A 56,836-nucleotide genomic window follows, 5' to 3' on the forward strand; every position below is an offset into this window, starting at 1 on the left:
TCGATCCCGGCCCGCTCGCAGCAGCCGTAAACCCGTTCGTACAACCCCGGCGCGACCTCCTGCGGGAACAGCACCACCGGCGTATCACGCAGCTGCTCTAACGCCAGCGCATCGCACGCCGCCAGCGGATGGTCGCGATGCAGCGCCACCACCATCGGCTCCCGGTCGAGGATTTTTAACTCAAACGCCTTGCTGCTTTCGCACGGCAGGCGCACGAAGGCGATATCCAGTTCACCGTCCGCCAGCATCGTCGTCAGCGAAGACATATTGGCCTCCACCTGGTGAACCTGCACCGCCATGTTCTGCACCTGAAACTGACGGATCAGCGCGAAAATCTGAGGATGAAAAGCGTCGGAGCTGGTGATGCCAATCGACAGGCTGCCGTTCAGCCCGCGCGCGATGCCGCGGGCTTTCTCCAGCGCGGCGTCGCTCAGCGCCAGGATCTTACAGGCGTCCTCATAGAAGGCTTCTCCCGCCTCGGTCAGCTCCACGCCACGCGTCAGGCGCCTGAACAGCGGGGTGCCCACTTCCTCTTCGAGCCGTTTGATCTGCTGACTCAGAGGAGGCTGTGAAATACCCAGCGCTTTGGCCGCTTTGGTGAAGTGCCGCTCGCGTGCAACGGCGACAAAATACCGCAGATAACGAAGTTCCATATCTAAAACGTCTCAAACCAGCATGGTTTCTATATTGGAACTCTCTGCTGAATCGGGTCAACATTTATTTAACCTTTCTAAATAAAGTTGAAGAGGACAAGCACGATGATGCATTCATCTGCCTGCGACTGTGAGGCCAGCCTGTGCGAGACCCTGCGGGGGTTCTCCGCCCAGCATCCTGACAGCGTGATCTATCAAACATCGCTAATGAGCGCCCTGCTAAGCGGCGTGTACGAAGGAGAGACCACCATCGCCGATCTGCTGGCACACGGTGATTTTGGTCTGGGCACCTTCAACGAGCTGGACGGCGAAATGATTGCCTTCAGCAGCCAGGTGTACCAGCTGCGCGCCGACGGCAGCGCCCGGGCCGCGAAGCCGGAGCAGAAAACGCCGTTTGCGGTGATGACCTGGTTTCAGCCGCAGTACCGTAAAACCTTCGATGCGCCGATCAGCCGTCAGCAGATCCACGATGCGATCGACCAGCAGATCCCGTCCGATAACCTGTTCTGCGCGCTGCGTATCGACGGCAATTTCCGCCACGCCCACACCCGCACCGTACCGCGCCAGACGCCGCCGTACCGCGCGATGACCGACGTGCTGGACGACCAGCCGGTGTTCCGCTTCAACCAGCGCGAGGGCGTGCTGGTCGGGTTCCGCACGCCGCAGCACATGCAGGGCATCAACGTGGCCGGCTATCACGAGCATTTCATCACCGACGACCGTCAGGGCGGGGGACACCTGCTCGACTACCAGCTGGAGAGCGGCGTGCTCACCTTCGGTGAAATTCACAAGCTGATGATTGACCTGCCCGCCGACAGCGCGTTTTTACAGGCCAACCTTCACCCCAGCAATCTGGATGCCGCGATCCGTTCCGTCGAAAACTAACAGGAGAACTACCGTGAACAGTGAGAAACAGTCACGTCAGTGGGCGCACGGCGCCGATATGGTTGTCGGCCAGCTGGAAGCGCAGGGCGTGAAGCAGGTGTTCGGCATCCCGGGCGCGAAAATCGACAAGGTCTTTGACTCCCTGCTGGACTCCTCCATCGAAATTATTCCGGTGCGTCATGAGGCCAACGCGGCGTTTATGGCGGCCGCGGTAGGACGGCTGACCGGCAAAGCCGGGGTGGCGCTGGTGACCTCCGGTCCGGGCTGTTCCAACCTGATCACCGGCATTGCCACCGCCAACAGCGAGGGCGATCCGGTGGTGGCGCTGGGCGGGGCGGTCAAACGCGCCGATAAAGCCAAGCTGGTGCACCAGAGCATGGACACCGTCGCCATGTTCAGCCCGGTGACCAAATACGCCGTTGAGGTCAGCTCGCCGGACGCGATTGCCGAGGTGGTATCGAACGCGTTTCGCGCCGCCGAGCACGGCAGGCCGGGGGGCGCGTTCGTCAGCCTGCCGCAGGATATCGTTGACCAGCCCGCGACGGGGGCGATTTTGCCCGCCAGCGGCGCGGCGCGGATGGGCCCGGCACCCGAGTCAGCGATTAACGACGTGGCGAAGCTCGTCGAAAACGCCAAAAACCCGGTCATCTTGCTTGGCCTGATGGCCAGCCAGCCCGCGAACAGCGCCGCGCTGCGCACGCTGCTGGAGAAAAGCCGCATTCCGGTCACCAGCACCTATCAGGCCGCCGGGGCGGTGAACCAGGAGAACTTTACCCGCTTCGCCGGACGCGTCGGGCTGTTCAATAACCAGGCGGGCGACCGGCTGCTCCATCTGGCGGATCTGATTATCTGCATCGGCTACAGCCCGGTGGAATACGAGCCGTCCATGTGGAACAGCGGCGACGCCACGCTGGTGCACATTGACGTGCTGCCTGCCTATGAAGAGCGTAACTACGTGCCGGATCTCGAGCTGGTGGGGGATATCGCCGAAACGCTGAACCTGCTCGCTAACCGCATCGATCACAAGCTGGCGCTGAGCCCGCGGGCGTCTGAAATCCTGGTCGATCGCCAGCATCAGCGCGATCTGCTCGATCGCCGCGGCGCCTCGCTCAACCAGTTTGCCCTGCATCCGCTGCGCATCGTGCGGGCCATGCAGGACATCGTGAATAGCGACGTGACGCTCACCGTGGATATGGGCAGCTTCCACATCTGGATCGCCCGCTACCTTTACAGCTTCCGCGCGCGTCAGGTGATGATCTCCAACGGCCAGCAGACCATGGGCGTCGCGCTGCCGTGGGCGATTGGCGCGTGGCTGGTCAATCCGGGCCGCAAGGTGGTGTCGGTCTCCGGTGATGGCGGCTTCCTGCAGTCGAGCATGGAGCTGGAAACCGCGGTACGCCTCAACGCAAACGTGCTGCACATCATCTGGGTGGATAACGGCTACAACATGGTGGCGATTCAGGAAGAGAAAAAATATCAGCGCCTTTCCGGCGTCGAGTTCGGCCCGGTCGATTTCAAAGCCTATGCCGACGCCTTCGGTGCGAAAGGCTTTGCCGTAGAAAGCGCCGAGGCGCTCGAACCGACGCTGCGCGCGGCGATGGATGTGGACGGGCCTGCCGTGGTGGCGATCCCCGTCGACTACAGCGATAACCCGCTGCTGATGGGCCAGCTCCATCTCAGCCAGATTTTGTGACTCAATATAAGGACAGAGAAATGCAAAAAGTTGCTCTCGTAACCGGCTCAGGCCAGGGGATTGGTAAAGCGATCGCGCTGCGTCTGGTGAAGGATGGCTTTGCCGTCGCCATCGCCGACTATAACGCGGAGACGGCCAGAGCCGTCGCCGATGAAATCATCCGCAACGGCGGCAAGGCCGTCGCCGTGAAGGTCGATGTCTCTGACCGCGAGCAGGTGTTTGCGGCGGTCGAGAAGGCCCGCACCGCGCTGGGCGGCTTTAACGTGATCGTGAACAACGCCGGGATCGCGCCGTCCACGCCGATCGAATCCATCACGCCGGAGATTGTCGACAAGGTCTACAACATCAACGTGAAAGGGGTGATCTGGGGCATTCAGGCCGCCATCGACGCGTTTCGCAAAGAGGGACACGGCGGCAAAATCATCAACGCCTGCTCCCAGGCGGGCCACACCGGCAACCCGGAGCTGGCGGTGTACAGCTCCAGCAAGTTCGCGGTGCGCGGCTTAACCCAGACCGCCGCACGGGATCTCGCCCCGCTGGGGATCACCGTTAACGCCTACTGCCCGGGCATCGTCAAAACGCCGATGTGGGCGGAGATCGACCGTCAGGTCTCCGAGGCGGCGGGTAAACCGCTCGGCTACGGGACCGAAACCTTTGCCAAACGCATCACGCTTGGCCGCCTGTCCGAACCGGAAGATGTCGCCGCCTGCGTTTCATACCTGGCGGGACCGGATTCCGACTACATGACCGGCCAGTCTCTGCTCATCGATGGTGGGATGGTGTTCAACTAAAAACTCAATACTAATAAGCTCTGACATGAGTTTTCCCCTGCACCCGTGCAGGGGCTTTTTTTTGTCTCCTCCGCCATTGTGCATTACACTGCGCGCTGCAAAACTTTAGTCATTACGATCTGACAGGCGGTAACAGCGATGAACGGTACAATCACAACGTGGTTTAAAGATAAAGGCTTTGGATTTATCAAAGATGAAAACGGCGACAACCGCTATTTTCACGTGATTAAGGTCGCGAACCCCGATCTGATTAAGAAAGATGCCGCGGTGACCTTCGAGCCGACCACCAACAACAAAGGCCTTTCCGCCTATGCGGTGAAGGTGATCCCCGAAAGCAAGCACCTCTATATTGCAGGCGAGCGCGTGAAGCTCACCTCGATTAAATCCTTCGTGGTGTTTACCGAAGAAGAACCGGTCGATACCAAAATCGACAAAGAGAACGCGGTGCTGTCGGTGGGGCTGCTGATGAACAGCATCAAGCCAAAATCCGAGAAAAAGCCGGGCGAAATGCGCGCGGTGAAGAAGCTGGCGATCACCACCTTCCAGAACACGACGCTGATCTTCACCGAAGATGAGATCGACATTGATGCCACGGTGAAGCTGCTGAAGTGATTTTTTGCCGGGTGGCGGCTTCGCCTTACCCGGCCTACGAAATCCGCGCGGCACACGCCGCCGCACGGTTTACCCCATCCTGTGCTCGCCCCGCAACATCGCCTCACGATCGAACACCTTCTGAATCGCCCCGTGCGCCATAAACGCCGCCCGATCGGACATATGGGCAATCACGTCCGCGTCGTGGCTCACCAGCATATAGGTCATCTCGTGCTCGGCTTTAAGACGCGTCAGCAGGTTCAGAATTTCAGCCTGTACGGACATATCCAGCGCCGAGGTGGGTTCATCCAGCAGCAGAAGACGCGGGCGCAGCAGCAGCGCCCGGGCAATGGCCACGCGCTGGCGCTGGCCGCCGGAAAGCTGGTGCGGGTAACGCTTTCCCGCGTCGGCGGAAAGCCCCACCTGGTGCAGCGCATCCGCCACTTTTTCAGCAACCTGCGTTTCGCCGTGAATCTTTAACGGCTCCGACAGCGTGCGCGCAACGGTGTGGTTCGGATGCAGCGACGCCCACGGATCCTGAAACACCATCTGCACGTTGCGGCGCAGCGAGCCTTGAAAACGTTGCCCGGGCGTTAACGTCTCTCCCAGCAGCGTCATGTTCCCGCGCCACTCGCGCTGCAGCCCCGCCAGCACGCGCAAAAGGGTCGATTTGCCGCAGCCGGATTCACCCATCAGGCTGAAGGTTTCGCCTTTCTCAATAGCAAAGCTGGCGGCAGAGACCGCCGTTTTTTCCCCGAAGGTGACCTGAACCCGGTTAACCTCAACGAGCGCCATCGTTGGCCTCCTTCCACGGCTGCGAACGGTCGAGCGTCGGCAGCATCTGCCCATAGGTGCTGGCGTCTGGACGGCAGGTCCACAGGGTGCGCGTATACGGATGCGTTGCCTGCGGGAGCTGGCGTGCGGCCATCTCGTCAACTTTCTCTCCCTGATACATCACCAGCAAGCGGTCGCAGTGTGCCGCCACCAGCGGCAGATCGTGGCTGATTAACAGCATCGCCATCTGGCGTTCTTCGCTCTGCTGCACCAGCAGTTCGAGGATCTGGTTGCGCAGGCGGGCGTCCAGCGCGGAGGTCGGTTCGTCGGCAATCAGCACCTGCGGATTGTTGACGAGCGCCATCGCGATCATCACCCGCTGGCCCATGCCCCCGGAAAGTTCGCCGGGGTAGCGCTGGAGGACGTGCTCGCTCAGCCCGACGGCGCGAATGACGTCATGAACGCGTGCCAGGCGTTCCGCGCGGGGCAGGCGCTGATGCAGGGTCAGCGCCTCATCAAGCTGGGCGGCGACGTTTTTCGCCGGATTCAGCGCGTAGCGCGGGTCCTGCAGGACCATCGCGATCCCGTTGCCGCGCAGCGCCTGCCAGCGGCGGGCGTTCAGGGTCAGCAGGTCGTGGCCGAGCACGTGAAGCCGGTTTGCGCTCACGACGCCGGGCTTACGCACCAGCCCCATCAGGGCGCGGGCGGACATCGACTTGCCCGAGCCGGATTCCCCGACCAGCGCCAGCCGCTCGTTGCCAAGCGTAAAGCTCAGGTTGTTGACCACGCGCGCGGCGGGGTAGTCGATATTCAGCGCATCGACGATAACGCGTTGTTCAGTCATGATGTGGTTCCAGTACGTCGCGCAGGCCATCGCCCAGCAGGTTAAAGGCCAGGCTGGCAAACAGAATGGCTCCGCCCGGAACGGCGGCAATCCACCACTGGTCGAAAATGACCTGCATGCCGTCGGCGATCATCGCCCCCCATTCGGCCATTGGCGGACGCGCGCCAAGGCCGAGGAAGCCGAGACCGGCGGCGGCCAGAATAATCCCCGCCAGATCCAGCGCCAGCCGCACAATCGCGGAGGGCAGGCACAGGGGCAGAATATGGCCGACCAGCAGGCGCGGGCCGCGAATGCCCATCATCTCGGCAGCCGCCAGATAATCGCTGTGGCGCAGACGCTGGATTTCGCTCCGCGCCTGCCGCGCGTAGGCGGGCCAGGTGGTTAAGGCCAGCGCCAGCGCGCCGTTGACCAGCCCCGGGCCGAGCATCGCCACAAACGCGAAGGCGAGGATCAGGCGCGGCATCGACATCACCACGTCGGTAAAGCGCATCAGGATGCGCTCCATCCAGCCGCCGTAGTAGCCGGACAAAATCCCCACCAGCAGCCCGGCGGGCAGGGTAATTACGGTGACTAAGGCCACCAGCCCGAGCGCCGGGCGGGTGCCGTAAATCAGGCGCGAGAGCAGATCCCGCCCGTAGCTGTCGGTGCCCAGCCAGTGCTGGCCGTTCGGGACCTGCAGGCGCGCGGCGGCGTCCTGCCAGTTCGGGTCAAGCGGCGCGAGCCACGGTGCGAACAGGGCGATAACCACCAGCAGCGCGATGGCAACCAGCCCGCACAGCGCGGCGGGGGAGCGGCGCAGGCGGCGTAAGAAAAGATAAAACGGCATTAGCGCACCCTGGGATCGGTCGCCCGCACGAGCAGGTCGGTAAGGTTATTGATCAGCACAAAGCAGACGCCAATCAGCAGCGTGCCGCCCATCACGGCGGTGGTGTCGCCGGCGAACAGGGCGGTGGTGAGGTAGCGCCCGATCCCCGGCCAGGAAAAGACGGTTTCCGTTAACACTGCGCCCTCCAGCATGCTGGTGTAGGCGAGGGCGATCACCGTCAGCAGGGTGCCGCGAATGTTCGGCAGCACGTGGCGCAGCAGGATAGCCATCTCCCCGGCTCCCTTGGCGCGAGCGAGCAGGATGTACTCTTTATTCATTTCGCTCAGGCTGGCGGATCGCGTCAGCCGCGTGATGCTCGCCAGCGAGTAATAGGCCAGCAGCAGCACCGGCAGCACCAGGTGGCTGACGGCGTTGCGAAACGCCTCGCGATCGCCGGAAAGCCAGGTATCCACCAGCGCAAAGCCGGTGCGCGGTTCGACGGTGAACTGCCAGATATCGTCCAGCCTGCCGGGGCCCGCGCTCCACTGCAGCTTCGCGTAGAACAGGGCCAGCATCAGCAGGCCGAGCCAGAAGATCGGCACCGAGTTGCCGAGCAGGGTGAGCGTTCTGATCGCTAAATCGAGCGGCGAACCGGCGAAGCGGGCGCACAGCAGCCCGGCAATCACGCCGAGCACGGCGCCGACGATCAAGGCCAGGGTTGCCAGCTCCAGCGTGGCGGGAAACGCGTGCAGCAGGTCCTGCAGCACCGGCTGCCCGGTGGCGCTGGCCGTACCGAGATCGCCCTGGGCAAGGTTTTGCAGGTAGTGCCAGAACTGCACGGGCAGGGGACGATCCAGCCCAAGCTGGTGGCGTACCTGATCGTACGTGGACTGGCTGGCATGATCGCCGACGATCTGCAGCACGCGATCGACCGGTGAAAACGCCGAAAGCGCAAACGTGACGAGCAGCAGCCCGAAAAGCGTGAGCAGCAGGGTCAGCAGACCCTGCAGCACGCGGGTGGAAAGATGTGGCATGGGAAATCTCTTCATGCCGGGTGGCGGCTTCGCCTTACCCGGCCTACAAAACCGAAAACGTAGGCCGGGTAAGCGCAGCGCCACCCGGCAACAAGGGCTACTTCGTAACGCGATCGTACCAGACCATGTCCGCGTTCAGCCCCTGCTGATACCCCTTCACGTTATCGCGCACCACGATCTGGGTTTTGCCCTGATCGACGAACACGTACGGCGAGCTCTGCTGCAGCTGTTCCTGCATTTGCTTGTAGAGATCCAGTCGCTTCGCCGGTTCCGGCTCGGCAACCGCCGCCAGCGTGGCCTTGTTCAGCTCCGGGATTTTCCAGCCGTTCAGACCGGCCACGGTGCTGGATTTACCGTCGTTCCACGCGAAGGCGCTGGCGTTAGAGTGCGCATCAAAGTAGTCCGGGATCCACAGCCGAATCGCCGCCTGATGCTGCTTAGCGCGCACGCGGGCATAAACCTGGCTCCCGGCGGCAGGCAGCAGATCCACCTTCACGCCGCCCTGAGCAAAGCTCGCCTGCATCGACTGGGCGATGGTGATAAACGGCGGCTTGTTCTCGACGTCCAGCGTGAAGTGCGCGTCCTTAATGCCCGCTTTGGCGAGAATAGCTTTCGCTTTTGCCGGGTCAAACTTAAATGGATTGTCTTCCAGCGCGCCCGGCAGCCCGACCGGCAGGAAGCTCTGATGAACAAAATACTGCCCTTTCAGCAGATTTTTAGTGATGCCGTCGTAATCGACCAGCCAGCGCGAGGCTTCCCAGAACGCCGGGTTGTTCAGCAGCGGGTTGGCGCTGTTGCCGGTGTTAAACACCAGGTAATTTTGCTCGGCGGACGGAATGCTCAGCACCTTCACGCCCGGCTTGCCGTCCAGGGCGCTGATCTGATCTGCACCCAGATCGCGCGCCACGTCCGCATCACCCTGCTGGATCAGCAGGCGGCGCGATGCCGGATCGGGGACGTTTTTAATGATGATGCTTTTCAGCTTCGGCGCGCCGTCGGGGGCTGACTCGTTGGCTTCCAGCACGATGGCCTGATGCGGCTGATAGACGCGCATTTTGAACGCGCCGCTGCCCGCCGAGTGCATTTTCAGCCAGGCGTTGCCGAAGTCGTTATCCTTCACGTTTGCCGCGACCTGCTTTTCATCGACGATGGAGGCAATCGGCGTGGAGAGAATATTCAGCGCCACCGACGGGCTAACGTCCGCCGTCCAGTGCAGCTGGAGAGTATGGTCGTCCACCTTTTTCAGCTGGCTAGCGATGTTGCTCGCGTCCCAGCCCAGCACGTTAAGGATAAAAGCCGGGGATTTGTTCAGCGTTACGGCGCGGGTATAAGAAAAAATCACATCTTCCGGGCGCAGCGGGTTGCCGGAGGCGAATTTGGCATCGGGCTTAAGCTTGATGGTCAGGGTTTTTGCTGCCGCGTCCGCTTCCCAGCTTTCTGCCAGAATCGGGGTGATTTTTTCCGGATTATCGCGGTCCGGCTGTACCAGGCGCTGATACAGGCTCGGCACGGTCTGGATGCTGGAAAGCTCGTTGGCTTCCGCCGGGTCGAGGCTTACGATGTCATCAAGCCCCTGAGCAACCACCAGCGTGTTGGGCGGAGTAGCGGCGTGGGCTGCGCCTGAGAGCGCGGCCAGCACCAGTAACGGCAACAGTTTTTTCGTCATAGCGATCCCTGAGAAGAATATATTGTGATTGTTTTATGCTTCGCTACGTTAGGTCGACTCTGACGTTCCGCAAAGTCGAAATTCAGCTTTGCTTATGCCTTCCTGGAATATCGCATGCGCTCGGGCTATTAGAATGCGCGGCTTTTCGCCCGCTTTTTAACCTGCTATAACAAATGCCTTACCTTTCAGGGAGTCACCGCCGTGCCCGAAATCAATCAACATGGTCAAACCGTTAACGACATCGTTCCCGACTGGAAAGGCGCGCGCGTATTAACCCGAACGCCGCTGTTCGGCCAGTATTGTCGCCTGGAGCCGCTGAATGCCGACCGTCACGCGGCCGATCTCTATGAGGCCTATGCGCTGGGCGACGACAGCGACTGGACATGGCTTGCCAGCACGCAGCCCTCGAGTGTGGAAGCCACCGCGCACTGGATCATGGCGAAGGTCATGGACGATGAGCTGGTGCCGTTTGCCGTCATTGATTTATGCACCGAACGCGCGGTAGGGCTGGTGAGCTATATGGCGAACGAGCGGCTGCTGGGGTCGGTGGAGATCGGGCACGTGACCTGGTCGCGCAGGATGAAAGGATCCCGCCTCGGTACCGAAGCGGTGTGGCTGCTGCTGAAAAATGCCTTTGAGCACGGCTACCGCCGCCTCGAGTGGAAGTGCGATTCCATGAACATTGCGTCACGCAGCGCGGCGGAGCGGCTGGGGTTTGTCTGGGAAGGACGCCTGCGCCAGAAGCTGGTGCGTAAAGGACGAAATCGCGATAGCGATATGCTCTCTATTATTGACGGCGAATGGCCGCAACGGGACGCGGAGCTGCGCGCCTGGCTGGCGACGGAGAATTTTGACGACGAAGGGCGGCAGATTAAGCGGCTTGAGGCGTTTCGGTTATAAGTCTTTTATGTAGGGTACAGCTGGAACGGATAATTAATCTGCGGAAATGGCGATTTCAATCAGGTTGGTTTCTCCGGACTGGACGCCCTTTGTCACCGCTGCGGCGATATCTGCGGCATCGGTCACCCGGCAGCAGTGGACGCCCATGGCGGTGGCAAGAGACTGAAAATCGATATGCGGGTTCACCAGGTCCATCCCGATAAAACGCCCGAGCTGCGTTGAGCTGTAGCCAGCCTGGCTCTTCATAAAGTTTTTCAGAATGTTGTACTCCCGGTTGTTCATGACGATAAAGGTGACCGGCAGGTTTTCATGCGCCGCCGTCCAGAGTGCCTGCGGGGAATACAGGGAGGCACCGTCGCCCAGCAGGCAGACCACCGGCTCGCGGCCCAGCCCCAGCGAATGACCCACTGCCGCAGGCATACCCCAGCCAAGCCCGCCGCCGCGCATGAAGAAGTAGCGCTGATGTTGCTGGTCGGAGATAAACCGACGGATGTGTCGCGCTGTGGCAATGGCTTCATCGACGATGGTGGTGCCTGGTGGAACGGCTTTAATGACTTCATATGCCGCCACCATCGGTGAGATCGCGGGGCGTAGCCGCTCGGCCGACAGGCGTTCTTCCTGCTGCTGCCACTCTTTTTCACGTTCGCTGCGCGCGGTTTTCAGCAACTGCTGATGGATCAACTTGCCTGCCACCTGGCGCTGCCCAAGCATCGGTAAAAGCGCCTGCAGTGAGAGTTTGATATCCCCCATCACCGAGAGGCGGGTGGCATAGGTGCGACCCAGCTCGTTCATGTCGGCGGAGAGCTGATAGACTGCGCATGAACCCGGAATCGCGTCCCCTTCGCTGTATAAAATGGTGATCAGGCTTCTGCCGCCGATGATAAAAATGGCGTCATAGGCATTGACGATGCTGGCGATTTCACTGGCGGTGGTGGGCATATTGCCGCGCCAGAGCGCATGCTGCGTGGGGAAGGGTAAATTCAGCGGCCAGGAAGAACCGTAGACATGAGCGCCGAGGTTTTCCGCCAGCTGGACAATCTCGGACGTCGAGCCGCTGGAGTGCACTTCATCTCCGGCCACGACCATGATCCTGCCGGAGGCGACCTGGCTCAACTCTTCTGCCAGCTCGTCCAGCGAGCCCGCAACGGTGTGATAATTCACTTTGGAGGCCGTTTGTATCCCGGCGTCGCTGAGTTCTTCCATTACGTTCATTGGCAATGAGAGCAAGACGGGACCCGCCGGAGGATAGCTGGCGGCGTGAAACGCGCGGCGCACCAGCACCGGGAGCTGGTCGGCGCTGGTCACCTCCTGCGCCCATTTCATCACCGGGGAACCAATGGAAACAATGTCATCATACAGAAGCGGGTCGCGAACGTAGTGGCGCGTATCCTGCTGTCCGACGGTGACCACCAGCGGGGTTTTCATGATCCGCGAATTAATGAGATTCCCCATGCCGTGCCCCAGTCCGCTGGCGGTATGCAGGTTGATAAAGCCCGTTTTGCCGGAGGCTTTCGCATAGCCGTCGGCAATGGCGACCACGCTACTCTCCTGGAGTGCCAGAATATAGTGAATATTTTCATGGCGAAGCAGGGCATCAATGAGCGGCAGTTCGGTCGTGCCGGGGTTGCCAAATATATATTCCACGCCTTCACTCTCCAGCACTTCAAGGAGAATATCGGCACCGGTTCGCATATTAAGATCTGATAAGGACGTTAATGATTTAATCATAATGACACCTCATTCAGTTTTATTTAACGCAGGCTAAAATTCTTCCTGCGTCGGACGAACAACAATTTCATTAATATCAACATCAGCTGGCTGTTCAATGGCAAATAAAACGGAACGGGCAATCGACTCTGCCGGAATAGCCTGCTTATAAAATTCATGCAGGAACTGTTTGCTCGGGGCATCAGAGCTACCGAACTGCAGCTCGCTTTCAACGGCACCGGGCGAAATAAGCGTTGTGCGGATGGTATTCCCCACCTCCTGGCGTAACCCTTCACTCAGCGCGCGGACGGCGAATTTTGTGGCGCTATATACCACGCCGCCAGGGGCCAGTACCTTAATGCCCGCGACAGAGGCCACGTTAATAAAATGCCCGCAGCCCTGACGCTGGAACACCGGTAACGCCGCCGCGATGCCGTACAGTACGCCTTTCAGATTGGTATCAATCATCTTGTCCCATTCGTCGGTTTTCAGCTCGCTGATGGGGGCGATAGCCATATAGCCGGCGTTGTTGATCAGTACATCGACGCGCTGGTATGCGGCGATGGCGGCGTTTATAGCCTTCTGTACCTCTTCCTGATGGGTCACATCGGCCTTAACGGCAATCGCCTGCCCGCCCTGCTGAATGATTTGATCCACCAGGGCGTTAATTCTGTCCAGGCGGCGCGCCACCAGGACCAGCGAAAACGGTTTATTGGCTAAATGAAGGGCAATGGCCTGACCGATACCGCTGCTGGCACCGGTGATAACAATAACTTTGTTTCCACTATTATTCATGATCTTATCTCACTGTTGTATGATTCAAAATAAATAAAAAGAAGGGCAAGGTTTAAGAATGATGAAGAATTCTTAAACGCTCGTTTTTGATATATTCTGTATCTGGAATGAAATAATGCTCAATTAAAACTTAATGGAGTGCGGAAGAGAATGTCAATGACGTTTTTTAATAATTAAATTAATTGCAAGCCTAATATTTAATTCTTATATGTAACAATCATATGATCAGAATGAAATTGCATGACCCCCGCGGCCCTGCGAATAAGGCACGAGGATTATATTTTTCCACTGTAAAGTACGGGGCCGGTGGGGAGGCCTGTGGGTGATCCCCCCTCGGGTTCAAGGCTTATGGCTATCATCGCGTCAGGGGTAAGGGTGTTGTTCCTGATGGCAACACGGGTCGGGACGTCGCTATGCACCAGACCCAGGGATATCGGGGCCTTCCCGGCAGGGATCAGCCAAAGTTGCAGGCTATTTTGCGCCGCAATAGCGTTCGGTCTAAGGGGGGTAATGCTCAGATACTGGCGGCTGCTGTCCGCACTGACGATCCATTGCCCGTGCTGTTGGGCATCGTTGAGCACCATCAGCGGTGCGAGTTCCGGCGTGCGGGTGGAATACCAGGTCACGACGGTAACGGCGGCGAGGCTGGCCGCGACCATCCAGCCGAGATAAGACCGGCTTTGGCGCAAAGGCTTTTTCGGCGGCAGATCGAGCGCGATCCTCTTCCACACCGTCTCGGGTGGATGAACGGGCGCAAGATGGCTATCGAGCGTACTCAACATTTCCTGCCAGTACGCCACGCGGGCGGCCAGATCTGGCTCAGCGGCAAGCCTTTTCTGGAAGTGAATCCGCGCCCCGCCGCGCAGGGTGCCGAGGGCATATTCTGCAGCCAGCATGTCGTCGCGTTTTTCGCTGTCATTCATAGGCCCACGCACTCCCGAAGATGATCCATCGCGCGGCGGATCCAGCTTTTCACCGAGCCCACGGGCTGCTGGAGCCAGTCGGCAATGTCGCTATGGGACATGCCCTGATAGTAGGCGAGCGTAATGCTCTGACGCTGTTCGTGGCTCAGATGTTCCAGACAATGCCTGAGCCGTGCTGCCTGCGCGTCGTCATGCCAGTTGTTCTGCTCATTGTTTTCGCTCAGCAGAATATCTTCCGAGTACGACTCTTCACGGGCGGCAGCGCGGGTTTGCCCGCTGCGCAGCCAGTCAATACAGCGGTTGCGAACAATATGCGTAAGCCAGGTCATCGGAGAGCTCAGGGCGGCGTCATAGGTTTCGGCTTTACTCCAGACGGTGACAAAACAGTCATGAAGGATCTCCTCTGCCCAGGCGCGGTGACGCAGCATGCGCAGCGCGACGGCAAACAGATGCGGTGAAGTGAGTCGGTAAAGTTGTTCAAATGCGCGGCGATCGCCGTTTGCGACCGCCTGCATTAATTTCAACTGCTGTTCAGCCAGCGCGTTATCCATGTTTTTCCCGGAAGGCAACGTCACACTTCCGAAGTATAGACAACTACTTAGGCATCAGGACGGTATCAATGACATCGATCACGCCATTTTTCTGATGGACGTCATAGGTGCTGATATTCGCCACGTTACCTTTACCATCCTTGAGCTGAATATTGTGCGGGCCGTTGCTCATGATCCACAGAGGTTGACCGTTAACGGTTTTCAGCTCCGCGTGGCCGCCGCCCTGTTTAATTTTCTGCTCCAGCGCTTTCATATCGTAATTACCCGCCACCACGTGATAGGTCAGGATGCTGGTGAGCAGCGCTTTATTTTCTGGCTTCACCAGATTGTCGACCGTACCCGCAGGCAATTTCGCAAATGCCGCATCGGTTGGCGCAAAGACGGTGAAGGGCCCTTTGCTCTGCAGCGTATCCACCAGTCCGGCCGCTTTCACCGCCGCCACCAGCGTGGTGTGATCCTTTGAGTTGACGGCGTTTTCAACAATATTTTTGCTTGGGAACATTTCCGCTCCGCCCACCATCACGGAGCCTGACGTCATGGCCGCTGATGCGCCTGCACAGAAGAGCAAAGCGCTGGATACGAATGCAACACTGAGTAGCTTTTTCATCATTTATCCTCGGATTAAGGAGCAAAGGGGTTGCTAACATACTCACATACGAGGGCAAGGGGGAAACTGGATGCAGGCAAATGAAAATAAATTTTTGGCGGGAAAGTGAATTCCCTCTCCCCGGCGGGGAGAGGGGAAACGGCTTAGCGTCGAACCGGCGCGCCGTTCGCCACGTAATACGCCGCCGTGCTTTTCGCCAGCGGCTCGCGCCCGCGAATGGCGTCGGCAATCTTCTCGCCAATCATGATGGTGGTGGCGTTCAGGTTGCCGGTAATAATCTGCGGCATAATCGACGCGTCCACCACGCGCAGCCCTTCCAGCCCGTGAACGCGGCCTTCGCCGTCGACAACCGCCATCTCGTCATAGCCCATCTTGCAGGTACCGCACGGGTGGAAGGCGGTTTCGGCGTGGTTACGCACGAACTCGTCCAGCTGCTCGTCGGTCTGGCATTCGACGCCCGGGCTGATCTCGCGACCGCGGTATTTGTCCAGCGCAGGCTGGTGCATGATCTCGCGGGTGATGCGAATCGCGTCGCGAAACTCCTGCCAGTCCTGCTCATGCGACATGTAGTTAAACAGGATCGCCGGATGCTGGTGCGGATCGCGGGACTTGATGCGCACGTGGCCGCGGCTCGGCGAGCGCATGGAGCCCACGTGGCACTGGAAGCCGTGCTCTTTCACCGCGTTCGAGCCGTTGTAGTTAATCGCCACCGGCAGGAAGTGGTACTGAATGTTCGGCCATTCGAACTCTTCGCGGCTGCGGATAAACCCGCCCGCCTCGAAGTGGTTGCTCGCGCCCACGCCGGTGCCGCCAAACAGCCACTCGGCGCCAATCTTCGGCTGGTTCCACCACTGCAGGGCAGGGTAGAGGGAGACCGGCTCCTTGCACTCGTACTGGAGGTACATCTCCAGGTGATCCTGCAGGTTTTCGCCCACGCCGGGCAGGTCGTGCACCAGCGGGATATCGAACTGCTTCAGCAGCTCGGCGTTGCCCACGCCGGAGCGCTGGAGGATCTGCGGGGAGGCAATGGCCCCGGCACACAGCAGCACCTCTTTATTCGCCGTCGCTTTTGACGGAATGGTGCTTTCCCCTTCCAGCCACTCGACGCCCAGCGCGCGCTTGCCGTCGAAAATAATGTGGTCGGTCATGGCGTGGGTGCGGATGGTCAGGTTCGGGCGTGGCTTTGCCTGGTCCAGATAGCCGCGCGCGGTGCTGGCGCGTCGGCCCTGCGGCGTGACCGTGCGGTCCATCGGGCCGAAGCCTTCCTGCTGATAGCCGTTGAGATCGTCGGTGCGCGGATAGCCCGCCTGCACGCCCGCTTCCACCATCGCCTCAAACAGCGGGTTCACGCCCGGCTTAGAGGTGGTGACGCTCACCGGACCGTCGCCGCCGTGGTAGTCGTTCGGCCCCACGTCGCGCGTCTCGGCCTTGCGGTAGTAGGGCAGGCAGTTGAGGTAGCTCCAGTGCTCCAGGCCATCTTCTTTCGCCCAGTTATCCAGATCCATGGCGTTGCCGCGGATGTAGCACATGCCGTTGATCAGCGATGAACCGCCCAGCCCTTTACCGCGCCCGCACTCCATGCGGCGGTTGTTCATGAACGGCTCTGGCTCGGTTTCGTATGCCCAGTTGTAGCGCTTGCCCTGCAGCGGGAACGCCAGCGCGGCGGGCATCTGGGTGCGGAAGTCAAAGCGGTAATCCGGCCCGCCCGCCTCAAGCAGCAGCACGGTGGTGTTCGGATCTTCGGTCAGTCGGGTTGCCAGCACGTTGCCGGCAGAGCCGGCGCCGATGATGATGTAGTCAAATTGCAAATAAACCTCCCGGTTAAAATATGGACTGGAATTTACCCATCTCAACCTGGATGGACTTCACCTGGGTGTAGCTCTGCAGCGTCATCACGCCGTTCTCGCGGCCAATGCCGGAGTGTTTGTAGCCGCCCACCGGCATCTCTGCGGCGGATTCACCCCAGGTGTTGATCCAGCAGATGCCCGCTTCGAGCTGATGAATGGCGCCGTGGGCGCGGTTCAGGTCGGCGGTGACGATCCCCGCCGCCAGCCCGTAGTCGGTGTCGTTGGCGCGGCGAATGGCCTCTTCATCGGTTTCGTAGGTGAGGATGGACATCACCGGGCCGAAGATCTCTTCGCGCACGATGGTCATCGCGTCGGTGCAGTCGGTGAACACGGTCGGGGCCACCCACGCGCCGCTGTCAAACCCTTCGCCCTTCAGCACGTCGCCGCCGCACAGCACGCGCGCGCCTTCCTCTTTGCCTTTGGCGATGTAGCGCAGCACGCTGTCGCGGTGCGGGAAGCTGACCATCGGCCCAAAGTTGGTGCGTTCATCGAACAGATCGCCCGCGCGGATGCGGCCCACGCGCTCGACGATTTTCTCCTCAAACGCGGCCTTAAATTTCGCGGGCACGAACACGCGGGTGCCGTTGGTGCACACCTGACCGGAGCTGAAGAAGTTGGCCATCATGGCGATGTCCGCCGCCAGATCGAGATCCGCGTCGTCAAAAATAATCAGCGGGGATTTGCCGCCCAGCTCCATCGTCACCTCTTTCAGGGACGAGGCCGCCGAGTTGGCCATCACCTTTTTGCCGCTGGCGACGCCGCCGGTGAAGGAGACCTTCGCGATGCCCGGATGCTCGGTCAGGTACTGGCCGGTCTCCGCGCCCACGCCCGGAAGGACGTTAAACACGCCGTCCGGCAGGCCCGCTTCGGTGTAGATTTCGGCAAGCTTCAGGGCGGTGAGCGGCGTCACTTCGCTCGGCTTGAAGATCATCGCGTTGCCCGCCGCCAGCGCCGGTGCGGATTTCCACAGGGCAATCTGGATCGGGTAGTTCCACGCGCCGATACCCGCCACCACGCCCAGCGGCTCGCGGCGGGTGTAGACGAACGAGGTCTCACGCAGGGGGATCTGGCTGCCTTCCAGCGCCGGGATCAGCCCCGCGTAGTATTCCAGCACGTCCGCGCCGGTGACGATATCCACGGTCGAGGTTTCGGAATACGCTTTGCCGGTGTCGAGGGTTTCCAGCTTTGCCAGGTCGTCGTTGCGCTCGCGCAGGATATCCACGGCGCGACGCAGGATGCGCGAGCGCTCCATGGCGGTCATCGCCGCCCAGATTTTTTGCCCGCGCGCTGCGCTTTCTACGGCGCGGTCGACGTCTTCGCGCCCGGCGGCCTGCACGCTCGCCAGAACTTCACCGTTGGCCGGGTTGATGGTCTCGAAGGTGCGACCGCTGGTGGCGGATGTATAACCACCATTGATATAAAGCTGCTGTTCTGCCATTCGGGACATAAATTCTCCTCGGTTATTCGGTCGGTAAATGCTGGCTGATAAAGTGGCTGGTCAGCGATTGCGCCAGGGCCTTATCCAGCGGCTTGCCGCTGAGCGCGGCGCGAAGCCACAGTCCGTCGATCAGCGCCGCCAGCCCGTAGCCCGCCTCCTGGGCCTGCTCGCGCGGCAGCTCCCGGCGGAACTCGTACACCAGGTTCGACAGCAGGCGACGGCTGCTCACCTGCTGCAGACGGTAGAGCATCGGCTGGTGCATGCTGCTTGCCCAGAAGGCCAGCCAGGCCTTCATCGCCGCGCTGCTGACCTGGGTTTCATCAAAGTTGCCGCCAACAATCGCCTGCAGTCGCTGCTCCGCGCTGCCGTTCGGCAGGGCGTGCAGGCGGCTTAATACCGCGTCGCGAAGCTGGCCGGTGATGTCGCGCATGGTCGCTTCCAGCAGACCGTTTTTGTCTTTGAAATAGTGACTGATGATCCCGGTGGAAACGCCCGCCCGACGGGCGATCTGCGCGATCGTCGCGTCATGCATTCCCACTTCATTTATTGCTTCCAGCGTGGCGTTAATAAGCTGCCTGCGCCGGATCGGCTGCATCCCCACTTTGGGCATTGTTGCCACTCCATTCATCAGCATTGGTAATACATTAAAGCGGTTTTTGATTGGACGTTCAATATAAAATGTGTCTTAATTGTTGCGGATTTGGATTTTAATAGTTACAAAAACAGTGGGGATACTGGATGACAGACCTTTCACAAGACAGAGAAAAAGACAAAATCAACCCGGTCGTTTTTTATACTTCCGCCGGGCTGATTTTGTTGTTTTCCCTGACGACGATCTTCTTTCGTGATTTTTCCGCCGAGTGGATTGGGCGCACCCTGAACTGGGTGTCGAAGACCTTCGGCTGGTACTACCTGCTGGCCGCGACGCTCTATATCGTCTTCGTGGTCTGCATTGCCTGCTCGCGCTTCGGTTCGGTGAAGCTCGGGCCCGAGCAGTCCAAGCCCGAGTTCAGCCTGCTGAGCTGGGCCGCGATGCTGTTTGCCGCGGGCATCGGCATCGACCTGATGTTCTTCTCCGTGGCCGAGCCGGTTACGCAGTATATGCAGCCGCCGGAAGGGGCGGGGCAGACCATGGAGGCCGCGCGCCAGGCGATGGTCTGGACGCTGTTCCACTACGGCCTGACGGGCTGGTCGATGTACGCCCTGATGGGCATGGCGCTCGGATACTTTAGCTATCGTTATAATTTGCCCCTCACCATCCGCTCCGCGCTGTACCCGATCTTCGGTAAAAAGATCAACGGGCCGATTGGCCACAGCGTGGATATCGCGGCGGTGATCGGCACCATCTTCGGCATCGCGACGACGCTCGGTATCGGGGTGGTGCAGCTCAACTACGGGCTGAGCGTGCTGTTTGATATTCCGGATTCGATGGCGGCGAAGGCGGCGCTGATTGCGCTGTCGGTGATTATCGCCACCATTTCGGTGACGTCGGGCGTAGATAAGGGCATCCGCGTGCTCTCCGAGCTGAACGTTGCGCTGGCGCTGGGGCTGATCCTGTTCGTGCTGTTTATGGGCGACACCTCGTTCCTGCTCAACGCCTTAGTGCTCAACGTGGGCGACTACGTTAACCGCTTTATGGGCATGACGCTGAACAGCTTCGCCTTCGACCGCCCGGTCGAGTGGATGAACAACTGGACGCTGTTCTTCTGGGCGTGGTGGGTGGCGTGGTCGCCGTTTGTCGGCCTGTTCCTGGCGCGAATTTCGCGTGGCCGCACCATCCGCCAGTTTGTGATGGGCACGCTGATTATCCCGTTCACCTTTACCCTGCTGTGGCTCTCGGTGTTCGGCAACAGCGCGCTGCACGAGATCATCCACGGCAATGCGGGGTTTGCTCAGGAAGCGATGGCGCATCCGGAGCGCGGCTTCTATAGCCTGCTGGCGCAGTACCCGGCGTTCACCTTTAGCGCCTCCGTGGCGACCATTACCGGCCTGCTGTTTTACGTCACCTCGGCGGATTCCGGCGCGCTGGTGCTGGGGAACTTTACCTCGAAGCTGAAGGACATCAACAGCGACGCGCCGAACTGGCTGCGCATCTTTTGGTCGGTCGCCATCGGTCTTCTGACGCTCGGCATGCTGATGACCAACGGTATCTCGGCGCTGCAGAACACCACGGTGATCATGGGCCTGCCGTTCAGCTTCGTTATCTTCTTCGTGATGGCCGGGCTGTATAAATCGCTCAAGGTGGAAGACTACCGCCGCGTCAGCGCCAGCCGTGATACCGCGCCGCGTCCGATGGGCGCGCAGGACAGGCTGAGCTGGAAAAAGCGCCTGTCGCGCCTGATGAACTATCCCGGCACGCGCTACACCAAACAGATGATGGAGACGGTCTGCTTCCCGGCGATGGAGGAAGTCGCACAGGAGTTGCGCCTGCGGGGTGCCTACGTGGAGCTGAAAAATCTGCCGCCGGATGAAGGCGAAAACCTGGGGCACCTGGACCTGCTGGTGCACATGGGCGACGAGCAGAACTTTGTCTACCAGATCTGGCCGCAGCAGTATTCCGTTCCCGGGTTTACCTACCGGGCGCGCAGCGGGAAGTCGACCTACTACCGGCTTGAAACCTTCCTGCTGGAAGGGAGCCAGGGGAATGATTTGATGGACTACAGCAAGGAGCAGGTGATAACGGACATTCTGGACCAGTATGAACGCCACCTGAACTTTATCCATCTGCACAGGGAAGCGCCGGGGAATAGCGTGATGTTCCCGGATACCTGATTTCCTTCAAACGTCTTCAGATGATCTACGGGCAAGGTTGTTAGCAAACCTTGCCCTTTTTTTTGCCTGCATGAAGCCGCGACCATTATTGTTAATTTGCGGCGAGAAAATTGATCTGGGAGTGGTTAATAACTCAAATTATTGATTTTATTTATTTAAATTTGGTTTTTGGAACTGCCTGGAATGTTTCAATGTAAAGAATGTTCAGTGTTTGTCAGTTTTCATTCGGGGAAATCGCAAAAGATGTCATGAAAAATCCTAATTTAACCCTATTAAGACTAGGTTTAACAGGGGTGGGATATCTTTGTAACTTATTGATTATAAAATAATGTTTATTTTTTGTAGGTTTTATTGCTAATTATTCGTTAATTTTAGATAAACATATTGATGTGAAATTTTTGTTTCTAGATGCGGAAATAAAAAACATAAATGAAACATTTGTGTTTTTAAACTTAAAAAATCAAATTGAGTGGTTTTTTATATCGCATTTAATGCTTTTGTGGTTTTTTGCTTTGATAAATTAGTCTCATTGTCACATTTTCTTCATTTTAATAACATTTCAGTGCATCAGATGAACACCGAAATCCTTTCGAATGGAGAAGGCGCCGACATGGAAATGAGAACGATAAACTTCTAAGGAGTCTTTGTGCCTTTTGTCTCTGACGAGCTTCTGTATGGATACACGATTTTTCATCATCTTGAGTACCGGCTTTCAACAAGAACGCTTATCAATATCAAGAATGGACGTATTAAAAGATTCGGCATGACGAAAGCAAGACTGTTCGAGTATCTCCTGGCGGGGATGGATAACGAAATTGTCTACGATAATGACATCATCATACACGTGTTTGATGATTATGGACTACGGTGCTCGAAATCCTATTTGTTGTCCATGATGAAGAAAATCCAGAACGCATTTAATACCGTGGGCTTTGAACGATATCCTTTTACAAGAATCTATGGGAAAGCGTACAAAATCGACTGTGGTTCGTTAGAACGGATATATGTTGTAAAACCTTCACATTGACGATGATAAATTTCATAAGGAATGAGTTTTGACGGCGCTATTAGTTTTTTCAAGAAACTTTGCCATGAGGCAGGCAATTAAAACATTGAACTCAGCCAATAGAGAAATATTTTATTTTGACAATCGGCTGGAGTTCTTAGTAAGCGCGACCATTCTGGATAAATCGTACATTCTCATCGATACAATAGGAGAAAGTAGCGAGAATATCCGATGGCTCTATTATCGCCTTGCGGCAAGGGGATTAATGCGCCTTACCTATTTTATTGCGCCAGAGGACAATGCGGAGAACGGCTTTTTAAAATTCTTCCGCCTTGTTACTACGCTTAAGGATCTCAAGCAGCTGTGCGAGCGCGCCTCTAAACATCAGGCGAATGAAAACCCCTGCGTATTAAAAGACGTGCTGTATCAGAGGCTGTCGACGCGACTATCGGACGACCATTTGAACTTTCTTCTGAAAGTTTATGATAAGACGACGAGCCAGTGTCGAATTAAAAATAAATACGAAATTAACAAAAATTACTATGTTAGAAATCGACTGGCGTTAGGCAATGGTCTGGAGATGAAACAACTTATTTTACTTTTATCATCGCAAAGCCTGAGATGCTCATAACGATATAACGTCTATTTATTGGCTTAAACGAACATAAATTTAGCGGTCCAGTTCCGCTCTTCCTGCGCAACAGTGAACGTTGCGCAGATACCTTCAATCCTAAGGATATATAGCTATGCAAATGAAGTTAAACAGTGTCATTCGAAATATGGTCGTGGCAGCAGCCGTTTCTGGAATAACCTTTGCCGCCAGCGCAGCCGATGGACAGATCAACTTTACAGGCACCATTCTGGATTCAGCCTGTACGATTGATACCAATACGGCGAACCAGACCGTTAACCTTGGCAAAATTCCAAAGAGCTCGTTCAACGCGGCCGGAGCCGTTGCTGCCGCAACTCGCTTTAGCATTGTGTTGAATAACTGCCCTGCGGCCGTCACTTCTGCCTCCGTTAAGTTTGACGGCACGGCGGACAGTAGCGACACCAATATTCTTGCGCTGAACAGCGGTCAAACGGCGAAAGGCGTCGGCGTGGCGTTCTATGAAGAAGACGGCATCACCGCAATCCCGCTGGCGACCCAGTCTAAGAGCATCACGCTTGACACCAGCACAGGCGAAGACCCTGCTAACAGCAACAAGATGACCTTCGTGGCTAAATATAAGGCAACGCAGGCTGCCGTGGTTGCGGGTACGGCAAACGCAACGTCAGATTTTACCATTACCTATCAGTAATAAGCCGGGCGTACCCAGGGTACGCCCCATTGTTTCCTGTCGGAATATCGTGGAAGTACGATGAGTCAACTTATTCGAACGATTGTATTATTAGGCGCTTGCCTGCTCTCCCAGCCGGGCCAGGCCAGCATAACCGTTGGCGGAACGCGCTTAATTTATAATGAAGCTGAAAACGAAGCCTCACTACCTGTGAGTAACAGTAAGGATGCTGTCCCCTATTTAATTCAGTCATGGATTGAATTAAGCGAAAACTCGAAGGAGCAGGTTCCTTTTATCGTCACACCACCGCTGTTCCGCCTCGACGGTGGTCATGAAAATACGCTGCGGGTCATTTATACCGGCGAGACGTCGCTGCCTGAAAACCGAGAGTCTGTATTTTGGCTTAACGTAAAATCAATTCCCTCAATGACCCGGTCAGATGAGAACAGGCTGCTTATTGCCGTTAAGACGCGCATGAAGCTTTTCTACCGGCCTGCGTCTCTGGCGTCGGAAAATGCGGGTGAGGCATGGACGCGATTGGCGTTTGAACCGCACGGCGAACGCCTGGTGATTAATAATCCGACGCCGTTCTACGTTTCTCTTTATTCATTAACGGTTGGCAATAAAACGATTGCGCAGCCGCCAATGATTTCACCTTTTAGTTCAGAAACGGTGGCCGGCAGTGGAAAGCAGGTGGCCTGGAAAGCCATAAATGATTTTGGTGGCGTAACAGCAGAAAAGCGCCAGATGCTGAAATAAAAAATATTAACAACACGCTATGTCACTCGCGCAGGTAAGCAAAGTGAATATTGTTTCTTATTCTCGATATGGTTTTTTCTCTGGCTCGTGGCCTCACCGCGTAAGTCGACTCTCGACGATAGCGCTTTTTATTTCGGGCGTTTTTCCCGCAGGCGCGGGCGAACTCTATTTTATGGCCGATGCGCTTGAAAAAATACACTCGACTTCCCAGGGCATCGATCTGGGCCGCTTCGAGCGCGGAGAGCAGTTACCCGGCACCTACAGGGTAGAAATTTGGCTTAATGAAAATTATATCCGAACGGAAAATATCTCTTTTGTTCCTGTAAACGGCATCGGGCTGGCGCCGGAACTTAATCGCAGAGAGCTTGAGTCGCTCGGCGTCAGGGTCAAAGCATTTCCTGAATTAGCCATGCTGCCGGTCGAGACGATTATTACCGACCCCGGCGCATTCATACCGGACGCTACCGCCCGGCTGGATTTTGACAGGCAGAGGCTGGATATCTCTATCCCTCAATCGGCGCTCAACGCGCGCGCGCGCGGCACCGTTGATCCGTCACTCTGGAACCAGGGCATTTCTGCGCTGCTGGTCAATTACAGCATCAACGGGTCGCGCAGCTGGAGCCGGGACGGTGAGTCGCAGGATCAGCTTTATACCAACCTGCAAAGCGGTATTAACGCGGGGCCGTGGCGCCTGCGCAACTACAGCACCGTGACCAAGAACAACGGAAAACAGTCGTTTTCATCACTGAATACGACCCTGAGCCGCGACGTCCAGTTTTTGAGGGGGCAGTTCCAGGTGGGGGAAACCAGTACCCCGGGCGACGTGTTTGACAGCGTGATGTTTCGCGGTGCGCAGATTTTTTCTGATGACACCATGCTGCCGGAAAGCATGCGCGGCTTCGCTCCTGTCATTCGAGGGATCGCCCGCACCAACGCCACGGTCACCGTGAAGCAAAACGGCTACACGGTCTATCAAACCTACGTGGCGCCCGGCAGCTTTGAAATTCGCGATCTCTATCCTACCTCGGCGAGCGGCGATCTGGAGATTGTCGTCACCGAAGCCGACGGCAGCGTCCAGCATTTCGTGCAGCCATTCTCTGCGGTTCCCGTCATGCTGCGGGAAGGCCGCGTGAAGTATGCGCTGAGCGCAGGGGAGTATCGAACAACGAAGCATGGCGCGGAAACCCCCTCATTTGGCCTGGGCACGCTGGCCTATGGCCTCTCCAATCATCTCACGCTGTACGGTGGCGTTTTGGGGGCGAGCAACTATGCGTCCGGCGTGCTCGGTACGGGTCTCAGCTTTGGCGACATTGGCTCGCTGTCGGCGGACGTTACCGTTGCCGACAGCCAACTTGATGATGAGAAAAAACGCCGCAGCCGCGGGCAGTCCTATCGCGTGCAGTATTCGAAAACGGTGGCCACGACCGATACCACCGTGACGCTCGCCAGCTATCGCTACTCTACGGAAGGGTTTTATACCTTCCAGGAAGTGAATGAATTTAGCAGCCAGCGCTACAACAAGCGAAGCCGACTGCAGCTCAACCTCAGTCAGTCGCTGCAAAGCTGGGGGAACTTTTATATTTCAGCATACCAGCAGGACTACTGGAGCAGGCAGGGCTATGAGCGCAACGTCAGCACCGGCTTTAACACCAGTATTCGCGATATCAATTACTCGCTCGGCTACACCTATAGCGAAACGCCGGGCAAAGACCGTAAGGACCAGATTCTGGCCTTTAGCCTGCAGGTGCCGCTGAGCAAATGGCTACCGCAAAGCTGGGCCAGCTACAGCGTGAATATGCAAAAGAACGGTTCTGAAACACATCAGGTGGGGCTGAGCGGCACCGCGCTTGCCGATAACAACCTGAGCTACCTGGTCCAGCAGGGCTATACCTCGTCGGGCGGGGAGTCGAGAAGCGCCGTAAGTGGAACCTATAAGGGCGGCTACGGCACCGTGAGCGCAGGTTACAACCATAGCCGACAGAATAGCCAGCTGAACTTCGGCCTGCAGGGGGGGATCGTGGGTCATGAACACGGCGTGACCTTCTCGCAGCCGCTGGGAGATACCGTTGTGCTGCTGGAGGCGCAGGGCGCGCCCGGCGTAAGGGTACGCAACAACCCCGGCGTTAGAACGGACTGGCGCGGCTACGCGGTGGTGCCCTATGCCAGCGCCTACCAGGAAAACCGGATTGCGATAGACACCGGCTCGCTGGGACCGGACGTGGATGTGGCCGAATCCGTGGTCAACGTTGTGCCGACGCGTGGTGCCGTGGTGCGCGCCACATTCAACGCGCGAACGGGGTACAGGGCCTTGATAACGCTCCTGTATCAAAACTCGCCGGTGCCCTTTGGCGCAATGGTAAAGCTTAGCCAAAGCGACACGATGAGCATTGTGGGAAGCGATGGCGAGGTTTATATGAGCGGCCTGAATGATGGGGACACTATCACGGTAAGGTGGGGGGCGAAAACCTGCCGCGCCAAAATAACCTTGAACGCCTTACCGGGGAAAATTCAGCGTACCACCGCGGCATGCCGTTAAATTTCTCATGGCCTCAATGCGCATGATGACTTTGGCGAGAGAAGGCCTACGCCTCACCTAAATGAAGGAACTTATGATGTCCACCGTAATGAAAATCGCGACGGCTGCAGTGGGAAGCGCTATATCTCTGAATGCTTTTGCGCTGTGTTCTGCAAACGACGTCGCGGTGAACGTTGATCGGAATATTGTCGTTCAGCGGGATGCGCCCGTTGGAACGGTTTTAGCGACGATAACCACCGTTAACCCCATGACGTGTGATCCTGAGGGCCAGCAAATTGGATATGATGGCTCGTGGTTTATTCAGCTCTCGGGGACGAATGCGGATTATGGCGCCTCGCCGCTGGCGAACGTGCGGGCGACGGAGGTTCCAGGCATCGGCATCCGCTGGAAGAACTTTTCCAGCACCACGCAAAGCAGCGAGTTTGTCACCCGGATGAACCTCAATAATGCGAGCTGGAGGCGAGGGATCCTCCAGAATGGCGTATCAACGTTCACGGATACCTTCGAGCTGATTAAAACCAGCACTACCCCCGCGACGGGCTCAATACCGGCGCTGACGCTAAATATGGAATACAGCACGCCGGTCAGTAATAACATTAAACGCCTGCCGCTTTATAAATATATCTTTTCGCCGATGAACATCAGCACTGCATCCTGTCAGATTCAGGATAAAAATTTGAATATCAATATGGGGATTGCGCTGTTGCCGAAGTTTAACGGCGTCGGCAGCACCCAGAATCCGGTAACGTTTTCCATCCCGCTTATTTGTGGTGAACAGACCGCGGTGAATGTAACGCTGGATAACGTCAGCCCGCTTGCCGATGCTGCCAACGGCGTCCTGGGGTTAAACAGTAGCTCGACGGCAAAAGGCCTGGGCATTCAGCTGAAATATAATGATTCGCCCGTGCAGTTCGGCAAGCTTATTAAATACGGCACGACGACTTCGCCAGGGGAAGTTGTCAATATTCCCTTTAAGGCCGCGTATTACATGACCTCAGCGAATGCGCAATCGGGTTCGGTGAGCGCCACGGCGTCGTTTACCATGACCTATCGTTAACGCTTTATTGGAAATGGCCTCGCATCCGGTCTGTTCTGCGCGGTCCCCACTGTATACCTGAAAGATAACAGCCGAATCAAGCAGGATACGTTTATGGGGAACATTTTTTCCGGCAGGTTCGGTACCCGTTGGTGGTGATCAGCGTTAAGGCACGCCGACAGGAGAGTGTGGCAGCAGGGTGATGGCCTGTTCGCCGTGCTGTTGCCAGTAAAGGGTGAAGACGGTGCCTTTGACATAGCCCGCGCGTTGACGGGTCAACGCCAGCGTAAGTGACTTATCGTCGAGCTGTGTGGCGCTAGCGCTGTCAAAACCCATCCATGAGCGCACCTGCGGGAAGAGGGCCTTAAACAAACTCTCCTTTGCGCTAAACGCCAGCGTCAGCGCCAGCGCATAGGGGTAGCCCGACCGCGTCAGGCACATCGCTTCCTGCGCATCAATGATGCCGTCCTGGATTTCTCGGGCTTCATGGTCTGGAAGAACGGCTTCGCAATCAATACCTACCAGCGCATCTGGATGATGGACGACAACCGCCATCGCCTGCGTGCCGCTGTGGGTGATGCTTCCTGAAAATCCCTCCGGCCAGAGCGGTTCACCGGAGGGGCCGATACCGGGCACGGCGTGGTCAGGCAAGGCGTGCGCGGCGGCGATGCGGCCTGCAAGATGCTCGGCTTTGCGTTTGCGTCCGGCGTTTGAAAGCTCAGCGTGGTGGGGGAGCCAGAGGAGGTCGGCGTCGGTAAAGGTGGTGGGGTCGAAGGTGACGCGGTGAACGGTGCGATCGGCGAGGATGAACGTGCTGTGGGTGGTGTGCATGGTTTCCCCTTTTTCAACGAATAGTGCGGCCTGATGCTCTCACCCCGGCCCTCTCCCACAGGGCTGAGGAATCCCCACAAAGTTATACCTGCACGGACGACCCCCTCTCCCTGGAGGGAGAGGGCTGGGGTGAGGGGGAACATACGGCTGTGGTGGTCATTCAGTTCACGTTATGTTTCTTGCTACTCTGTAACGACACGACCGGTGAACGTGCCAGGGTGGCTCAATCGCCACCTCGCGGTACCTTCGGCTTTTTCCTTCCGGCTTGTCGGGGACGGGCGGAGGAAACGTCCCTGTAAAGCCGCCCTCTCGGCGCATCCATGCGCCTCGCCCCGGCCTACAGAAAACGCCTCAGCGATTTACAGTCGGACCAGGGCATTGCTGTAAGTTATTCATTTATCTGAAGCAATGTTCATCGCTTCAGGAAAAATTACTGGGGATCCCTCAGCCCACAGAGAGAGAGGGAAGTCACTGCCAGTATCAGAATCTCGTATTCACGCTCATATACCACGTGCGGCCCGGCTCATTATACGTATACGCCCCTGCACCATACATATACGCGCCGGTGGTAGCATTCCCGGTCGTCTGGGCATTACCCGCGCGCCACTGGCGCTTGTCGAAGACGTTGTCCACGCCGCCGGTCAGGCTGACGTTTTTGGTCATGTCCCAGGTCGCGCTCAGGCCAACGATGCTGTACGGGCTGACTTCGTCTTTCTCAGAACCGGTTACAGGCTGACCTTTGTAGTTGTATTTCTTCGGCTGCTGCTTGCCGTACCAGGTAAAGGTCGACTGGAGCGACACGTCCTGATGCACCTGCCAGCTCAGGGTCGAGTTCAGCGTGTACTCCGGGATGATCGACAGACGATCGCCGGTCTCCTTGTTCTTGCTCTGCAGCATGTAGGTGATGTTGTTGGTCCAGTTGATGGTGTCGCTGACCGGCACGTTCAGGGAGCCTTCCAGCCCTTCGACCACCGCTTTCGGCACGTTTTCCCACTGGTAGATATCCGTCTGCACCTTACCGGAAGAGGTGTGGCCAATCGGCGCGTAGCCCGCTTCAATCTTGTCGCGGTAGTCGTTGCGGAACCAGGTCACGCCCGCCAGCCAGCCGTCGCGCTTCCACTCCAGACCAATCTCTTTGTTGATGCTGGTTTCCGCCTTCAGGTCGTCGTTGCCCATCATGTAGCAGCCCACGCCGTCGGAGCTGGCGTAGCAGCCCTGGCCTTTGCTGTAGAGCAGGTAGTTCGGGTTGGTCTGGTACAGGCTCGGCGCTTTATAGGCGCGCGCGATACCCATCTTCAGCGTGAAGTCATCCCCCAGGCCCTGCGACAGGTTCAGGGACGGGCTCCAGTTGTTGCCGACGATGGTGTGGTGGTCGAAGCGCAGGGCCGGGGTCAGCATGGTGCTGTCGGTCAGCTCCATGTTGTTCTCGGCGAACAGGGAGAAGATCTCCGCCGAGGTGTACGGGCTGCGGTCGTTGCTCATGCCCGGAATGGCGCCGCCTTGCTGGGTCTGCGTAAAGGAGGTGGAATCCTTCATGCGCTGCTGGTTCCATTCGGTGCCCAGGGTCAGGTTCTGGTTGACGACGAAATCAATCGGCAGGTTGATTTCGCTGTGCAGCATCACGTCGGCCAGATCGGTGTCGGTGAATTTATTGCTGTTGAACAGGCCTTCCAGTCCGCCCGCCAGCCCTTCGCCAAGACGCGAATTGCGGGTATGTTCGTACTGCGCCCAGCTGCTGGTGGTGATGCCGTTATCCCAGCCGCCGTTCCAGGTCACCGCGAAGTTCTGACGATAAATACGGTTGGTCTCTTTGCCGTAGTTCTTCTTCACCAGACCGCTGGAGCTGTTGTCGTTGTTGGTGTTCTGGGTATCACCCGCGTAGAGGTTATTCTGACGGCTGTAGCCCGCCTCAAATTCCAGCGACTGCATTGGCGCGAAGTCCCAGCGCACCACGCCGTTGATGTCTTTATTTTCCACACCCTCACGGCCTGCCGGCAGCGTGTCGGCGTAGGCACCGGTACGATCGGACTGGTGACCCTGGTTGATGTCCCACGCGTCGGCCTGGGTTTTGTCAAGATTGCCGAACATGCGGAAGCTGAAGTCGCCGCCCAGCGGGCCGCTCAGGCTGAAGTTGGTGCGTTTGGTGGAACCTTCGTCCTTGTGCTCCGGCGCGTTCAGGTAGGTGTTCCAGGAGCCGTGCCACTGGTCGTCGAATTTTTTGGTGATGATGTTGACCACGCCGCCTGCCGCACCGTTGCCATAGCGCGCGGCGGCAGGACCGCGGATCACTTCGATGCGTTCGATCATCTCCGGCGGCACCCAGCCGGTATCGCCGCGCGTATCGCGCTCGCCGCGCCAGCCGAGACGGATGGAGTTACGGCTGGTGACCGGCTTGCCGTCGATCAGGATCAGCGTGTTTTCCGGTCCCATGCCGCGGATATCAATCTGACGGTTGTTCCCGCGCTGGCCGCTGGTGGAGTTCCCGGTCAGGTTAACGCCCGGCATGGTGCGGATGATTTCCGCCACGTCGCGCGCGGGCGGGTTTTTACGGATCTCATCGGCGGTGATGGTTGATACGCCCGGCGCCTGCAGATTCTGCTCGGCGGCGGTAATCACCATCGTGTCTTCGTGCTGTGCAGAGGCGGCGTTGTCGGCTGCCATGGCGGGCAGCGCGACGCCATAAATCCCTAAATTGACCAGCCAGGCCAGAGAGTGAATCTTCTTATTCATTGTACGTCCCGCTTTTATGGTTATTTATGAACGCGCTTCCCACAGCGCGGGCAATACGCTATTGCAAATGCAAATAGTTATCAATAATATTATCAATAAAATTTGTCCTGAGACAAAAAAGTCTGTTAAACATGAGGTTATAAGGGTGACGGCGTTAACAACGGGAAGTGAAGCGTGGTGGCAGTCGAAAAACGGGCCGGAATGGAAGCCTGAAAAGGGAAAATATCGCGTCACGTTCTGGTGGCGAGACCCGAAAGGAACGCAAGATTCGTCACCGATCGAACGCGTCTGGCTCTATGTTACCGGCGTGACCGATCACCACCAAAATGCCCGCCCGCAGTCCCTCGAACGCATTCCCGATACCGACGTCTGGCAGTGGCAGGGCGAGTTCAGCCCCGAGTGGCGCGGGAGCTACTGTTTTATCCCTTCCGTGAAAAAAAATGATTTTGCCAGCGTCGTGTTTGAAGGTGCGCAGCCGGACCGCATGGCGCTGCGCGAAGGCTGGCGCAAGCTGCTGCCGCACGCGGTTTCCGACCCGCTGAATCCGCAGAGCTGGCGCGGCGGGCGCGGCCATGCCGTTTCCGCGCTGGAGATGCCGCAAGCGCCGGTTCAGCCGGGCTGGAATCATCCCGATACGCCCCACGGCGCGCCGGTCTGCATCGATTGGGACAGCGCACGCCTGAAAAACCGCCGCCGCGTCTGGATTTTTACCACCGGGGACGACAATCCCGAGCGCCCGCTGGCGGTGCTGCTCGACGGCCAGTTCTGGGCCGAAAGCATGCCGGTCTGGCCCGCGCTGGCGTCGCTCACCGCCGGGCGCCAGCTGCCCCCTGCGGTTTACGTCTTAATCGACGCGATCGACGCAGAACATCGCAGCCGCGAGCTGCCCTGCAACCCCGAGTTCTGGCTGGCGGTGCAGGAAGAACTTCTCCCCCGCGTAAAAAATCTCGCGCCATTTAGCGACCGCGCCGACCTTACCGTCGTGGCGGGTCAGAGCTTTGGCGGCCTCTCGTCCCTTTATGCTGGCCTCAACTGGCCGCAGCGCTTTGGCTGCGTGCTCAGCCAGTCCGGCTCGTACTGGTGGCCGCACCGCGGTGGGCAGCAGGAGGGGCTGCTCATCGGGCAGCTTAAAGCGGGTGAAAAAACCGCACGCGGACTGCGCATCGTTCTTGAAGCCGGGCGCAACGAACCGCTTATCTTCCGCGCAAACCAGGCGATTTACGCCGAACTGCACGCGCAGCAGGTTTACTGGCGTCAGGTTGACGGCGGACACGACGCGCTGTGCTGGCGCGGTGGGCTGACGCAGGGGCTGATGACCCTCTGGCAGCCGCTCATTCACTAACGGAGTCTGTATGGAATTCAGTAATCCTTTCGATAATCCGCAGGGACAGTTTGCCATTTTGCAAAACGACCGGGGGCAGTACAGCCTGTGGCCGCAGCAGTGCGGGCTGCCGGCAGGGTGGCGCGCGGTGTGCGAAGCGCAGTCTCTGGAGGTGTGCCAGCAGTGGCTGGCCGGGCACTGGCAAACGCTTGAGCCGTCTCATTTTGCGCAGGAGAACGCATGAACCGTCTACCGCTTGTCGCCGCCCAGCCGGGCATCTGGATGGCGGAACAGCTGTCCACGCTGCCCAACGCCTGGAGCGTGGCGCACTACACCGAGCTGAAAGGCGATATCGACGCGCCGCTGCTGGCAAAGGCCATTGCCGCTGGCATGATGCAGGCCGATACCCTGCGGATGCGTTTTGCCGAGGAGAACGGCGAGGTGTGGCAGTGGGTCGATGACGCCGTCATGCTGCCGGCGCCGTCCGTTGTTTGCATGGATTCCCACGCCGCCGCCGTGGCGCTGATGGAATCCGATCTTAACCAGAACCTGCGCGTCGACAGCGGTCAGCCGCTGGCGTTTCACCATCTGATTCAGGTCGGTGAAAACCACTGGTACTGGTATCAGCGCTATCACCATCTGGTAGTGGATGGCTTCAGCTTCCCGGCCATTACCCGCCAGATCGCCGCAATTTATGCCGCCTGGAAGAAGGGCAACCCCACCCCCGAATCCCCGTTTACGCCGTTTGCCGAGGTAGTGGAAGAGTATCAGCGCTATCGCGACAGCGAGGCGTACCGGCGCGACGGCGCCTTCTGGGCCGAGCAGCGCAAGCGGCTGCCTTCGCCGGTCTCACTCTCCTCCGCGCCGCTGCCGGGACGCGCCGCTACCACCGATATTTTGCGCCTGAAGATTGCCGCCGACGGCCGCGCCTTTAGCCAGCTTGCTCAGGCGGCAGGACAGGTGCAGCGCACCGATCTGGCGCTTGCGCTGGTGGCGCTCTGGCTGGGCCGCCTGACCGGGCGGCTGGACTACGCCGCCGGGTTTATCTTTATGCGCCGCATGGGTTCCGCCGCGCTGACCGCGACCGGGCCGGTGCTCAACGTCCTGCCGCTGGCGGTCAGTATCGATCCGCAGGAGAGCCTCCCGGCGCTGGCGCTGCGCCTGGCAAACCAGCTGAAAAAAATGCGCCGCCACCAGCGCTACGACGCCGAGCAGATCGTGCGCGACGGCGGGAAAGCGGCGGGCGACGAAGCGCTGTTTGGCCCGGTGCTGAACGTCAAGGTGTTCGATTATCAGCTGGATATCGACGGCGTGGAGGCCATTACCCACACGCTGGCAACCGGCCCGGTGAACGATCTGGAGCTGGCGCTGTTCCCGGACGAGCAGGGCGGATTGAGCATAGAGGTCCTCGCCAATAAGCAGCGTTACGATGAAGCGACGCTTTCCCGTCACGTGGCGCGCCTGAACGCGATGCTGATGCAGTTTGCGGCCAACCCGGACCTGCGCTGCGGCGAGGTGGAAACCGTTTCAGAGCAGGAATATCAGCAGCTGGCGCGCATCAACGATACCGGGCTGGCGCTGCCGTCCACCACGCTGGCGGATAGGGTGGCGGAGCAGGCGAGCAGGACGCCGGACGCCCCCGCGCTGGCGGACGCGCATATTGAACTCAGCTATCGCCAGATGCGCGAGCAGGTCGTCGCGCTGGCAAACCTGCTGCGCGAACGCGGCGTAAAGCCGGGCGACAGCGTGGCGGTGGCCCTCCCGCGCTCGGTGTTCCTGACGCTCGGGCTGCACGGCATCGTTGAAGCCGGTGCCGCGTGGCTGCCGCTGGACACCGGCTACCCGGACGATCGCCTGCGGATGATGCTCGAGGACGCGAAGCCCTCCCTGCTGATTACCACCGACGAGCAGCTTCCGCGCTTTAGCGATCTGTCGATTACGACGTTTAGTTACAACACACTGTTACCGACCGCGGGTGCTGAACCGCTGCGCCTGGCGAAGCCGGAGCAGACGGCGTACATCATCTTTACCTCGGGTTCGACGGGCCGCCCGAAAGGGGTAATGGTGGGGCATACCGCCATCGTCAACCGCCTGATGTGGATGCAGGATCGCTATCCGCTGAATGCGAGCGACGTGGTGGCGCAGAAAACGCCGTGCAGCTTTGACGTGTCGGTATGGGAGTTCTGGTGGCCGTTTATCGCCGGGGCGAAGCTGGTGATGGCCGAGCCGGACGCGCACCGCGATCCGCAGGCGATGCAGAGCTTCTTCGCCCGCTACGGCGTGACCACCACCCACTTCGTGCCGTCGATGCTGGCGGCGTTTGTCGCCTCCCTGACGCCGGAAAACGTCGACTGCTGCAGGACGCTTAAGCAGGTGTTCTGCAGCGGCGAAGCGCTGCCGACCGAACTGTGCCGCGAGTGGGAACAGCTCACCCGCGTGCCGCTGCATAACCTCTATGGCCCGACCGAAGCGGCGGTGGACGTCAGCTGGTATCCGGCTTACGGCCCCGAGCTGGCGGCGGTGGACGGCAATAGCGTGCCGATCGGCTTCCCGGTATGGAACACGGGGCTGCGCATTCTGGATGCCATGATGCGCCCGGTGCCGTTCGGCGTGGCGGGCGATCTCTACCTCACCGGCATTCAGCTGGCGCAGGGGTATCTGGGACGTCCGGACCTCACCGCCAGCCGCTTTATCGCCGACCCGTTTGCCCCCGGCGAGCGGATGTACCGCACAGGTGACGTTGCCCGCTGGCTGGACAGCGGCGCGGTGGAATATCTGGGCCGCAGCGACGATCAGCTGAAAATTCGCGGCCAGCGCATCGAGCTGGGTGAAATCGACCGGGCAATGCTTGCCCTGCCGGACGTAGCCCAGGCCGTGGCGCACGCCTGCGTCTTCAACCAGGCAGCGGCAACGGGGGGCGATGCCCGCCAGCTGGTGGGATACGTTGTCTCCGAATCCGGCTTACCGCTGGATCGCGTCGCGCTGCTGGAATTGCTGAAGGCGCAGCTGCCGCCGCATATGGTGCCGGTGGTGCTGCTGCAAATCAGCGCGCTGCCGCTCAGCGCGAACGGCAAGCTCGACCGCAAGGCGCTGCCGCTGCCGGAGCTGACCGGTAAAACGTCAGGACGCGCGCCACACACGGACACCGAAATCGCCGTCGCGCAGGCGTTTGCCGCGCTGCTGGGCTGCGAGGTGAACGACATTGAGGCCGACTTCTTTGCCCTCGGCGGACATTCTCTGCTGGCGATGCGCCTGGCGGCGCAGCTCAGCCGCACGTTCGCCCGCAAGGTCACGCCGGGGCAGATAATGGTCGCCTCCACCGTGAGCAAGCTTAGCGCGCTGCTGGACTCGCAGATGAGCGATGAACAGGCGCAGCGTCTGGGGTATGAAACGCTTCTGCCGCTGCGTCAAAGCCATGGCCCAACGTTGTTCTGCTTCCATCCGGCGTCCGGCTTTGCCTGGCAGTTCAGCGTGCTGGCGCGCTACCTCGGCCCGCGCTGGTCAATAGTCGGGATTCAGTCACCGCGCCCGGAGGGGCCGATGCAGCAGTGTGCGGACCTGGACGGGGTGATCGAACATCACCTGAAAACGCTGCGCGCGCGGCAGCGGCAGGGGCCGTATTACCTGTTCGGCTACTCCCTCGGCGGCACGCTGGCGCAGGGGATCGCCGCCCGCCTGCGCGAGCAGGGTGAAGAGGTTAAATTCCTCGGCCTGCTGGATACCTGGCCGCCGGAAACCCAGAACTGGTCAGAAAAAGAGGCCAACGGCCTCGACCCGGCAGTGCTGGCGGAAATCGAGCGCGAGCGTCAGGCGTTTATCGCCGCCCAGCAGGGGCAGGGCTCAAGCGAGCTGTTTAACGCGATTGAAGGCAACTACGCCGACGCGGTGCGGCTGCTCACCACTGCGCACAGCGCGCGCTTTGACGGTAAGGCGACGCTGTTTGTCGCCGAACGCACGCGAACGATGGATCCGCAGGCCGCCTGGGCGCCGTGGGTGGCAGAGCTTGAGGTGTACAGCCAGGACTGCGCCCACGTGGACATCATTTCACCGCAGGCGTTTGAGAAGATAGGGCCGGTGTTGAAGAATATTTTGGGGTAACGTCAAAAGCGCCGGGTAAGGCGTAGCCGCCACCCGGCAATTACCGTCGACCTAACGGCACCACCAGCGGCGTACCCGCCACCGGATCGTCGATTATCATGCAGCGCATACCGTAGATCCGCGCGATCAGATCCGGCGTGACAATCTCTTTCGGCGCGCCCTGCGCCACAATCTCCCCGTCGCGCAAGGCAATCAGGTGCGTGGCGTAGCGGCACGCCTGGTTTAAATCGTGCAGCACCGCCGCCAGCGTGTACCCCTGCGTGCGGTTCAGCTCGCTCAGCAGCTCCAGCAGGTCTATCTGATGGCTGATGTCGAGCCAGGTTGTCGGCTCGTCCAGCAGCATGATCGAGGTCTCCTGCGCCAGCACCATCGCAATCCACGCGCGCTGACGCTGTCCACCGGAGAGGGTGTCTACGCTTTGCAACGCAAGGTCGGTGATGCCCGTCGCCTGCATCGCGCGGTTCACCGCCTCGTCGTCCTCTTTGCGCCAGCGGGTAAACAGCGGCTGGTGCGGGTAGCGCCCGCGGGCAACCAGTTCCTGCACCGTGATGTCCCCCGGCGTGGTGGCGTTTTGCGCCAGCAATCCGATGCGCCTGGCCACCTCTTTGCTGGCGAAGCGCTGGATCTGCTCCCCGTCCAGAAACACGCTCCCTTCAACCGGCGTCATCAGGCGGCTCAGCGTGCGCAGCAGGGTCGACTTCCCGCAGCCGTTCGGGCCGATAATCGCCGTGAAGTGGCCGTCCGGAATAGTGACGGATAAGTCACGGGCAATGATTTTTTTGTCGTAGCCAAGGGTAAGGTTTTCGCCGCGCAAGCGGGTGGTTGTGTCTGTCATTTCTTGCGTGACTCCTGAACGAGCAAGACGATGAGGTAAATGCCGCCGAGGCTGACGGTTACCACGCCCACCGGCAGTTGATAAGGCATAAACAGCCGCTGGGCGCAGAGGTCGGCGGCCAGCAGCAATAACGACCCGCACAGCGCCGCCTGGGCGAGTCCCCAGCGCGCGGTGCCGCTAAGCCGCCGCGCGATGTGCGGGGCGACGAGAGCAATAAAGGAGATTGGCCCGGCAATCGCGGTGGAGGCCGCGGTCAGCAGTACGGCGACCAGCATCAGCATCAGGCGCGAGCGTTCAACGCTTACCCCCAGCGCGCAGGCGCTGTCGTCGCCCATCTCCAGCAGGCGCATGCGCCGCACCAGCAGCAGCGCGCCGATAAACATCAGCAAAATCAGCGGCGCGGCGGGCCAGGTTTTGCCCCACGTCAGGCCGTTGAGGGAACCGGCGTACCACAATCCGGCGGAGAGCGCGGTGTCCAGCGAGGCCTGCAGCAGAAGCCAGGTGTTAAAGGCCATCAGCATCGCGCGGATGCCGATCCCGATGATGATCAGACGGAAGGTGTCGATACCGTTGCGCCAGGCCAGCAGCCAGATAAGCAAGGAAGTGAGAATGCCGCCCGCCATCGCCGTAAAGGTAATGGCCGTCAGGTGCTGACCAAACAGCACCATCGCCACCAGCACGCCGCTCCAGGCCCCGGTATTCAGACCCATGACGTCCGGGCTGCCGAGCGGGTTGCGCATCAGCGACTGGAATATCGCACCGCTCACGCCGAGCGCCGCGCCGACCAGGATCGCCATCGCCACGCGCGGCAGTCGCCACTCCGTCACCACCAGGGTGATGTTGCGCGGCGCGCTGCCCGTAAGGGCGTGAAAGATCTGCCCGAAATCAAGCGTTACCGCGCCGCTGCGCAGGCTCCAGACCGCCAGCAGCAGAATGGCAATGCTCAGCAGCGAGACGCTGGTGATTAAGCGACGGGACGGAGCCATCATGCACCCCCTCCGCGTTTACGGCGGACCAGGAATATCAGCACCGGCGCGCCGATAAAGGCGCTGACCACCGAGACGCGCAGCTCGCCGGGCACCAGCAGGCGCCCCAGCACGTCGGCAAGCAGCAGCAGGGCCGGGGTTGCCAGCAGCGCGACCGGGAGCGACCAGCGGTGATCCGCTCCCACCAGCCAGCGTGCCATATGCGGCATCATCAGGCCGATAAAGGCGATTGGCCCGACCACGGCGGTCGCGCTGCCGCACAGGACGGTGATGGCGAGCAGGCCAATGAGCTGCGTGCGGGCCACCCGGTTGCCGAGAGCGGTGGCGGTGTCGCTGCCGAGGCTCAGGCTGTTGAGCGCCCGGCTTAAAAGCAGCGCCACGGCGGCGGCGATGATAACCGGAAGCGCCACCACTTTTAAGGTTTCAAGGGTGCGGATGTCCAGCGAGCCTGCCTGCCAGAAGCGCAGCTGGTCGTAAACGTCCGGGTTGAGCAGGGCGATGCCGTTGGATAGGCCTTCCAGCACCGCCGCAAGCGCCACGCCCGCCAGCGTCAGGCGTACCGGGCTGAGCTGACCGCCGCCCTGGCTGCCGGTAAATGCCACGACCAGCGAGGCGGCCATCGCGCCGCAAAAGGCCATCACCAGCTGCTCGGACGGAGAGGTGAAGCCGAACAGCGCCGCGCCGAGCACGATGGCAAAGCTGGCACCAGAGTTGACGCCGAGAATGCCGGGGTCTGCCAGCGGGTTGCGGGTGAGGGTTTGCATCAGGGCACCGGCAAGGCCGAGCGCGCCGCCGGCCAGCAGCCCGGCGAGCGTGCGCGGCAGCCGGGCGTCGAGCACGATGACGCAGTCGGCGCTCTGGCAGGTACCGGAGAGCGCATCAACAATAACGGACGCGGGCAGCGGCTTCGCGCCGACCAGCAGGCTGAGCGCAACCGCAAGGATTAACAGCAGCAATAAAACGGGCACGGCAATGGCGCGCACCGAAAAAGGGGAAAACGACATAGCAACATCCATGAATTGATAATGATAGTGATTATCGTTATCTATCTTGTTTGGCTATGTTAGCATGTGCGCCCATGGAATGGGTAGAATTACACTCAAGGCTTTGTCATGAATCAAAAATCCTGGCTGCTCAACCTCAGCCTGCTCAAAACGCACCCGGCCTATCGCGCCGTGTTTATCGCACGCTTTATCTCCATTTTGTCCCTCGGGCTGCTCGGCGTGGCCGTGCCGGTCCAGATCCAGGCCATGACGCACTCCAGCTGGCTGGTGGGCTTATCCGTCACCTTAACCGGCGGGGCGATGTTTATCGGCCTGATGGTCGGCGGCGTGCTGGCGGATCGCTACGAGCGTAAAAAGCTGATCCTGCTGGCGCGCGGCACCTGCGGCGTGGGCTTTATCGGGCTGTGCCTGAACGCGATGCTGCCGGAGCCGTCGCTGATCGCGATTTATGCCCTGGGGCTGTGGGACGGCTTTTTTGCCTCGCTGGGCGTGACGGCGCTGCTGGCGGCCACCCCCGCGCTGGTCGGGCGTGAAAACCTGATGCAGGCGGGGGCGATCACCATGCTCACCGTGCGCCTCGGCTCGGTGATTTCGCCGATGGTGGGCGGCCTGCTGCTGGCGACCGGCAACGTGGCGTGGAACTACGGCCTGGCGGCAGCGGGGACCTTCATTACCACGCTGACGCTGCTGCGCCTGCCGCTGCTGCCGCCTCCGCCGCAGCCGCGCGAGCATCCGCTTAAGTCCCTAATGGCGGCCATTGGTTTTCTGTTCAGCAACCGGCTGATTGGCGGCATTGCGCTGCTCGGCGGCCTGCTGACTATGGCGAGCGCCGTGCGCGTGCTCTACCCGGCGCTGGCGGGCGAGTGGCGGATGGGCGCCTCGGAGATCGGCATTCTCTACTCCGCTATTCCGCTCGGCGCGGCGTGCGGGGCGCTGACCAGCGGCAACCTGGCGCAGAGCGCGCGTCCGGGGCTGATTATGCTGCTTGCCACGCTGGCCTCGTTTATCGCCGTGGGTTTCTTTAGCCTGATGCCGGTGTGGGCGCTGGGGGTGATGTGTCTGGTGATTTTCGGCTGGCTGAGCGCCATCAGCTCACTGTTGCAGTACACCCTGATCCAGACCCAGACGCCGGAAGGGATGATCGGGCGCATCAACGGCCTGTGGACCGCGCAGAACGTCACGGGGGATGCCATTGGTGCGGCGATCCTCGGCGGGCTGGGAGCCGTCATGACCCCGGCGGCATCGGCGAGCAGCAGCGGGTTTGTACTGGCGATTATTGGCGTGATTTTATTGGTGACGCTGGCGGAATTGCGTCGGTTCAGGCAGGAGAGTGTGTTGAACGACGGTGCGGGCTGATGCCCTCACCCCGGCCCTCTCCCACAGGGAGAGGGAGGAAAATGCCTACTTAAACAACGTATTCAATCTGTCTAACACCAACATCGCGCTGTAATAATCAAGGCGGAACGTCTCCGTGCCCAATGCCCACACGCGCTTGTTCTGCACCGCAGGCAAATGCGCCAGCAGCGGGTTGGCGTAAATCGCCGCCACGTCTTTCTCGTCACCGGCAAACACGAACAGCCCTTCGCCGTTCAGCCCCGTCGCCAGGTTTTCTCCACCCAGCTGAATAATGTCGTGGCGTTTCCCCTGGCTTTGGGAGGTGTGCAGCCCGGCGGGCAGCTCCGCCAGCGTAAAGCCCAACTGGTGCAGCAGCTTGCCCTGCGCGGATTCCGCGGTCCACAGGTTGGCGCTTCGCGCGGCGGCGGTGTAGACGATGGCGTTGACCGGCTGCGGCGGCAGCGTCATCTGCTGTTTCACCTGGGCGAGCCGTTTATCAAAGGCGGCTATGCGCCCGGCGGCCTGTTTTTCCTGTCCGGTGAGGGTGCCCAGCTGGGTCAGCAGCGCCTGCCAGCTTTTGTCGTCGTAGTTGATGATAAGCGTGGGGGCGATGGCGGAGAGCTGATCGTACAGCGCCAGCGCGGAATCCCCGCCGGTGGCGCTGATTAAAATCAGATCCGGCATTTGGGCGGCCACCGCCTCTGCGCTGGGTTCACCAATGTACAGCCGCGCCACCTTGCGCTGTTTTGCAATATCCCCCCACTGGCGCAGGAAGCCCTGCGCATCCGCCACGCGGTTGTTCGGCGTGGTCGCGCCGCTGGCGATGACCGGTGCGTCAATCGCCAGCAGGGAGCCGGTTAAGGTTACGCTGGTCGAGACAATGCGCGTCGGTTTGCTCTCAAGCGTGTGCACGCCGCGGCTGTCGGTCACCTGACGGGGCCAGTCGGCGGCAGCGGCTGAGGCAAGTCCTAAAACAAAAAGTCCAGGTAAAAGCAGGGTATTACGGAAAAGAGCGGGGAATTTCACAGCGCACATCCTGTTTCTGTTGAAGATAATGCTTCTCATTTTCATGGTTGCGGCAACGGGATGCAAGCGTTTGTCGCAGAAGTTGTTTGCCCGACGGTTGACAGCGGGGCGCTGTGGGATTAGGTTAGCCGACGAAAATATAAATGATAATCATTATTGCTTCTTTTATCGTTTGTGGAGGATGATATGGACACGTCCCTGGCTGAGGAAGTTCAGCACGCCGCGACCACGCTGCCGTCAGACAGCTTTTTCTTTATGTCGCCTTACCGCAGTTTTACCACGTCCGGCTGTTTTGCTCGCTTCAGTGAACCCGCCGTCGGCGGCGACGATCCGATGGGTCACTTCCAGCAGAAATTAGCCCTGGCTTTCCGAAATGCAAAAGCCAGCGGTATTGCTCACCCGGTGATGGTGGGAGCCATTCCCTTTGATACCCGCAAGCCGTCGTCGCTGTTTATTCCGCAGCGCTGGCAGAGCTTTTCCCGTCCTGCACGACAGCAGTCCGCGCGCTATTTTTCCGGCCTGCAGGCGCTGAAGGTGGAACAACGCACCGAGATCCCGCCGCAGACCGTGTTCGAAGAGATGGTTGCTCGCGCGGCGTCGCTCACCGCCACGCCGCAGGTCAACAAGGTGGTGCTGTCGCGCCTGATTGATATCGCGACCGACAAAAGGCTGGACAGCGGTGCCCTGATGGAGCGCCTGATCGCCCAGAATCCGGCGAGCTTCAACTTCCACGTGCCGCTGGAGGACGGGGGCGTGCTGCTGGGCGCCAGCCCGGAACTGCTGCTGCGCAAAGAGGGCGCGCATTTTAGCTCGCTGCCGCTGGCAGGCTCCGCGCGCCGCCAGCCGGACGACGTGCTGGATCGCGAGGCGGGCAACAAGCTGCTGGCGTCCGAAAAAGATCGCCACGAGCACGACCTGGTCACTCAGGCGATGAAGGCCATTCTGGCGCCGCGCAGCCATCACCTGAGCATGCCGTCTTCTCCGCAGCTCATCACCACCCCGACGCTGTGGCACCTGGCGACGCCGGTAGAAGGCGAGGCGCGTGAAAACGAGAACGCCCTGACGCTGGCCTGCCTGCTGCACCCGACCCCGGCGCTGAGCGGCTTCCCGCATCAGGCGGCGAAGGAACTGATTGCCGAGCTGGAGCCGTTCGACCGCGAGCTGTTCGGCGGCATCGTCGGCTGGTGCGACAGCGAAGGCAACGGCGAGTGGGTGGTCACCATCCGTTGCGCGCGTCTGCATAAAAATACCGTTCGCCTGTTTGCCGGCGCGGGCATCGTGCCCGCCTCCTCGCCGGTGGGCGAGTGGCGCGAGACGGGCGTGAAGCTCTCCACCATGCTCAACGTGTTTGGCCTGCACTAAGGAAGACTGATGACCATTCCCTTTACCCGCTGGCCTGAGGATTTTGCCCGCCGCTATCGTGAAAAAGGCTACTGGCAGGATCGGCCGCTGACCCACATCCTGACGGATCGTGCGGACAGCGACGCGGTGGCGATTATCGACGGCGAGCGTCACATCACCTACCGCGCCTTTAATCAGGCGGTGAACAACCTCGCGTACGTGCTCCAGGCGCAGGGGCTGCAGCGCGGCGAGACCGCGCTGGTACAGCTCGGCAACGTGGCTGAGTTCTACATCACCTTCTTTGCGCTGCTGCAAATCGGCGTCGCGCCGGTCAACGCGCTCTTCAGCCACCAGCGCAGCGAGCTGAACGCCTACGCGATGCAGATCAAACCCGCCGTGCTGATTGCCGATCGCGACCACGCGCTGTTTGCGGGCGATGATTTCCTCAACGCCTTCGTAGATGACCACCGCTCGGTACGCGTCGTACTCCTGCGCGGCGATAGGGGCGAACACGCCCTGGAAGCGGCGATTGCGCGCCCGGCGGACAGCTTCATCCCGAACCCGACGCCCGCCGACGAAGTGGCGTTCTTCCAGCTCTCCGGCGGCAGCACCGGCACGCCGAAGCTTATTCCGCGCACGCACAACGATTACGACTACAGCATCCGCCGCAGCAACGAGATCTGCGGTATTACCGCGCATACCCGCTATCTGAACGCGCTGCCCGCGGCGCATAACTACGCCATGAGCTCGCCGGGATCGCTCGGCGTCTTCACCGCGGGCGGCTGCGTGGTGCTGGCGAACGATCCGAGCGCCACGCTCTGCTTCCCGCTGATTGAAAAACATCAGATTACCGTCACCTCGCTGGTTCCCCCGGCGGTGAGCCTGTGGCTGCAGGCGATTGCCGACGGCGCGGGGAGCGCGCAGCTTGCCTCCCTGACGCTGCTTCAGGTCGGCGGCGCGCGGCTGTCCGCCACGCTCGCGGCGCGCATTCCGGCCGAGATTGGCTGCCAGCTGCAGCAGGTGTTCGGCATGGCGGAAGGGCTGGTGAACTACACCGCGCTCGACGACGCGCCGGAACGCATCATCCATACCCAGGGGCGTCCGATGTGTCCGGACGACGAAGTGTGGGTGGCGGACGAGCAAGGCAACCCGCTGCCGCGCGGGGAGGTCGGGCGTCTGATGACGCGCGGACCGTACACCTTCCGCGGCTACTTCAACAGCCCGGAGCACAACGCCAGCGCCTTCGACGCCGACGGTTTTTACTGCTCCGGCGATCTGATCGCCATCGACGAGCAGGGCTACATCACCGTGCAGGGGCGCGAGAAGGATCAGATCAACCGCGGCGGCGAGAAGATCGCGGCTGAAGAGGTCGAGAACCTGTTGCTGCGCCACGAGTCGGTGATCCACGCCGCGCTGGTGAGCATGGAGGACAGCCTGCTGGGCGAAAAGAGCTGCGCGTATCTGGTGGTGAAACAGCCCCTGCGCGCGGTGGAGGTGCGCCGCTTCCTGCGCGAGCAGGGCGTTGCCGAATTTAAGCTGCCTGACCGCGTGGAGAGCGTGGATGCGCTTCCGCTGACGCCGGTCGGCAAAGTCGATAAGAAACAGTTGCGCCTGTGGCTGGCTGAACGCGCCCGGGGCTGAGGAACAGAATATGGCCATTCCAAAATTAACCGCTTACGCGCTGCCGACCGCCGCAGAGCTGCCGACCAGTAAAGTGAGCTGGGCGTTCGAGCCCGATCGTGCGGCTCTGCTGATCCACGATATGCAGGAGTATTTCCTGAACTTCTGGGGCGAAAACAGCGCCATGATGCAGCAGGTGGTGGCGAACATCGCCAGGCTTCGCGCGTACTGCAAAGCGCACAATATTCCGGTGTACTACACCGCGCAGCCAAAAGATCAGAGCGACGAAGATCGCGCCCTGCTGAACGACATGTGGGGGCCGGGCCTGACCCGCTCCCCCGAGCAGCAGCGCATCGTGGCTGAACTGGCACCGGACGAAGCGGACACGGTGCTGGTGAAGTGGCGCTACAGCGCGTTTCACCGCTCGCCGCTGGAGCAGATGCTGAAGGAGACGGGCCGCAACCAGCTGCTGATTACCGGCGTGTATGCCCACATCGGCTGCATGACCACCGCCACCGACGCCTTTATGCGCGACATCAAGCCGTTCTTCATTGCCGACGCGCTGGCGGATTTCACCCGCGACGAGCATCTGATGTCGCTGAACTATGTGGCCGGACGCTCGGGCCGCGTGGTGATGACCGACGAGCTGCTGCCGTCCGTTCCGGCCTCGAAGGCCGCGCTGCGCGAGCTTATCCTGCCGCTGCTGGACGAGTCCGACGAGCCGATGGATGACGAAAACCTGATCGACTACGGTCTGGATTCGGTGCGCATGATGGCGCTGGCCGCCCGCTGGCGCAAAGTCCACGGCGATATCGACTTCGTGATGCTGGCAAAAAATCCCACCCTCGACGCCTGGTGGGCGCTGCTCTCCCGCGAGGTGAAGTGATGGGATTGGATTTCACCGGTAAAACCGTCTGGGTGACCGGGGCGGGTAAAGGCATCGGCTATGCGACGGCGCTGGCGTTTGCCGAAGCGGGCGCGCAGGTGACCGGGTTCGATCTGGCGTTTCCGCTGGGCGATTATCCGTTTACCACCGAAACGCTGGACGTGGCGGATGCCGGCCAAGTGCAGGAGGTGTGCGGGCGCGTACTGGCGTCGCTTGAACGCCTGGACGTGCTGGTCAACGCGGCGGGCATTCTGCGCATGGGGGCGACGGACCAGCTCTCGCAGGCGGACTGGCAGCAGACCTTCGCGGTCAACGTCGGCGGCGCGTTCAACCTGTTCCAGCAGACGATGGGCCAGTTTCGACGCCAGCAGTGCGGGGCGATCGTCACCGTGGCCTCTGACGCGGCACATACGCCGCGCATCGGCATGAGCGCCTACGGTGCGTCGAAAGCGGCGCTGAAAAGCCTCGCCCTGACCGTGGGGCTGGAGCTGGCGGGCAGCGGCGTGCGCTGTAACCTGGTGTCGCCGGGCTCAACGGACACCGACATGCAGCGCACCCTGTGGAAAAGCGACGATGCGGAACAGCAGCGCATTCGCGGCTTTGGCGAGCAGTTCAAGCTCGGCATTCCGCTGGGAAAAATCGCCCGTCCGCAGGAGATCGCCAGCACGGTGCTGTTCCTGGCCTCCGATGCCGCCAGCCACATCACCCTGCAGGATATCGTGGTGGACGGCGGCTCCACGCTGGGGGCATAAATGATCTGGAAACGTCATTTATCGCTCGACGAGCTGAACGCCACCAGCCTGAACACCCTGGTGGCGCATCTCGGCATTGTCTATACCCGCATCGGTGACGACACGCTGGAAGCGGAGATGCCGGTGGACGCGCGCACCCACCAGCCGTTTGGCCTGCTGCACGGCGGGGCCTCTGCGGCGCTGGCGGAAACGCTGGGCTCAATGGCCGGATTTCTGATGACCCGTGACGGGCAGAGCGTGGTGGGAACGGAGCTGAACTCGACGCACCACCGTGCGGTATCTCGCGGCAAGGTGCGCGGGGTGTGCCAGCCGCTGCATTTGGGGCGCACCAGCCAGAGCTGGGAGATTGTGGTCTTCGACGAGCAGGGAAGGCGCTGCTGCACGTGTCGGTTGAGTACGATGGTGCTGGGCTAGTATTGTGCTGAATTGCCGGGTGACGGCTTCGCCTTACCCGGCCTACGCGCCAAATGTAGGCCCGGTAAGCGAAGCGCCACCGGGCGGTGTTTACAGCATCGACACAACCCGCTTCAGCAACCGGATCCTCGGTTCAATGGATGCTTTATCCAGCCACTCCGCCGGGCTGTGGAAGCCCGCGCCTATCGGCCCTAAGCCGTCGAGGGTAGGAACGCCGAGAGCGGCGGTGTGGTTTGCATCGCTGCCGCCGCCGACCGCCTGCCAGGTGATGGCGATCCCCTCTTCGTTACCCGCTTTTTCGACGAGCTGCATCAGTTGCTGCGTGGCTTCACTCGCCGCCATTGCCGGTTTGTGGTTAACACGCGTCAGCGAGGTGGTGACGCCCTCTAAAAAGCCTTTTCTGCACAGCGCGTCCAGCGCCTGATTCACCCGGTCATACTCGTCGTTTTCCCAGAAGCGCACGTCGAGTTCGGCCACGGCGCTGTCCGCCACCACGTTGGCCGCGCTGCCGCCGTGAATTACCCCGACGTTGAGCGTGGTACCGCGATCCCAGTCGGTGAGCGCGTTAATCGCGGTAATGCTGTTGGCCAGTGCGGTAATCGCCGAGCGGCCTTTTTCCGGGTCGTTGCCCGCGTGCGCCGCCACGCCGCTGAAGGTGAGGTGGTAGCCCGCCATGCCCTTGCGCGCCTTCACCAGCGAGCCGTCGGCGCGCGCCGCTTCGCACACCAGCACGCGGCGCGAGCGCCTGGCCAGCTCGCCGATCCACGCGTGGGAGTGGACCGATCCGGTCTCTTCGTCCGGGTTCATCGCGACCGCAATCGCGAGACGATCTTTGTCCGCGGCGTCGAGCCCGCGCATCGCCCACAAAATATTCAGAAGTCCGCTCTTCATATCCGAGACGCCGGGGCCGTACAGGCGGGTATCGTCCCCGCTCATCGGACGCTCGGCCACCGTGCCAGGGGCAAATACGGTATCAAGATGACCAACCAGCAGCACGTCGAACTGCTCGGCCTGCGGCCTGTTGCTCACGAACACGCCGGGGCCAACCTTATCGCCCAAATCAACCTGCTCTGCGTGCCAGCCCTCGCGCTGCCAGAGCGCCTGCATAATGCCCGCGACGGTGGCCACGCCCGCGATCGTCTGGGTGCCGCAGTCCACGTTTACCAGGGTTTTTAGCTCTTCAATATAGTGGTCAAGATTCATGGTTACGTCCTGTTCAGAGAATGATGCGCATCAGCAGCATGGCTAAGAAGGCGTTGATCACCGAGAGGGCGATCATCAGCGGAATACGTTTGGCGCGGGTGCCGATCACGCCGAGTATGCGGCCCAGGTATTGCACCTGCGAGCCCATCAGGTAGATCGCCGGGGCGAGAATGGCTAAGTGCTCCCCGGTCAGAATGCCTTTATCAAAAAGGCCAATCGCCACGCCGATGCCGCCGCCCATCGACATCCAGCCGCCAATCAGCACGGCGGCCGCTTCGCCCGGCAGGCCAAACAGCCCCATCAGCGGCGAGAAGATCATGCCGAGCCCTTTCAGCGCGCCGGTAATTTCCAGCGCCTTGATGATGATAAACGCCATCACCACGTTGGGCAGGGTGCTGCTGGTGGCGATGCCCCAGCCCTTGCGCGCGCCCTCCACGAAGACATCGGTAATAACGGGATTCGATTGTGGCGCACTCATGCGGTTTCTCCTTGCTTCACGGCGGCGGGTTTTCCAGTCAACGTCACGATCAGGCGCAGCAGGTTTGCGCCCACGATTTTCATAATGAACATCACGGCGATGCAGCCGCCTATCGAGGCCGGAACCGCCGCCGTGCCGTCAACGGCGACCAGGGTGAAGAGGATCGCCCCGGAAGAGAAAAAGTTGGTGATCATCGCCCCAGCTGAAAACTGGAACATGGCGAAGACGTCTTTTTCCGTTTCGCTGATCTGCCCTTCGTCGGCGAGGTTACGCGTGAGCGACGCGCCGACGTCGGTGCTTTGCAGGCTGCCTATCAGCGCCAGACCGGCGGTGCCGGGGATGCCCAGCAGCGGGCGCAGCAGCGGGGTTAACAGCTTGCGCGCCGCACGCAGCGCGCCGTAGTGCTCCAGCACGTTGATCGTGCCGAGCGCAAACATGACCGCGGGAATCAGCCCGAGCGCGAACAGAAATCCGTCCATTGCGCCGCTGCCGCCCGCGCCGCGAAAGGCGCTGGTGGCGGTGGTCAACGTGCCGTCGTCCAGACTGGCTTTGCTAACCACTTTGCCAAATGCACCGTTGAGGGTGGTGAAATCAAACACGCCGTACCACTCTTTTCCACCCAGCAGGCCGGAGAAGAAAACGGCTGCGAAAGCCAGCGCAAAGTACGCGCCGGGCCCGACCTTATACTCCTGAGGTTCTGAACTTTTCATATCCTTTTCCTTGTTAATGCGCGGGTGCGCAGCCTCATTCTGGCGATGTTTTGCCCAAAAAAGATGATGTAAATCATTTCGTAACGGCGTCAGGGGATGAAAAAGATAAAAATGTGACCGGCAACGGAGCGGGGGAAGAACGAAAGTGATCGGCTTAACACTGTGGTGTAAATCTCTGGTTTGACCACGCATTATTGCGTTTCAAAGTTGTTAAATTTTGCCGGTTGTTCTAGAAACAAAATGTAACATCTCACTGTTTCACAACAACGGACAACAACTATGAACAACTCAGGGAAATACCTTATATGGGCAGGGCTCTCCGTTGTGGGAGCCTTTGCCCTGGGCTATATCGCCCTCAACCGGGGGGAACAGATCAACGCGCTCTGGATCGTCGTCGCCTCCGTCTGCATTTATCTGATCGCCTACCGTTTTTATGGCCGCTATATCGCGAAGAACGTCCTCGGCGTTGACGCGACGCGCATGACGCCTGCCGTTCGCCATAACGACGGGCTGGACTATGTGCCGACCGACAAGAAGGTGCTGTTCGGTCACCATTTTGCGGCGATTGCCGGGGCGGGCCCGCTGGTGGGACCGGTGCTGGCGGCGCAGATGGGCTACCTGCCGGGGATGATCTGGATCCTTGCGGGCGTGGTGCTGGCGGGTGCGGTGCAGGACTTTATGGTGCTGTTCGTCTCCACCCGTCGCGACGGGCGTTCGCTGGGGGAGCTGGTGAAAGAGGAGATGGGGGCCACCGCCGGGGTGATTGCGCTGGTGGCGACCTTTATGATCATGGTGATCATCCTTGCCGTGCTGGCGATGATCGTGGTGAAGGCGCTGACCCACAGCCCGTGGGGAACGTATACCGTTGCTTTTACCATCCCGCTGGCGCTGTTCATGGGGATCTACATTCGCTATCTGCGCCCGGGCCGCATTGGTGAAGTGTCGGTGATTGGCCTGGTATTCCTGGTGTTCGCCATTATCTCCGGCGGCTGGGTGGCGGAAAGCCCGACCTGGGCGCCGTTCTTCGACTTTACCGGCGTACAGCTGACCTGGATGCTGGTGGGCTACGGGTTCGTGGCGGCGGTGCTGCCGGTGTGGCTGCTGCTGGCCCCGCGTGATTACCTTTCCACCTTCCTGAAAATCGGCACCATCGTCGGTCTGGCGATTGGTATTCTGGTTATGCGTCCGACCCTGACCATGCCGGCGCTGACCAAATTTATCGACGGCACCGGTCCGGTCTGGACCGGCAACCTGTTCCCGTTCCTGTTTATCACCATCGCCTGCGGGGCGGTGTCGGGCTTCCACGCGCTGATTGCCTCCGGCACCACGCCGAAGATGCTGGCGAATGAGAATCAGGCCTGCCTGATAGGCTACGGCGGCATGCTGATGGAGTCCTTTGTCGCCATTATGGCGCTGGTCTCCGCCTGTATTATCGACCCGGGCGTCTACTTTGCGATGAACAGCCCGATGGCGGTACTGGCCCCGGCGGGCACCGTTGACGTGGTGGCATCCGCCGCGCAGGTGGTGAGCGGCTGGGGCTTTGCCATTACCCCTGAAACGCTAACGCATATCGCTAATGAGGTGGGCGAGCAGTCCATTATCTCCCGCGCGGGCGGGGCACCGACGCTGGCGGTGGGCATGGCCTATATTCTCCACGGCGCGCTGGGCGGGCTGATGGACGTGTCGTTCTGGTATCACTTCGCCATCCTGTTTGAGGCTCTGTTTATCCTGACGGCGGTGGATGCGGGAACCCGTGCGGCGCGCTTTATGCTGCAGGACCTGCTGGGGGTCATCTCCCCGAACCTGAAGCGCACCGATTCGCTCCCGGCTAACCTGTTGGCGACGGCGCTGTGCGTGCTGGCGTGGGGCTATTTCCTGCACCAGGGCGTGGTGGATCCGCTCGGCGGCATTAACACCCTGTGGCCGCTGTTCGGTATTGCCAACCAGATGCTGGCGGGCATGGCGCTGATGCTCTGCGCGGTGGTGCTGTTCAAAATGAAGCGCCAGCGCTATGCGTGGGTGGCGCTGTTGCCAACCGCATGGCTGCTGATCTGTACCCTGACGGCGGGCTGGCAGAAAGCCTTCAGCCCGGACAACAAGGTGGGCTTCCTGGCGATTGCCAATAAGTTCCAGGCGATGATCGACAGCGGCAAGATTCCGGCGCAGTACACCGAGTCCCAGCTGTCTCAACTGGTGTTTAACAACCGTCTGGATGCCGGGCTGACCATCTTCTTTATGGTGGTGGTCGTGGTGCTGGCGTTGTATTCTCTTAAAACCGCGCTGGCAGCATTGAAAGTGGATAAGCCAACGGCGAAAGAGACACCGTATGAGCCAATGCCTGAAAACCTGGAAGAGATTGTCACCCAGGCGAAAGGGGCGCATTAATTTAATCAGACATACCCCTCACCCCGGCCCTCTCCCCAAAGGGGAGAGGGTGTTGTAAGTTCCCTCTCCCCTTTGGGGAGAGGGCTAGGGTGAGGGGGAAACAAACGAGAAATGACCTATGTTCGACACCCTCTCCAAAGCAGGTAAGTACCTGGGCCAGGCCGCCAAAATGATGATTGGCGTGCCGGATTACGACAACTACGTCGAGCATATGCGCGTCAATCATCCGGACCAGACGCCCATGACCTACGAAGCATTTTTCCGCGATCGTCAGGACGCCCGCTACGGCGGCAAGGGCGGGGCGAAGTGCTGTTAACCCTCTTTCGGTAAATAGAGGCTGATCTGCTCCTGCTTACAGCCGTAGAGCGCCGCCAGCTTTTCGCGGGTGCGCTTTTGCGGACGGGAGTCCACCGCTTCCAGCTGCGACACGGCGGACTGGGTGATGCCAAGTTTCTCCGCCACCTCCTGCTGGGACATGCCGCGCAGGATACGCCACGCGGCCTGCAGGCTGACGTTCTGCCAGGTCATGATGCTGCACACCTCTCCGGGCAATTCCACGTCATCCAGACTATCGTGTTCGACCTCGATATCCTCTAGATCGTCATCGGTTTCGTCGTCAATTTCTGACATCTGTAAGAGCATACGAAAATATTCGTGATAGGGAATAACGGCGTACTGCGTTTTCCCGTTATCGTCCTTGATTAGCTGTACAGCCATAGGTGGCACTCTCCTCATGCAGGTAAGTCGTTGACGTTCTGCGCTTGACGGCCAAAACATAACAATGGTTATCGGGCTCGTCCCGAAGCGTATAGACGATGCGGTAATCGCCAACGCGTAGCCGGAAATGATCTTCTGTCGCCGATATTTTTTTGATATCGGGCCGGGGAGCTGAACGGTCATCCAGCTCAGTAAGCTTTACCTCAATGCGTCGCTGATACCGCTCGTCAATCTTTGAAAACGCTTTCTTTGCACCATTGGACCAGACAATCTTCATCCGTACCTCCACTGTACGCCCACACAAAATATAAGGAAATAATAAGACTATTAGATAAATTCCGAATTTCTAATGGGGTACTGTAGAGCGGAGAAAAAACGCGAGAAAGCGGCAAAACGTAAAGCGTCGAGGCGGCTCGAAAAGGCCCCTGCCGGTCGACAGAGGCTTGCAGGAAAATTGCGATCAGGCGTTCAGGCCGCCGTCGACGTCCAGACCGGTACCGGAGATCTGCCCGGCGGCCGGGCTGGCAAGAAACGTGACCGCCGCCGCAACGTCTTCCGGCTGACCGTAATGGCCCAAAGCAATAAGCTGACGCTGAGAGTCAGCCTGTTCCCCGTCTTCCGGGTTCATATCGCTGTTGGTCGGACCGGGGTGGACAAGGTTGACGGTAATGCCGCGCGGCCCCAGATCGCGGGCCAGCCCGCGGGTAAGGGAGTTCAGGGCAGACTTGGTCATCGAATAAACGGCAATGCCCGGCTGCGCCACGCGGTTCGCCAGACAGCTCCCGATGTTGATAATGCGCCCGCCGTCGGACATATGCACCAGCGCTTCCTGAATGGCGATCACCACGCCGCGGATGTTGACGTTGATCAGGGCGTCGATGTCCGCCAGGGTCATGGACTCCAGCGGGCCGCCGCGCGCGATCCCGGCGTTATTGACCAGAATGTCCAGCCCGCCAAGGGAACGCGCCGCATGGGTGACGGCATCCTGTATCGCCTGCGCGCTGGCGCTGTCGGCCTGCACGGCTTCGCCGTGGCGTCCCAGCGCCTTTATCTCATCGGCGACCGCCTGGGCTTTATCGGCAGATTTTTCATACGTAATAATCACATCCGCACCGGCGCGCGCCAGCGACAGCGCGATAGCCCGACCCAACCCGCGGCTGGCGCCGGTAACCAGCGCCTTTTTACCTGTTAAATCGATCTGCATGATGACCTCGTGACGAGAGTGGTAAGAATCATCATTAGGTATAGACGGTCAGGCGATTAACGGCTGAAGGATTCCACTTTCTCAAACGCGGCGCGCAGAACCTCAGGCGTTAACGCAACGGGTAAATAGTGAATCGACTCCACCGGGCGCAGGGTGTGGGCAATCACCTTATCCAGCTCGTCACGGCTGTTAATGTCGACGTCCAGCTCGCGAAGCGTGGTCGGCAGGTTAAAGCGCTGGTACGCCGCTACCAGCTGCGCCAGCACGTCGTCCTGGCCGAGCAGGGCGCTCTGCACCAGAATGCCGTAGGCCACCTTGGTACCGTGCAGGTATTTTTCCGTCTGCGGCAGCACGGTTAGGCCGTTGTGCACCGCATGCGCTGCCGCCACGCGCGTATAGCGCTCGCCCAGGCCGCCGACCATCCCGCCACCGGCGACGATCGCGTCCACCACGTCCCGGAACGCCTGCGTCAGCTCGCCGCGCTGCTGGTCGGCCAGCGCCTCCTCGCTGCGCTCAAGCAGCACGTCGCGGATCGCCAGCGCGCCGTTGATGCCCAGCCGCACGGTCAGCGGCAGGTTTTCGGGCTGCGGAGCGAGCACTACCGCTTCGTACCACTTCGCCAGCGTATCGCCGATGCCCGCCAGCAGATATTCCGCCGGGGCGTTAAGGACGATCTGCGGCTCCACCAGCACCAGGAAGTTGGCGTCGTCGAAGATCTCAAACTGCAGCGCCTGGCCTTCATCGTTGTACCAGACGGAGAGCGGAGTCCACGCCGCGCAGGTGGCGGCAATGGTGGGGATGCCCACGAACGGCACCCCTAAGCGGCGCGCCACGGCCTTGACGGTATCCATCACCGCGCCGCCGCCGACGCCAATCACCACGCTGGCGTCGCCGCCGGATGCATTCACCAGATGGCTGACGTCGCGCTCGCTGCAGTGGCCCTTAAACAGCAGGTGCTTCGCCCCCGGCGCGTTAAAGCTCTCCGGCAGGTAAGGTCGCGCGGCGTCGATGGCGCGTTCGCCGTAGATCCACACCGCCCGGGACAGCTGTTCCGGGGTAAAGAAGTCATTCAGATGCGCAAGGCTTCCGGAATGGGAGAAATAGTTTGCCGGGCCGGGCACGACGCGGATATCGGTGTTGCTCATGGTGTTGTCCTTTTTAGGCTGCGCTAACCCGATGTTATGTCTGGACATCCGGATGGCTAATAATATTTCGCTTTAACTTATGCCTTTTCCGTCGTTGTCAGTCAACCGGAGCTGTGAAAAATTCGATAAATCAGAAGAGTAATGAAGGATTTACGCGGATGGTTTCCAGTCGCCTTGAGATGCGCGGTATCAGCCTGGCCTTTTCCGGCTTTCAGGCGCTGTCGCGCGTCAATTTTACCTTAGCCGGCGGATCGGTACACGCGCTGACCGGCGCCAACGGCGCGGGGAAATCGACGCTGATGGCGGTGCTGTGCGGCACGCACGACCACTATGAGGGCGAGATAAGCATTAACAACCAGCCCGTGACGATCCGTGAACCGCTCGACGCCAAACGGCTGGGGATCCACCTGGTGCAGCAGGAGGTGGACGTGGCGCTGATCCCGGGGTTAAGCATCGCCGAGAACATCATGCTCGACCAGCTGGCGCAGCCGGGGCACCGCTTCAGCTGGCGCGCGATCCGCCAGCAGGCGAGACGGGCGCTGGCCCAGCTGGATGTCGCTCTGGACGTGCGCCGCTCCATCGACGGCTGCACGCTTGCCGAAAAGCAGCAGATTTTGCTGGCGCGGGCGCTGTCACACCACTGCCGTTTTTTGATTCTTGATGAGCCCACCGCACCGCTGGACGCGCACGAGAGCGAGCGCCTGTTTGCGGTCGTAAGACGCTTAAAGCAGCAGGGCATCGGCGTGGTGTTTATCTCCCACCGCATTCACGAGCTGAAGGCCATCTGCGACACCCTGACGGTGCTGCGCGACGGCAAGCTGATCGAGTCCGGTCCGATGGCCGATCTCAGCGGCGAAGCGATCGTCGAGAAAATGCTCGGCCACGTGCTGAGCGATATCTATCCGCCCGCGCGGCCGCCGCATAGCGAAGAGACGCTGCTGCGGGTGGAGGGGCTGCACGACGACGCGCTGCTGAAGGATATCTCTTTGCACCTGCGCAAGGGTGAAATCCTCGGCGTTGCCGGGCTGGCGGGGGCGGGGAAAACCGAACTCTGCAAGGCGCTGTTTGGCGCCAGCAAAAGCCGCGTGGCGCGCGGTGAGTTGAATCAACAGCCCTGGCAACCGCGCGACCCGGCCGACTCGGTGCAGCGCGGTCTGGCGCTGGTGCCGGAGGAGCGGCGAAAAGAGGGCATTTTTATCGACGAGCCGGTGAGCATGAACCTCGCCGTGACGGCGGATAACAGCTTTTCGCGCTGGAGCCTGTTCGGCCATCGTCAGGCGTGGCGCTGGGCGGAAGAGGTGATTGCTCGCGTCGGCGTGCGCGCGCGTGGGCCGGGGCAGGTGCTGCGGCGTCTGTCCGGCGGCAACCAGCAGAAGGTCGCCATCGGCAAGTGGCTGCGCAATGACGCCAGCGTGCTGATTTTCGACGAGCCGACCAAGGGCGTCGACGTGAAGGCCAAAACCGAACTGTTTCAGCTGATTGACGGCCTGGCGCGCGAGGGCAAAGGGGTGATTTACGCCTCGGGCGAATTTGCTGAACTGGTGGGATTGTGCGACCGCATCTGCGTGCTGTGGGACGGGCGCATCGTGGCGGAAATCGCCGGGGCCGAGGCCCGTGAAGAGACACTACTTTATTATTCAACCGGAGGAACGGCGTCGTGAGCAAGGCCCTTTCAGTAAATGCGGCGGCGTCGGGCCGTCAGCAGATTTTCGATTTTCTCTACAGGTGGGGCATGCTGCTGACCGTGGTTGCGCTGGTGGCCGTCTTTGGCCTGGCGTCGGACAGCTTCCTCGATCCGAACAACATCATCAATATTCTGCGCTCGATTGCCATCGTGACGGTGATAGCAATTGGCGTGTCGATTTCGCTGACCGTCGGCGGGTTCGATCTCTCCGTGGGATCGACCGCCTCGCTGGCGAACG

Annotated in this window: 51 protein-coding genes and 1 pseudogene (2 of these 52 cut by a window edge); 25 read left to right on the plus strand and 27 right to left on the minus strand. The window is 60.1% G+C overall.

The window, feature by feature from the left end:
• Nucleotides 1–653 carry the 5' portion of a LysR family transcriptional regulator gene (locus tag L6R44_RS18945; protein WP_237425086.1) on the minus strand. Its footprint begins 229 nt before the window's first position, so the window shows 653 of its 882 coding nt (coding positions 1–653); it begins with the start codon at nt 651–653; the stop codon falls past the left edge of the window.
• A gap of 105 nt (nt 654–758) precedes the next feature.
• Here L6R44_RS18945 and budA point away from each other — a divergent pair, with 105 nt between their 5' ends.
• The 4 genes from budA to L6R44_RS18965 all read left to right on the plus strand — a co-directional run bounded on the left by budA (nt 759) and on the right by L6R44_RS18965 (nt 4,634).
• Nucleotides 759–1,538 (plus strand): acetolactate decarboxylase, encoded by a 780-nt coding sequence (gene budA / locus L6R44_RS18950; RefSeq protein WP_237425087.1) that lies wholly within the window; start codon nt 759–761, stop codon nt 1,536–1,538.
• Nucleotides 1,510–3,231, plus strand: a complete 1,722-nt coding sequence (gene alsS / locus L6R44_RS18955) for an acetolactate synthase AlsS (protein ID WP_272930140.1) — start codon at nt 1,510–1,512, stop codon at nt 3,229–3,231. Before budA ends, alsS begins: the two co-directional genes overlap by 29 nt.
• A gap of 20 nt (nt 3,232–3,251) precedes the next feature.
• Nucleotides 3,252–4,022: a (S)-acetoin forming diacetyl reductase gene (locus tag L6R44_RS18960; RefSeq protein WP_032638691.1), complete on the plus strand. Its 771-nt coding sequence runs from the start codon at nt 3,252–3,254 to the stop codon at nt 4,020–4,022.
• A gap of 138 nt (nt 4,023–4,160) precedes the next feature.
• Nucleotides 4,161–4,634: a cold-shock protein gene (locus L6R44_RS18965; RefSeq protein WP_237425088.1), complete on the plus strand. Its 474-nt coding sequence runs from the start codon at nt 4,161–4,163 to the stop codon at nt 4,632–4,634.
• Between the two features lie 69 nt (nt 4,635–4,703).
• Here L6R44_RS18965 and L6R44_RS18970 read toward each other — a convergent pair whose 3' ends face one another.
• From L6R44_RS18970 to L6R44_RS18990, 5 genes are all read right to left on the minus strand, one after another.
• On the minus strand, nt 4,704–5,408 hold the full coding sequence (locus tag L6R44_RS18970) for an ABC transporter ATP-binding protein (RefSeq protein ID WP_237425089.1): 705 nt from the start codon (nt 5,406–5,408) through the stop codon (nt 4,704–4,706).
• A complete protein-coding gene (locus tag L6R44_RS18975) occupies nt 5,395–6,231 on the minus strand; it encodes an ABC transporter ATP-binding protein (RefSeq protein ID WP_237425090.1) in 837 nt (278 codons plus the stop codon). Before L6R44_RS18975 ends, L6R44_RS18970 begins: the two co-directional genes overlap by 14 nt.
• Nucleotides 6,224–7,057, minus strand: a complete 834-nt coding sequence (locus L6R44_RS18980; RefSeq protein ID WP_237425091.1) for an ABC transporter permease — start codon at nt 7,055–7,057, stop codon at nt 6,224–6,226. Before L6R44_RS18980 ends, L6R44_RS18975 begins: the two co-directional genes overlap by 8 nt.
• Complete coding sequence (locus tag L6R44_RS18985) at nt 7,057–8,070, minus strand: ABC transporter permease (RefSeq protein ID WP_237425092.1); 1,014 nt, start codon at nt 8,068–8,070, stop codon at nt 7,057–7,059. Before L6R44_RS18985 ends, L6R44_RS18980 begins: the two co-directional genes overlap by 1 nt.
• A gap of 97 nt (nt 8,071–8,167) precedes the next feature.
• On the minus strand, nt 8,168–9,736 hold the full coding sequence (locus tag L6R44_RS18990) for an ABC transporter substrate-binding protein (protein WP_237425093.1): 1,569 nt from the start codon (nt 9,734–9,736) through the stop codon (nt 8,168–8,170).
• Between the two features lie 201 nt (nt 9,737–9,937).
• Between L6R44_RS18990 and L6R44_RS18995 the strand changes: the two genes are divergently transcribed.
• Nucleotides 9,938–10,636 (plus strand): GNAT family N-acetyltransferase, encoded by a 699-nt coding sequence (locus L6R44_RS18995; protein WP_032638704.1) that lies wholly within the window; start codon nt 9,938–9,940, stop codon nt 10,634–10,636.
• A gap of 33 nt (nt 10,637–10,669) precedes the next feature.
• Here the strand turns inward: L6R44_RS18995 and L6R44_RS19000 are convergent, their stop codons facing one another.
• The 8 genes from L6R44_RS19000 to betI all read right to left on the minus strand — a co-directional run bounded on the left by L6R44_RS19000 (nt 10,670) and on the right by betI (nt 19,114).
• The gene (locus tag L6R44_RS19000) at nt 10,670–12,364 is read right to left on the minus strand and encodes a thiamine pyrophosphate-binding protein (RefSeq protein WP_237425094.1); all 1,695 of its coding nucleotides are present in this window, start codon (nt 12,362–12,364) and stop codon (nt 10,670–10,672) included.
• Between the two features lie 33 nt (nt 12,365–12,397).
• Nucleotides 12,398–13,138 (minus strand): SDR family oxidoreductase, encoded by a 741-nt coding sequence (locus L6R44_RS19005; protein ID WP_237425095.1) that lies wholly within the window; start codon nt 13,136–13,138, stop codon nt 12,398–12,400.
• A 275-nt stretch (nt 13,139–13,413) separates the two neighbouring features.
• Complete coding sequence (locus L6R44_RS19010) at nt 13,414–14,061, minus strand: anti-sigma factor (protein WP_237425096.1); 648 nt, start codon at nt 14,059–14,061, stop codon at nt 13,414–13,416.
• Nucleotides 14,058–14,612: an RNA polymerase sigma factor gene (locus L6R44_RS19015; protein ID WP_023334832.1), complete on the minus strand. Its 555-nt coding sequence runs from the start codon at nt 14,610–14,612 to the stop codon at nt 14,058–14,060. The genes L6R44_RS19010 and L6R44_RS19015 overlap by 4 nt, the downstream gene beginning before the upstream one ends.
• A 43-nt stretch (nt 14,613–14,655) precedes the next feature.
• Nucleotides 14,656–15,219, minus strand: a complete 564-nt coding sequence (locus tag L6R44_RS19020; RefSeq protein WP_023334833.1) for a fasciclin domain-containing protein — start codon at nt 15,217–15,219, stop codon at nt 14,656–14,658.
• 143 nt (nt 15,220–15,362) lie between these two features.
• The gene (gene betA, locus L6R44_RS19025) at nt 15,363–17,027 is read right to left on the minus strand and encodes a choline dehydrogenase (RefSeq protein ID WP_237425097.1); all 1,665 of its coding nucleotides are present in this window, start codon (nt 17,025–17,027) and stop codon (nt 15,363–15,365) included.
• 13 nt (nt 17,028–17,040) lie between these two features.
• Nucleotides 17,041–18,513 carry a betaine-aldehyde dehydrogenase gene (gene betB, locus L6R44_RS19030; RefSeq protein WP_237425098.1) on the minus strand — a complete coding sequence of 491 codons (1,473 nt, stop codon included), beginning with the start codon at nt 18,511–18,513 and terminating at the stop codon, nt 17,041–17,043.
• Between the two features lie 13 nt (nt 18,514–18,526).
• Entirely contained in the window at nt 18,527–19,114 is a 588-nt protein-coding gene (gene betI / locus L6R44_RS19035) for a transcriptional regulator BetI (protein WP_032638719.1), read from the minus strand.
• A gap of 128 nt (nt 19,115–19,242) precedes the next feature.
• Here betI and betT point away from each other — a divergent pair, with 128 nt between their 5' ends.
• The 7 genes and pseudogenes from betT to L6R44_RS19070 all read left to right on the plus strand — a co-directional run.
• Nucleotides 19,243–21,276 (plus strand): choline BCCT transporter BetT, encoded by a 2,034-nt coding sequence (gene betT, locus L6R44_RS19040; RefSeq protein WP_032638721.1) that lies wholly within the window; start codon nt 19,243–19,245, stop codon nt 21,274–21,276.
• 1,055 nt (nt 21,277–22,331) lie between these two features.
• A complete protein-coding gene (locus tag L6R44_RS19045; RefSeq protein WP_237425099.1) occupies nt 22,332–22,913 on the plus strand; it encodes a hypothetical protein in 582 nt (193 codons plus the stop codon).
• 115 nt (nt 22,914–23,028) lie between these two features.
• Nucleotides 23,029–23,583, plus strand: a complete 555-nt coding sequence (locus L6R44_RS19050) for a fimbrial protein (RefSeq protein WP_032638725.1) — start codon at nt 23,029–23,031, stop codon at nt 23,581–23,583.
• 60 nt (nt 23,584–23,643) lie between these two features.
• The gene (locus L6R44_RS19055; RefSeq protein WP_237425100.1) at nt 23,644–24,321 is read left to right on the plus strand and encodes a fimbrial biogenesis chaperone; all 678 of its coding nucleotides are present in this window, start codon (nt 23,644–23,646) and stop codon (nt 24,319–24,321) included.
• A 172-nt stretch (nt 24,322–24,493) separates the two neighbouring features.
• Complete coding sequence (locus L6R44_RS19060) at nt 24,494–26,857, plus strand: fimbria/pilus outer membrane usher protein (protein WP_237425101.1); 2,364 nt, start codon at nt 24,494–24,496, stop codon at nt 26,855–26,857.
• A 73-nt stretch (nt 26,858–26,930) separates the two neighbouring features.
• Entirely contained in the window at nt 26,931–27,914 is a 984-nt protein-coding gene (locus L6R44_RS19065) for a fimbrial protein (protein WP_235007398.1), read from the plus strand.
• A gap of 24 nt (nt 27,915–27,938) precedes the next feature.
• Nucleotides 27,939–28,037: pseudogene (locus L6R44_RS19070) on the plus strand (metal ABC transporter permease); the annotation flags it as partial.
• 21 nt (nt 28,038–28,058) lie between these two features.
• Here L6R44_RS19070 and entD read toward each other — a convergent pair.
• Both entD and L6R44_RS19080 read right to left on the minus strand, forming a co-directional pair.
• On the minus strand, nt 28,059–28,724 hold the full coding sequence (gene entD, locus L6R44_RS19075; protein ID WP_237425102.1) for an enterobactin synthase subunit EntD: 666 nt from the start codon (nt 28,722–28,724) through the stop codon (nt 28,059–28,061).
• A gap of 480 nt (nt 28,725–29,204) precedes the next feature.
• Nucleotides 29,205–31,454 carry a TonB-dependent siderophore receptor gene (locus tag L6R44_RS19080; protein WP_237425103.1) on the minus strand — a complete coding sequence of 750 codons (2,250 nt, stop codon included), beginning with the start codon at nt 31,452–31,454 and terminating at the stop codon, nt 29,205–29,207.
• 145 nt (nt 31,455–31,599) lie between these two features.
• On the opposite strand from L6R44_RS19080, the gene fes reads away from it, so the two are divergent.
• From fes to entF, 3 genes are read left to right on the plus strand one after another with little or no spacing between them, the layout of a single operon-like run.
• Nucleotides 31,600–32,796, plus strand: a complete 1,197-nt coding sequence (fes, locus tag L6R44_RS19085) for an enterochelin esterase (RefSeq protein ID WP_237425104.1) — start codon at nt 31,600–31,602, stop codon at nt 32,794–32,796.
• 10 nt (nt 32,797–32,806) lie between these two features.
• The gene (locus tag L6R44_RS19090; protein WP_237425105.1) at nt 32,807–33,019 is read left to right on the plus strand and encodes an MbtH family protein; all 213 of its coding nucleotides are present in this window, start codon (nt 32,807–32,809) and stop codon (nt 33,017–33,019) included.
• Complete coding sequence (gene entF / locus L6R44_RS19095) at nt 33,016–36,873, plus strand: enterobactin non-ribosomal peptide synthetase EntF (protein WP_237425106.1); 3,858 nt, start codon at nt 33,016–33,018, stop codon at nt 36,871–36,873. Before L6R44_RS19090 ends, entF begins: the two co-directional genes overlap by 4 nt.
• A gap of 40 nt (nt 36,874–36,913) precedes the next feature.
• Here entF and fepC read toward each other — a convergent pair whose 3' ends face one another.
• Genes fepC through fepD form a run of 3 tightly spaced genes read right to left on the minus strand, consistent with a single transcriptional unit; the run spans nt 36,914 to nt 39,698 of the window.
• Nucleotides 36,914–37,708 (minus strand): iron-enterobactin ABC transporter ATP-binding protein, encoded by a 795-nt coding sequence (gene fepC, locus L6R44_RS19100; protein ID WP_237425107.1) that lies wholly within the window; start codon nt 37,706–37,708, stop codon nt 36,914–36,916.
• Nucleotides 37,705–38,694 carry an iron-enterobactin ABC transporter permease gene (gene fepG, locus L6R44_RS19105; RefSeq protein ID WP_237425124.1) on the minus strand — a complete coding sequence of 330 codons (990 nt, stop codon included), beginning with the start codon at nt 38,692–38,694 and terminating at the stop codon, nt 37,705–37,707. The genes fepC and fepG overlap by 4 nt, the downstream gene beginning before the upstream one ends.
• A complete protein-coding gene (fepD, locus tag L6R44_RS19110) occupies nt 38,694–39,698 on the minus strand; it encodes a Fe(3+)-siderophore ABC transporter permease (RefSeq protein WP_237425108.1) in 1,005 nt (334 codons plus the stop codon). Before fepD ends, fepG begins: the two co-directional genes overlap by 1 nt.
• A gap of 108 nt (nt 39,699–39,806) precedes the next feature.
• Between fepD and entS the strand changes: the two genes are divergently transcribed.
• On the plus strand, nt 39,807–41,054 hold the full coding sequence (gene entS / locus L6R44_RS19115) for an enterobactin transporter EntS (protein ID WP_237425109.1): 1,248 nt from the start codon (nt 39,807–39,809) through the stop codon (nt 41,052–41,054).
• Nucleotides 41,055–41,099: 45 nt separating this feature from the next.
• Here the strand turns inward: entS and fepB are convergent, their stop codons facing one another.
• Complete coding sequence (gene fepB, locus L6R44_RS19120; protein WP_237425110.1) at nt 41,100–42,059, minus strand: Fe2+-enterobactin ABC transporter substrate-binding protein; 960 nt, start codon at nt 42,057–42,059, stop codon at nt 41,100–41,102.
• A 186-nt stretch (nt 42,060–42,245) separates the two neighbouring features.
• Here fepB and entC point away from each other — a divergent pair, with 186 nt between their 5' ends.
• From entC to entH, 5 genes are read left to right on the plus strand one after another with little or no spacing between them, the layout of a single operon-like run.
• Nucleotides 42,246–43,421, plus strand: coding sequence for an isochorismate synthase EntC (gene entC / locus L6R44_RS19125; protein ID WP_237425111.1), 1,176 nt, complete (start codon nt 42,246–42,248; stop codon nt 43,419–43,421).
• Between the two features lie 9 nt (nt 43,422–43,430).
• Entirely contained in the window at nt 43,431–45,041 is a 1,611-nt protein-coding gene (entE, locus tag L6R44_RS19130) for a (2,3-dihydroxybenzoyl)adenylate synthase EntE (RefSeq protein WP_237425112.1), read from the plus strand.
• A 10-nt stretch (nt 45,042–45,051) separates the two neighbouring features.
• Nucleotides 45,052–45,906 carry an isochorismatase gene (locus tag L6R44_RS19135; protein ID WP_237425113.1) on the plus strand — a complete coding sequence of 285 codons (855 nt, stop codon included), beginning with the start codon at nt 45,052–45,054 and terminating at the stop codon, nt 45,904–45,906.
• Nucleotides 45,903–46,658, plus strand: coding sequence for a 2,3-dihydro-2,3-dihydroxybenzoate dehydrogenase EntA (entA, locus tag L6R44_RS19140; protein WP_237425114.1), 756 nt, complete (start codon nt 45,903–45,905; stop codon nt 46,656–46,658). The genes L6R44_RS19135 and entA overlap by 4 nt, the downstream gene beginning before the upstream one ends.
• Nucleotides 46,659–47,072 carry a proofreading thioesterase EntH gene (gene entH, locus L6R44_RS19145; RefSeq protein ID WP_237425115.1) on the plus strand — a complete coding sequence of 138 codons (414 nt, stop codon included), beginning with the start codon at nt 46,659–46,661 and terminating at the stop codon, nt 47,070–47,072. It begins immediately after the preceding gene.
• 90 nt (nt 47,073–47,162) lie between these two features.
• On the opposite strand, the gene L6R44_RS19150 is transcribed toward entH, so the two are convergent.
• From L6R44_RS19150 to L6R44_RS19160, 3 genes are read right to left on the minus strand one after another with little or no spacing between them, the layout of a single operon-like run.
• Nucleotides 47,163–48,275: a M20 family metallopeptidase gene (locus L6R44_RS19150; protein WP_237425116.1), complete on the minus strand. Its 1,113-nt coding sequence runs from the start codon at nt 48,273–48,275 to the stop codon at nt 47,163–47,165.
• Between the two features lie 13 nt (nt 48,276–48,288).
• The gene (locus L6R44_RS19155) at nt 48,289–48,753 is read right to left on the minus strand and encodes a YjiG family protein (protein ID WP_237425117.1); all 465 of its coding nucleotides are present in this window, start codon (nt 48,751–48,753) and stop codon (nt 48,289–48,291) included.
• Nucleotides 48,750–49,463 (minus strand): nucleoside recognition domain-containing protein, encoded by a 714-nt coding sequence (locus tag L6R44_RS19160; RefSeq protein WP_032638771.1) that lies wholly within the window; start codon nt 49,461–49,463, stop codon nt 48,750–48,752. The genes L6R44_RS19155 and L6R44_RS19160 overlap by 4 nt, the downstream gene beginning before the upstream one ends.
• 279 nt (nt 49,464–49,742) lie before the next feature.
• Here L6R44_RS19160 and cstA point away from each other — a divergent pair, with 279 nt between their 5' ends.
• Complete coding sequence (cstA, locus tag L6R44_RS19165) at nt 49,743–51,848, plus strand: pyruvate/proton symporter CstA (RefSeq protein ID WP_032638775.1); 2,106 nt, start codon at nt 49,743–49,745, stop codon at nt 51,846–51,848.
• Nucleotides 51,849–51,966: 118 nt separating this feature from the next.
• Complete coding sequence (locus L6R44_RS19170; protein ID WP_014169079.1) at nt 51,967–52,164, plus strand: YbdD/YjiX family protein; 198 nt, start codon at nt 51,967–51,969, stop codon at nt 52,162–52,164.
• Here the strand turns inward: L6R44_RS19170 and L6R44_RS19175 are convergent.
• From L6R44_RS19175 to L6R44_RS19190, 4 genes are all read right to left on the minus strand, one after another.
• Complete coding sequence (locus L6R44_RS19175; protein WP_032638778.1) at nt 52,161–52,565, minus strand: helix-turn-helix domain-containing protein; 405 nt, start codon at nt 52,563–52,565, stop codon at nt 52,161–52,163. The two genes, L6R44_RS19170 and L6R44_RS19175, sit on opposite strands and share 4 nt — an antisense overlap.
• A complete protein-coding gene (locus L6R44_RS19180; protein ID WP_077064584.1) occupies nt 52,537–52,842 on the minus strand; it encodes a type II toxin-antitoxin system RelE family toxin in 306 nt (101 codons plus the stop codon). Before L6R44_RS19180 ends, L6R44_RS19175 begins: the two co-directional genes overlap by 29 nt.
• Before the next feature lie 183 nt (nt 52,843–53,025).
• Nucleotides 53,026–53,769, minus strand: a complete 744-nt coding sequence (locus tag L6R44_RS19185; RefSeq protein WP_032638782.1) for an SDR family NAD(P)-dependent oxidoreductase — start codon at nt 53,767–53,769, stop codon at nt 53,026–53,028.
• Nucleotides 53,770–53,825: 56 nt separating this feature from the next.
• Nucleotides 53,826–54,914, minus strand: coding sequence for an oxidoreductase (locus L6R44_RS19190; RefSeq protein WP_237425118.1), 1,089 nt, complete (start codon nt 54,912–54,914; stop codon nt 53,826–53,828).
• Between the two features lie 158 nt (nt 54,915–55,072).
• Here L6R44_RS19190 and L6R44_RS19195 point away from each other — a divergent pair, with 158 nt between their 5' ends.
• Together L6R44_RS19195 and L6R44_RS19200 are read left to right on the plus strand one after the other, a co-directional pair.
• The gene (locus L6R44_RS19195) at nt 55,073–56,575 is read left to right on the plus strand and encodes a sugar ABC transporter ATP-binding protein (protein ID WP_032638785.1); all 1,503 of its coding nucleotides are present in this window, start codon (nt 55,073–55,075) and stop codon (nt 56,573–56,575) included.
• A protein-coding gene (locus L6R44_RS19200) for an ABC transporter permease (protein WP_237425119.1) crosses the window boundary here: on the plus strand, nt 56,572–56,836 show its start. The gene runs 731 nt beyond the window's last position; only the first 265 of its 996 coding nucleotides appear in the window; it begins with the start codon at nt 56,572–56,574; its stop codon lies off the right edge, out of view. The genes L6R44_RS19195 and L6R44_RS19200 overlap by 4 nt, the downstream gene beginning before the upstream one ends.

This window comes from Enterobacter cloacae complex sp. ECC445 (assembly GCF_021892025.1).
GTDB lineage: Bacteria > Pseudomonadota > Gammaproteobacteria > Enterobacterales > Enterobacteriaceae > Enterobacter > Enterobacter chengduensis.

What these genes read in the sequence shown, in the direction of transcription:
- L6R44_RS19175 (WP_032638778.1), bottom strand. Translation starts at nt 52,565, where the DNA reads ATGGCTGTACAGCTAATCAAGGACGATAACGGGAAAACGCAGTACGCC.
- L6R44_RS19005 (WP_237425095.1), bottom strand. Translation starts at nt 13,138, where the DNA reads ATGAATAATAGTGGAAACAAAGTTATTGTTATCACCGGTGCCAGCAGC.
- fepG (WP_237425124.1), bottom strand. Translation starts at nt 38,694, where the DNA reads ATGGCTCCGTCCCGTCGCTTAATCACCAGCGTCTCGCTGCTGAGCATT.
- L6R44_RS19190 (WP_237425118.1), bottom strand. Translation starts at nt 54,914, where the DNA reads ATGAGCAACACCGATATCCGCGTCGTGCCCGGCCCGGCAAACTATTTC.
- fepD (WP_237425108.1), bottom strand. Translation starts at nt 39,698, where the DNA reads ATGTCGTTTTCCCCTTTTTCGGTGCGCGCCATTGCCGTGCCCGTTTTA.
- L6R44_RS18975 (WP_237425090.1), bottom strand. Translation starts at nt 6,231, where the DNA reads ATGACTGAACAACGCGTTATCGTCGATGCGCTGAATATCGACTACCCC.
- L6R44_RS19170 (WP_014169079.1), top strand. Translation starts at nt 51,967, where the DNA reads ATGTTCGACACCCTCTCCAAAGCAGGTAAGTACCTGGGCCAGGCCGCC.
- L6R44_RS19055 (WP_237425100.1), top strand. Translation starts at nt 23,644, where the DNA reads ATGAGTCAACTTATTCGAACGATTGTATTATTAGGCGCTTGCCTGCTC.
- L6R44_RS18980 (WP_237425091.1), bottom strand. Translation starts at nt 7,057, where the DNA reads ATGCCGTTTTATCTTTTCTTACGCCGCCTGCGCCGCTCCCCCGCCGCG.
- betB (WP_237425098.1), bottom strand. Translation starts at nt 18,513, where the DNA reads ATGTCCCGAATGGCAGAACAGCAGCTTTATATCAATGGTGGTTATACA.
- L6R44_RS19180 (WP_077064584.1), bottom strand. Translation starts at nt 52,842, where the DNA reads ATGAAGATTGTCTGGTCCAATGGTGCAAAGAAAGCGTTTTCAAAGATT.
- L6R44_RS19150 (WP_237425116.1), bottom strand. Translation starts at nt 48,275, where the DNA reads ATGAATCTTGACCACTATATTGAAGAGCTAAAAACCCTGGTAAACGTG.
- L6R44_RS19155 (WP_237425117.1), bottom strand. Translation starts at nt 48,753, where the DNA reads ATGAGTGCGCCACAATCGAATCCCGTTATTACCGATGTCTTCGTGGAG.
- betT (WP_032638721.1), top strand. Translation starts at nt 19,243, where the DNA reads ATGACAGACCTTTCACAAGACAGAGAAAAAGACAAAATCAACCCGGTC.
- L6R44_RS18965 (WP_237425088.1), top strand. Translation starts at nt 4,161, where the DNA reads ATGAACGGTACAATCACAACGTGGTTTAAAGATAAAGGCTTTGGATTT.
- L6R44_RS18970 (WP_237425089.1), bottom strand. Translation starts at nt 5,408, where the DNA reads ATGGCGCTCGTTGAGGTTAACCGGGTTCAGGTCACCTTCGGGGAAAAA.
- L6R44_RS19195 (WP_032638785.1), top strand. Translation starts at nt 55,073, where the DNA reads ATGGTTTCCAGTCGCCTTGAGATGCGCGGTATCAGCCTGGCCTTTTCC.
- betI (WP_032638719.1), bottom strand. Translation starts at nt 19,114, where the DNA reads ATGCCCAAAGTGGGGATGCAGCCGATCCGGCGCAGGCAGCTTATTAAC.
- L6R44_RS19020 (WP_023334833.1), bottom strand. Translation starts at nt 15,219, where the DNA reads ATGAAAAAGCTACTCAGTGTTGCATTCGTATCCAGCGCTTTGCTCTTC.
- cstA (WP_032638775.1), top strand. Translation starts at nt 49,743, where the DNA reads ATGAACAACTCAGGGAAATACCTTATATGGGCAGGGCTCTCCGTTGTG.
- L6R44_RS19010 (WP_237425096.1), bottom strand. Translation starts at nt 14,061, where the DNA reads ATGAATGACAGCGAAAAACGCGACGACATGCTGGCTGCAGAATATGCC.
- entF (WP_237425106.1), top strand. Translation starts at nt 33,016, where the DNA reads ATGAACCGTCTACCGCTTGTCGCCGCCCAGCCGGGCATCTGGATGGCG.
- L6R44_RS19080 (WP_237425103.1), bottom strand. Translation starts at nt 31,454, where the DNA reads ATGAATAAGAAGATTCACTCTCTGGCCTGGCTGGTCAATTTAGGGATT.
- L6R44_RS19185 (WP_032638782.1), bottom strand. Translation starts at nt 53,769, where the DNA reads ATGCAGATCGATTTAACAGGTAAAAAGGCGCTGGTTACCGGCGCCAGC.
- entD (WP_237425102.1), bottom strand. Translation starts at nt 28,724, where the DNA reads ATGCACACCACCCACAGCACGTTCATCCTCGCCGATCGCACCGTTCAC.
- budA (WP_237425087.1), top strand. Translation starts at nt 759, where the DNA reads ATGATGCATTCATCTGCCTGCGACTGTGAGGCCAGCCTGTGCGAGACC.
- L6R44_RS19050 (WP_032638725.1), top strand. Translation starts at nt 23,029, where the DNA reads ATGCAAATGAAGTTAAACAGTGTCATTCGAAATATGGTCGTGGCAGCA.
- L6R44_RS19000 (WP_237425094.1), bottom strand. Translation starts at nt 12,364, where the DNA reads ATGATTAAATCATTAACGTCCTTATCAGATCTTAATATGCGAACCGGT.
- alsS (WP_272930140.1), top strand. Translation starts at nt 1,510, where the DNA reads ATGCCGCGATCCGTTCCGTCGAAAACTAACAGGAGAACTACCGTGAAC.
- L6R44_RS18985 (WP_237425092.1), bottom strand. Translation starts at nt 8,070, where the DNA reads ATGCCACATCTTTCCACCCGCGTGCTGCAGGGTCTGCTGACCCTGCTG.
- entC (WP_237425111.1), top strand. Translation starts at nt 42,246, where the DNA reads ATGGACACGTCCCTGGCTGAGGAAGTTCAGCACGCCGCGACCACGCTG.
- L6R44_RS19060 (WP_237425101.1), top strand. Translation starts at nt 24,494, where the DNA reads ATGGCCGATGCGCTTGAAAAAATACACTCGACTTCCCAGGGCATCGAT.
- L6R44_RS18960 (WP_032638691.1), top strand. Translation starts at nt 3,252, where the DNA reads ATGCAAAAAGTTGCTCTCGTAACCGGCTCAGGCCAGGGGATTGGTAAA.
- L6R44_RS18990 (WP_237425093.1), bottom strand. Translation starts at nt 9,736, where the DNA reads ATGACGAAAAAACTGTTGCCGTTACTGGTGCTGGCCGCGCTCTCAGGC.
- fepC (WP_237425107.1), bottom strand. Translation starts at nt 37,708, where the DNA reads ATGACAGACACAACCACCCGCTTGCGCGGCGAAAACCTTACCCTTGGC.
- entH (WP_237425115.1), top strand. Translation starts at nt 46,659, where the DNA reads ATGATCTGGAAACGTCATTTATCGCTCGACGAGCTGAACGCCACCAGC.
- L6R44_RS19090 (WP_237425105.1), top strand. Translation starts at nt 32,807, where the DNA reads ATGGAATTCAGTAATCCTTTCGATAATCCGCAGGGACAGTTTGCCATT.
- entE (WP_237425112.1), top strand. Translation starts at nt 43,431, where the DNA reads ATGACCATTCCCTTTACCCGCTGGCCTGAGGATTTTGCCCGCCGCTAT.
- L6R44_RS19065 (WP_235007398.1), top strand. Translation starts at nt 26,931, where the DNA reads ATGATGTCCACCGTAATGAAAATCGCGACGGCTGCAGTGGGAAGCGCT.
- L6R44_RS19015 (WP_023334832.1), bottom strand. Translation starts at nt 14,612, where the DNA reads ATGGATAACGCGCTGGCTGAACAGCAGTTGAAATTAATGCAGGCGGTC.
- L6R44_RS19160 (WP_032638771.1), bottom strand. Translation starts at nt 49,463, where the DNA reads ATGAAAAGTTCAGAACCTCAGGAGTATAAGGTCGGGCCCGGCGCGTAC.
- entS (WP_237425109.1), top strand. Translation starts at nt 39,807, where the DNA reads ATGAATCAAAAATCCTGGCTGCTCAACCTCAGCCTGCTCAAAACGCAC.
- L6R44_RS19135 (WP_237425113.1), top strand. Translation starts at nt 45,052, where the DNA reads ATGGCCATTCCAAAATTAACCGCTTACGCGCTGCCGACCGCCGCAGAG.